This window comes from Streptomyces sp. IBSBF 2435, assembly GCF_036815005.1.
In the GTDB taxonomy this organism is placed as follows: Bacteria; Actinomycetota; Actinomycetes; order Streptomycetales; family Streptomycetaceae; genus Actinacidiphila.
Window position 1 is genome coordinate 1 of record NZ_JAJSYW010000012.1, and the last position, 56,254, is coordinate 56,254.

Below are 56,254 nucleotides of genomic sequence, written 5' to 3' on the forward strand. Positions count from 1 at the left end.
TTGCCGTGGTCGGGGGCGGGGTGGTCGGCGGGGTCGTGGTGTACGTCAGCCCGTAGCCGTACGCGAAGAGCGGTGTCTTGCCGTCGCCGACGTTGACCGGCTCCTGCGAGGCGCTCTGCATCCACGACATCGGCAGCTTGCCGGTGGGTGCGTAGTCGCCGAAGAGCACGTCGGAGACGCCGTTGCCCTCGGTGCCCGGCAGCCAGGCCGCCACCAGGGCCTTCCAGTCGGGGAGTTGGGCCGCGATGTCCAGCGGGCGCCCCGACACCAGGACGGTGACCACCGGCACACCGCTGGCCTTGAGCTTGGCCAGGGTGCTCAGGTCGGTCTGGTCCAGGCCCATCGAGCCGGTGCGGTCGCCCTGGCCCTCGGCGTACGGGGTCTCGCCGATCACCGCGACCGCGGCGGCGTACGACCCGTCGATGCCGTCGCCGGTCTTGCTGTAGGTGACCTGCGAGGGGTTGCTCACCGCGGACCTGATGCCCTGGAGGATCGTGGTGCCGGGCGTGATCGCGCCGCTCGACCCCTGCCAGCTGATCGTCCAGCCGCCGCTCTGGTTGCCGATGTCGTCGGCGGACTTCCCGGCCACGAAGACCTTCGCCGACTTGGCCAGCGGCAGCACGCCGCCGTCGTTCTTGAGCAGCACCTGCGACTCGCGCACCGCCTGCCGCGCGACGGCCCGGTGCGCGGCGGAGCCGACCGTGGAGGTGTAGGAGCGGTCGGTCAACGGGTGCTCGAACAAGCCGAGTTCGAACTTCTTGGTGAGGATCCGCCGGTTGGCGTCGTCGATCCGCGCCGTGGTCACCGCGCCGCTGCTCACATCGCTCTTGAGGTCCGCGACGAAGGACTTGTAGTCGGTCGGCACCATCACCATGTCGATACCGGCGTTGACGGCGGTGGCCACCTCGGCGGCCGTGAAGCCGGTCTTCCCGTCGATCTGGTCGATGCCCGCCCAGTCCGACACCACGAACCCGGAGAAGCCGAGTTCGCCCTTGAGCAGGTCGGTGATCAGGTAGTGGTTGGAGTGGTCCTTCACGCCGTTCCAGCTGCTGTACGACACCATGACCGAGCCGACCCCGCGGTCCACCGCGGCCTTGAAGGGCGGCAGGTGGATCGCCCGCAGGTCGGCCTCCGACAGGGTGGTGTTGCCCTCGTTGACCCCGCCGTCCGTGCCGCCGTCGCCGATGTAGTGCTTGGCGGTGGCCAGGACGGACGCCGGGCCGCCCAGGGTCTCGCCCTGGAGCCCGGTGATCTCGGTGGTCATCTGCGACGGCAGGTCCGGCGTCTCGCCGAACGACTCGTAGGTGCGCCCCCACCGGTCGTTGCGCGCCACACACAGGCACGGCGCGAAGTCCCAGTCGATCCCGGTCCCCGACACCTCCTCGGCGGTGACCCGCCCGACCTGCTGCACCAGCGCCGGGTCGCGGGTCGCCCCGAGCCCGATGTCGTGCGGGAAGACGGTGGCGCCGTAGACGTTGTTGTCGCCGTGCACCGCGTCGATGCCGTAGATCATCGGGATGCCCAGCGGTGTGCCCAGCGCGGTCCGCTGGAAGCCGTCGTACATGTCGGCCCAGGCCCCGGCGTTGTTCGCGCTCGGCGCCGAGCCGCCGCCCGAGAGCACCGAGCCGATACGGTACGCCGCCAGGTCCCCGGGCGCGGCGGTCAGCGCGGTCCTGTCGACCTGCGTCATCTGCCCGACCTTCTCGTCGAGCGACATCCGCGCCAGCAGGTCGTCCACCCGCTGCGACACCGGCAACGACGGGTCCTGGTAGGGCAGTCCTGCCGCCCGCGGTGCGGCGGTCGTGGCGGCGGTGGCGTTCACCGCCGCGTTGGTGAGGGAGAGCATCGCGAGGACGGCGCCGACGGCGACACCCGCTCTGCGGAACGTACGTCTGGACATGGGGACTCCGAGTGGGGGGAGGCCGTGGGGGGCCAAGGAGTGGGAGCGCTCCCATAAGGCCAGCGCGGGCGGAGCCCTGTCAAGGGTGCCGACGTCGATCGAGCCCGCGCCGACGCCGGCGGGGCCCTACGGAGCCGTGCCGGTGACGAGCTTGGCCAGCAGCCGGGTCAGCTCCGCTCGCTCCTGGCCGGTGAGCGGGGCGAGCGTCCGGTCGAGAGTGCCGGGCACCTCCCGCTCGGCCTCGCCCAGCAGCGCGCGCCCGCCGTCGGTGATGTGCACCGCGTAGGCGCGCCGGTCCGCCGGATCGCGGTGCCGCTGGACGTGGCCGGCCTTCTCCAGGGCGTCGATGCAGCGCACCATCGTGCTGCGGTCGATCCGCAGTTCGTCGGACAGCGCCTGCTGCGAGGCCGGCCCCGCCGTGTCGAGCATCTGCAGGATCGTGTGCTGCGCCAGCGTGATGCCGTGGGTGGCCGCCGCGTCCTCGGCCGTGCGCACCGCGGACAGCGACGCCTTGCACAGGGCGACATCGTGCCGACGGCGACCCCGAAGACGGCGAAGGCGCGGGCCCCGACCGGCTGCCGCCCGCGTCCCGCGAGGCGTTCGTCCACGCGTCGCGGAACAGCTTCTACAGCGGCCTGCACCTGATCCTCGCTGTCGCGGCGGCCGTCGCGCTGGCCGGCGCGGTCGCCACGTACGTCCTCACCCGCCACGACGGCCGCGGCGGCGGGACCACCGTCGTCACCGGCGGATCGGCGGACAGTACGGAGGCGGTGCCCACCGCGGGCGTACCCCTGTAGAGCGGCACGCCTCACACCCCCCACCACCCCGCCCACCGGCGGCCAGCTGTTCAGCGACGACTTCGAGGACGGCAACGCCAACGGCTGGACCACCACCGGCGGCTCCTGGGCGGTCAGGTCGGCCGGCTCGCACGTCCTGACCCAGTCCGCCGTGCCCGGCGCCGCGGTCGCCCTGGCCGGCTCGTCCTGGTCGGGCCAGGCGGTCCAGGCCGCGGTCACGCCCACCCTCTTCAACGGCTCCGGCGAATACGTCGCCGTGCTGGCGAGGGTCCAGGACGCGTCGAACTACTACGCCCTCGTGCTGCGCGACGCGAACAAGGCCGAGATCCGGCGGGTGTCCGGCGGTACGAGCAAGGTGCTCGGCAGCGTCTCCTTCACCGTCGCCACCGGTGTCCCGTACACCCTGCGGCTGTCCGCCCAGGGCAGCGCCCTGACCGGCTACGTCAACGGCCACTCCGTCGTCGGCGCCACCGACAGCACCTTCGGCAGCGGACGGATCGGCCTCGGTACGTCGGACGCCTCGGCCGACTTCGACAACGTCATGGTGTCCGCCTCCTGACCCGGTGTCCCGGGGGGGGGGGGGGGGGGGGGGGGGGGGGGGGGGGGGGGGGGGGGGGGCGGGGGNCCCCCCCCCCCCCCCCCCCCCCCCCCCCCCCCCCCCCCCCCCCCCCCCCCCCCCCCCCCCCCAACCCCGTCCCAGCCGGTTCCGGCGGTCGCGGGCGTAGCCTGGTCCGGGTAGCGCGAGTCGCCCACGGGAGGATCGGTATGTTCAACCTCATCGACGAGTTGTTCGTGCCCTCGCGCAAGCACACCGAGGACGAGCGCAACCGCCTGGCGCTGACCCGTGAGGACGAGGGCAGCAACGACCCGGCGCGCGGTCCGATAGACCTCGCCTCCGGCACGGTCACCGTGCGCCCGCCCCGCAAGCCGACGGCCGGCGCCGACGACGCGGCCGACGACGCCGCCTGACCCGGCGGATCTGCCGGCCGGGTCAGCCGGCCGCCCTGCGGCGGTCCATGATCGCGGCCCGCAGCGGCTGGGCCGAGGCGCCCAGCGCCGCCAGGACGGAACGCATCATCTGGCTGTTCATGGCGATCAGGCCGAGCGCGAGATGCTCGACGCCGATCCGGTTGTCGTGCAGCGCCTGCGCCTCGCGGACGGTGTTGGCCAGGCCTTCCTTCGCCCGCGGGTTGAACCGGATGTGCCCGGCCGGCCGGGTAGCGGTCGCCTGACGGGCTCCGGCGGCAGCGGGGACCGGCGCGGCCGGCAGCGCGCGGGCGGCGCGGCGGCGGCGCCAGTGGCGGGTGCGGGCGAGCCGGGACGTACGGGACTCGCGGTGGACGGCTTTGTCGGCGCGGGTGAGGGCTTCCGGCCCGAAGGACTCCTCGACCCTGGCCCGTACGGTGTCGAGATCGATCCCGACGGAGGCCAGCGCGTCGCGGTTGAGGGCGCCGAACAGCCGGGACCCGGCGCCGAGCCCGACCTGGCGGATGATCTCCCGCTCGACGCGCTCCGGTGTGAGGCCGTGCTCGCGCAGCACGGCGGCGGCCGGCTGGTCGACCGAGACGACGGCGAGCAGCAGATGCTCGCAGCCCACGTAGGTGTGTCCGAGCCGGCGCGCGTGCGTCTGCGCGTGGACCACGGCGGCGCGGGCGTCGGGTGTGAAACGTTCGAGCATCATCGCCTCCCGATCAGTCGGCCGTATTTGCGGTGGACGGTCTGCTTGGTCACGCCGAGCCGCTCGGCGATGTCCTGCCAGGACCATCCGAGCCCGCGGGCGTTCTCGACCTGGATGATCTCCAGCCGTTCGGTGAGTTCTCGCAGGGCGGCGACAGCGCGGAGCCCGACATCGGGGTCGTTGCTGGCGGCACCCTCGGTGATTTCGAGTGTGCTCTCCATGGACGTCAGCATATGCTGACGCCGGGGATTGCGTCAACATATGCTGACGATGCGCGCCTCCGGGACGGCCCGGCGCTCAGACGGCGTCGAGCCAGATCACGACCCCGGTCACCTTGTTGAGCACCGCCGCGACGCCCGCCCTGACCGAGGCCGCGCAGCGCCCGGCGGTGAAGGAGGCCGGGTCGTACGCCGAGGACGCGCCGAGCCCCTCGCCGCGGAAGGACGCGCCGGTCCAGTCGACGGCCGTGACGTTCTCGGTGGGCTCGGCCAACTCCGCGCCCACGACGAGGAACTGCTGCGACAGGTGGTTCGGGGTGACCGTCGCCAGCGGGTCGATGAGGTCGTTGCCCGCGCTGACGATCAGGTCGGGGTTCATGTCCATGGCCCTGGTGACGCTGGGGACGAGATCCGCCGGGCCGTCCGCCACGACCGTCCGCAGGGTGATGTGCTCGTCCTCGGCCCAGCTCCTGACCGCCGCCACCAGTGCCGTGACGGGACCGCCGCTGCCCGCGGTGAGCAGGACCACGCGGTAGCCCTTCGAGGGGCGGACGCCGTCCCACGAGCCGGGCCGCGGGGTGATGGTCGCCTCGGGGGCGGGCGGCGCGGCGGTGTCGATGAACCCCGGGCCGAGGGTGCCGAGGGAGGTGGGCACGGAGTGCGGACGCGACCAGTCGTCGGCGGAACCGCATCCGGCGGTCAGCGCGGCGGCCGCGGCCAGCGCGGCGACGGCACGAAGCGGGGGGCGCAAGGCGATCGTCCTCCGGGTGGTGGTGGATGGTGCGGATCCCATCCTGTGGGCCCGTCCCCAGTCGTATACGCCCGCGGACGCCGTTCGGAAGCTTGTTTTTCCACGGTTCGCCAACGTGCCGTATCCCGTTCACCCCTGCCGTGCAGCGTGCGACTCCCGACTCAAGGAGCCCCATGTCACACCGGGTCCGCCGCGCCGCCATCGGCATCACCGCGGCGCTGATCGGATTTCTGAGCGCCGCGCCGCAGGCCGCCGCCCACGGATTCTCGTCCACCGCGTACGTCCATGTCGCCGAGGGCGATGGCGGCCTGGTACGGACCGCGCTGAAGCTCGAATACGACCTGCTGGTCGTCTCCGCCGCCGACGCCGAGCACGACGACGGCCTCTTCACGGCGGGCACCGCCGCCTTCGACGCCGGCGACACCAAGGCGCAGGGCGCGGCGCTCAACGCCCACGCCGCGTCGGCCACGTCGTACGTCACCGCGCGCTTCGCGGTCACCGCGGACGGCGAGGTGTGCACGCCGCGGCGGGCCGGCGACTTCGCCATGGACCGGCAGGATGGCGTACCGTACGCCGTCCTGCCGCTGGACTGGACCTGCCCGGAGATCGGCGGCGGCCACGCGATACGCAGCGGGCTGTTCCCCGACGCCGAGACCTACGTCAGCGGCACCAAGACGATCGTGACCTACGACCTCGACGGCCGCTCGGGCAGCGCCGCGCTGGACGCGGCGCATCCGTCCTTCTCGGTCGACCAGCCCTGGTACGCCTGGTTCTGGGAGTTCTTCCGGCTCGGCGCCGAGCACCTGCTGACCGGGACCGACCACATCCTGTTCCTGCTGGCGCTGATCGCCGGTTCGCGCCGGCTGCGCGAGATCGTGCTCGCCGCCACGAGTTTCACCCTGGCGCACTCGGTGACGTTCATGCTCGCCGCCCTCGGGGCGGTCGATGTGCCCTCGCGGCTGGTGGAGCCCGTCATCGCGCTGTCCATCGCGGTGGTCGCCGGCTGGTACCTGTGGCGGATCAGGCGGCGCGGCGGGCACGCCGCCGACCTCGACACGGCGGGACGCGGCCATTTCAGCCTGGACTCGGCCGGCTGGATCCGGCTCGGGGTGGTCTTCTGCTTCGGCCTCGTGCACGGCCTGGGCTTCGCGGGCGCGCTGGGGATCGACCAGGCGTGGTCCTGGACGCTGCTGGGGTCCCTGCTGGTGTTCAACGTCGGCATCGAGGTCGTCCAGCTGTCGATCATCGCCGCTGTCTTCCCACTGCTCACCCTGCTGCGCCGCCGGTCGCCGACGGCCGGCCTGTGGGTGACCGGCGCGGTCTCCGCAGGTGTGGCCGCTATGGGGCTGGTGTGGTTCCTGCAACGGGTGTTCGGGATCTGAGACCCGTTCCACTTCGAAGTTCAACCCCGGCGAAGGCTGTATTTGCGATGTGTTTACCAAGCGATGGGAACTTGATGACCGCAGCACCATGTCGTTCCATCCATAAAAGGAACAAGATCAGATGAGATCGATCAGATCGACGCAGGCCCCCGGGTCTGTGCGGCGGCACGTGGCCATCGGGGCCACGGCGGCAACCATGGGCCTGGTCATGGCCTTCGGCGCCGGGCTGGCGTCCCCCGCGCAGGCCGCGGCGCCCGCCAGCCTGACCGGCATCGTCCTCGGTGTCGGCGCCAACGAGACCCAGCGCACGGTGACGTGGTACTCCTCGGAGGACACCGTGCAGGAGCTGCAGGTCGTCCCGACCTCAGCGCTGGTCAACGGCGAATTCCCGGCGGGCGCGGCCTCCTTCGCCGCCACCGGTGCGGCGAACACCACCACCGCCGGCGGCTTCAACCGCCACGCGACCATCACCGGCCTGAAGGAGCGCACGGCGTACTCCTACCGCGCCGGCTCCGGGGGCAACTGGTCGCCGACGTACGCCTTCAAGACGCAGGACTTCGAGGGCGACCTCGACTTCCTCTTCTACGGCGACCCCCAGATCGGCTCGTCCGGCGACCTGGCGAAGGACCAGGCCGGCTGGCAGGACACCCTGGACGTCTCCCTCGCGGCCAACCCGGACGCCGAACTGCTGGTGTCGGGCGGCGACCAGGTCGAGAGCGCCAACACCGAGACCCAGTGGAACGCCTTCCTCGCGCCCGCCAAGCTGCGCCAGTACCCGTGGGCCGCGACCATCGGCAACCACGACGTCGGCGGCAAGGCGTACGAGCAGCACTTCTCCACTCCGAACACCGACCGCTCGGCCTCGCTGTACTCCAACGGCAAGCCGACGTCCGACACGTCCGGCGGTGACTACTGGTACATCTACAAGGACGTGCTGTTCATCGACCTGAACAGCAACAGCTACGCCACCTCCCAGGGCGGCGGCGGCGACGCGGCGCACATCGGCTACGTCACCGACGTCATCAACCAGCACGGCTCCGAGGCCAAGTGGAAGGTGCTGGTCTACCACCACTCGATCTACTCGGCGGCCGACCACGCCAAGGACAGCGACAACAAGGTCCGCCGGGTCGACTTCCCGACGACCTTCTCCAAGCTCGGCGTCGACGTGGTGCTCCAGGGCCACGACCACAGCTACACCCGCAGCTACGAGATCAAGAACGGCGAGAAGGCGAACCCGGCCGAGAAGCCTGGCGACGCCGACGTCTACCCGGGTCCCGGCGGCGTGCTCTACGTGACCGCCAACTCCGCCTCGGGCTCGAAGTACTACGACATCACGGCTCCCGACAACAGCGCCACGAGCGGCGCCGGCAACGGCGCGGACCCGCTGAAGCCGGAGGACTACTGGTACAACTCGGTCGAGAACCAGGAGCACGTCCGCACCTACGTCAAGGTCCAGGTGCGCGACGACAAGCTCGTGGTGGAGAACGTCCGCAGCGGCACCTGCGCGGCCCCGAACGCGGCCGTGGAGCGCGGCAGCTGGTGCAACAACACCCCGGCGAACCAGCCGGTCGGCTCGCTCGTCGACAAGGTCACCGTGCACCCCTACCACGGCACGGGCCAGGACCTGCGGGTCAACGTGCCGAACGCCGCACCGGGTGAGTTCGGCTGGACGATCGACGGCTACAACGGCCTGGTGGACCTCGGCACCGCCCAGGACCACGACGGCGACTACTTCGGTGCGACCGGCACGATCAACCCGATCGTCGTCTCCGACAGCCGCCGCTCGCTCGCACCCTGGTCGATCTCGGCCAGCGTGAGCGACTTCGACGACGCCGGCAAGAAGTTCTCCGGCGCCGCCCTCGGCTGGACGCCGAAGGTGGTCACGGCCGGCGCCGGCGCCAAGGCCGCGGGGGCCGTCGCCTCCGGCTACGACGACCGCGGCCAGGGCCTGTCCGTCTCGCGCGGACTCGGCTGGGCCGACCAGGGCCACCCCAAGGGCACGGCCAGGCTCGGTGCCGACCTGGATCTGAAGATCCCCGGCAACGTGGCGAAGGGCAGCTACACCGCGACTCTCACGATCACCGCGCTGAGCAGCTGACCCCTGTTCCACCCCGGCGGGGGGGGGGGGGGGGGGGGGGGCCCCCGCCGCCGCCCCCCCCGCCCCCCACCCCGAGGAGCAGCAGCGACCACCGCCGCGGCGGGGGGGGCCGCCCCCCCCCCCCCCCCCCCCCCCCCGGGTCCCCGCCCGCCGACACCCCTTCTTGACACCGCACTCACCCCGACCGCCCGAGGAAACCCGCCATGCATGCGCCCATGACCCGCCGGACGACCGCCGTCGCCACCCTCGTCCGTACCGCCGTCCTGGCGCTGCTCGCCGCCTTCGCGGTCGCCGTCCCCGCCGCCGGGCACGCCCGGGCCGGGGACGGCGACGCGGCCTGGACGGTCAGGACCGCCTCCAACAGCTACGGCGACGCCCGCTCCAGCTACAGCTACTCCGTCAACCCCGGCGGACGCGTCGAGGACGCCATGGCCGTCGCCAACCGCGGCACGACGCCGCTCGAACTCGCCGTCTACGCCGCCGACGGCTTCACAACGGACAAGGGCCGGCTCGACCTGCTCACCAAGGACAAGAAGTCCACCGCGGTCGGCGTCTGGGTGCACGCCGACCGGAACAGCGTCGTGATCAAGCCGGGCCAGACCGTCCAGATCCCCTTCGAGGTCGCGGTTCCCGGCAACGCCACGCCCGGCGACTACGTGGGCGGCCTCCTCACCTCGCTCACGCAGTCCGAGGACGCCGAGGGCATCAGCGTGGACCGCCGCCTCGGCATCCGCGTCACGCTGCGGGTCGGCGGCGCGCTCAAGCCGGGCCTGGCGATCGAGGGCCTGCACGCGGACTACAGCGGCTCGCTCAACCCGTTCGGCACCGGCGACGCCACCGTCAGCTACACGATCCACAACACCGGCAACGTCATGCTGTCGGCCAAGCAGGCCGTGTCGGTCTCCGGCCCGTTCGGATGGCTGCGCGCCGGAGCCGGCGACATCGCCGCGCCGCCGCAGCTGCTCCCGGGCGAGCGCTGGAAGGTGAAGGTACCCGTGCACGGTGTGACGCCCGGCGTCAGCCTGACCGCCACCGCGACCCTCACGCCGCTGCTCACGGACGCGTCGGGCTCCACCGCCGCGCTCAAGCCGGTCCGCGCCACGGCCCGCGGCCTGGCCGTCGCCTGGACGCTGCTGCTGCTGGTCGTCGTCCTTACCGCGGCTGTCGCCGCAGGTGTCGTCCTCGCCCGCCGCAACCGCGCCAGGCGCAAGCTGCGCGAGGACGCCCGCGTTAGGGAGGCCGTCGAGCAGACGCTCCGCGGGCAGGCGGCGCCGCAGAGCTGACGCGGGCCGCCCGACCGCGGTCACGCACCTCAGGGCGAGGTGATGAGCGCTTCCTCGACCTCACGGAGGAAGTCGTCCAGATCCTCGGGCGTACGGGAGGTGACCAGCGTCCAGCCGTTGGTGTCGTCGCTGACCACGGACCGGTCCACCCAGGTGCCGCCGGCGTTGCTGATGTCGGTGCGCAGCGAGGCGTAGGAGGTCAGCGTCTTGCCCTGCACGACGCCGGCCTCGATCAGCGCCCAGGGGGCATGGCAGATCGCCGCCACCGGGCGCCGCGAAGCGGCGAAGGCCCGGATGGTCTCGACGGCCTTGCCCTCCTGCCGCAGATGGTCGGCGTTCAGCGCGCCGCCCGGCACCAGGAGCAGGTCGTAGCCGTCCGGGTCCGCCTCGTCCAGCGTGAGCGTGGGGGAGACCTTCCTGCCGGGCTCCTTGTCGCCCACCAGCGTCTGGACGGGCTCGGCGGAGACCGCCGCCACATCGACCTGGGCGCCGTTCCCGCGCAGGTGCTCCACCGGTACGACCAGTTCGTCCTGCTCGACCCCGTAGTTCGTCACCAGCGCGAGGATCCTGCGCCCCTGGAGATCGTCCTTGCCCATGACCTGCTCCTTTCCTTGAAACTGCGGTGAATGCCGGCTACCGCCCGTCGTCGGACGACCTGGCCGTGTGGTGGGTCTCGCTCTCGTCCGGCGCGTGCCACGACCCGGCGCCCGCCTGTGGCTCCTGCGGCGGCACCGGCCTGCGCGAAGCGCGGCGCGAGCCCCACCAGAAGGCCACGAGGATCAGGGCCACGACGAGGACGCCGAATCCGGCGGCCCAGCCGGCGGTGGCCCCGCCCGCGAGGTATGCGGGGTGCGAGAGTGCTGTGTCCATCGTCCGCCTCCTAAAAAGGCCGTGCATGCGCTGGGGGTGCGTCCACCTGGATCGGAGGCCGTTGAGCAGGCGCGTACCCGTCCCGCCCGGCACCTAACGGATCCGGCCGGCCGGTGCGCGGCCCACGCGCTTGGCGCCCGCGGCGCGGCGGTCCGCTTCGCCCGCCCGTACCGGGGAAGGCGGAGGTTATGTCCACCAACGTCCTGGAACAGGAAGTCACTTTCGAAGGCAGCGGTGTGTTCGACCCGGCGGGCCTGGCCCGGCTGCCCGAGGTCGCGCGGGTACGGGAGGTGGCGCCCGAGGATCTGGACGCGCTGTACTACGACACCGCGGACCTGAGCCTGCTGGCCCACGGCTGCACGCTGCGGCGGCGCTCCGGCGGCCACGACGCGGGCTGGCACCTCAAGCTGCCCGCCGAGGGCAGCGGGCGCCGCGAATTCCACGCCCCGCTGCGGGCCGGAAAGCGCGGGAAGGTGCCGGGCGAGCTGAGCAGAAGGATCAAGGCGTACGCCAGGGGCCGCGACCTGCTGCCCGTCGCCCGTCTGCGCACCCGCAGGCGCCGCCACCTGCTGCTGGACAAGCGGGACCGGCCGCTGGCCGAGATCGCCCAGGACCAGGTGGACGCGCAGCTCCTCGGCGTCGAACGGCTCGGGGCGGCCCCCGGGACCGATGCCGCGGCCAAGGGCACGTCCACCCGGCTGCTGCGCTGGTCGGAGATCGAGATCGAGCTGGAGCGCGGCGACCCCGGGCTGCTGCGGGCCGCGACCCGCTGGATGACGGACGCGGGGCACCACCTGGCGCGCCCGGCGAGCAAGCTCGACCACGCGCTGACCGCGGGACTCGGCTCCGCCGCCATGCCGGGACGCCCGGCCGCTCTGCCGCGCGCGGGCACGGCGGGCGAGGCCGTCATGCGGCGGCTGGGCGAGCAGGTCGACCTGCTGCTCTCCCTCGACGGGGCGGTACGGGCCGACGAGCCGGACGCCGTCCACCGCATGCGTTCCACCAGCCGCCGGCTGCGCAATCTGCTGCGCGGCAACGGCCGGGTCCTGGACCGTGAGCGCACCGACCCGGTGGCCGCCGAGCTGCGGCGGCTCACGCGGGTGCTCGGCGGCTCGCGGGACCACGAAGTGCTGGCCGGCCGCCTCGCGGCCCAGGCCCGCACGCTCGATCCGCCCGCGCGGGCCGGCCTCGCCGCCCGGGTGCGGGACCAGGAGAAGGCGCTGCACCGCCAGGCGCACCGGCGGGCCGTGACCGCGCTCGACCGGGCCCGCCACCGTGCACTGCTCGACGCGCTGGACGCGCTGCGGACCGACCCGCCGCTCCGCGCGGCCACGGCCGATCTGCCCGCTGTCCGGCAGCTGGGCAGGGCGGCGGCGCGCGACCAGAAGCGGACCGCCGCCCGGATGAAGCGCGCCATGAAGGCCGCGCCCGGCCGGAAGCGGGACGAGGCGCTGCACAGCGCGCGCAAGGCGGTCAGGCGCGCCCGCCACACGGCCGAGACCGCGCTGCCGTACGGCGGCCGGACGGCGGAGCGGCTGCGCAAGCGCACCAAGGCCGTGCAGCAGGTGCTCGGCGACCACCAGGACGCGGTCATGGCACGGGCCGCGCTGCCGAAGCTTGCCGCTGTGGCGGCGGCCGACGGCGTCGACACCTTCGACTACGGCCGCCTGTACGCCCTCCAGGACACCGCCGCCGCCACCGCGCTGCGCGACCTCCCCGCGGCCTGGCGCAAGTCCCGCGCGCCCAAGCTGACCGCCTTCGGCTGAGCACGCGGGCGGCCGGGGCGTCCGTGCCCCGGCCGGGTGCATGGGCGGCCCGGATGGGGACAGCCGGAGGTCATGGCGCCCCACGACACGAACAGCAACGTCGACGACCCGCAGCCGCCGGGCGCCGATACCCCCGGCCCCGACGCACAGGTGGAGCGGGACCAACCGGACGGGCCGGCCGAGCTGCCGGCCCGCTCGTGGCGCAAGGTGCTGCGCGGCACCCTGGCGGAATTCCAGCGCGACGAGCTGAACGACCGCGCCGCCGCGCTGACGTACTACAGCGTCCTGTCGCTCTTCCCCGCGCTGCTGGTGATGGTCTCGGCGCTGGGCGCCGCGGGGCCGTCCGCCACCGACAAGGTGCTCTCCAACGTCCAGAACCTCACCCCGGGGCCCGCCAGGGACACCATCAGCGAGGCGGTGCGCCAGCTCCAGGGCAACGCGGGCACCGGCTCGCTCATCGCCGTGTTCGGCCTGCTGGCGGCGGTGTGGTCGGCGTCCGGATACGTCGGGGCGTTCATCCGTACCGCGAACGTCGTCTACGACGTGCCGGAGGGGCGCCCGGTGTGGAAAATCCTGCCCGTGCGGCTGGCCGTGACCGTGGTCCTCATGGCGCTGGCCGTCGCCAGCACCGTCATCGCCGTCTTCACCGGCCCCCTCGCACACCAGGCGGGCACCTGGCTGGGCGTCGGGGACAGCGCCCTGACCGCGTGGTCGATCCTGAAATGGCCGGTGCTCGTCGTGCTGGTCACCGTCATGATCGCACTGCTGTACTGGGCCGCGCCCAATGCCAAGGGCGGCGGCTTCCGCTGGATCACCCCGGGCAGTTTCCTCGCCCTGCTGATCTGGATGGCCGCCTCGGCGGGATTCGCGTTCTACGTGGCGTACTTCAGCTCGTACAACAAGACGTACGGGACGCTGGCCGGGGTGATCGTGTTCCTGGTGTGGCTGTGGATCACCAATCTGGCCGTCGTGCTCGGCCTGGAGTTCGACGCGGAGCTGGCCCGCCAGCGTGCGGTCGCCGGCGGCTTCCCGGCCGGCAAGGAGCCGTACGTCGAACCGCGGGACACCCGCGCGTGGAGCGACGAGGACAAGCGCCGGCTGGCGGGCTGAGCCGCCGGCTCCCGGGTGCCGGTGCCCCGGGCCAGGCCGTTTGACGGCTGTGGACCGGGGCAGCCGAACAGTGACCGTGATGCGGCCGCGGCCGCGAGGCGTGCACGGCACGCCCGCCGCCGACCGCGGCCACCCGGTGCGACCGATGAGCGAGGTGAGGACCCATGCGTGCGACCGTCTGGCACGGCAAGCGGGACGTCCGGGTCGAGAACGTCCCCGATCCGGTCATCCAGGAGGACACGGACGCCGTCATCCGGGTCACCTCGTCCGGCCTGTGCGGGTCCGACCTGCACCTCTACGAGGTCCTGACCCCGTTCATGACCCCCGGCGACATCCTCGGGCACGAGCCCATGGGCATCGTGGAGGAGGTCGGCCCCGCGGTGACGGGCATCGAACCCGGCGACCGGGTCGTGGTGCCGTTCCAGATCGCCTGCGGCACCTGCTGGATGTGCCGCAAGGGCCTGCCCACCCAGTGCGAGACCACCCAGGTCACGGAGCACGGCATGGGCGCCCAGCTCTTCGGCTACACCAAGCTGTACGGCGCGGTGCCCGGCGCGCAGGCGGAGTACCTGCGGGTGCCGCAGGCCCAGTACGGGCCCATCAAGGTCCCCCAGGGTCCGCCCGACGACCGCTTCGTCCTGCTCTCCGACGTCCTGCCCACCGCCTGGCAGGCCGTGCAGTACGCCGAGGTGCCCAAGGGCGGCACCCTGGTGGTGCTCGGCCTGGGACCGATCGGCGCGATGGCCTGCCGGGTCGCCCGCCATCTGGGCGTCGAGGTCGTCATCGGCGTCGACCTCGTGCCCGAGCGGCTGGAGCGGGCCACGCACGACGGCACCGTGGCGCTGGACCTGAGCGCCTTCGACTCGCCCGACGACCTGGTCGCCGCGGTCAGGGACCTCACCGGCGGCCGGGGCGCGGACAGCGTCATCGACGCGGTCGGCACCGAGGCCCACGGCAGCCCCGTCGCCAAATTCGCGCAGGCGGCCACCGGCCTCCTGCCCCGCTCGTGGGCGGAGCGGCTCAACGAGACCGCCGGGATCGACCGGCTGAGCGCCTTCGAGACGGCCGTCTCCCTGGTCCGCAGGGGCGGCACCGTCTCGGTCAGCGGGGTGTACGGCGGCGCAGCCGACCCGCTGCCGATGATGACGATGTTCGACAAGCAGATCCAGCTGAGGATGGGCCAGGCCAACGTACGCCGCTGGAGTGACGACATCCTCCCGCTGCTCACCGACGACGACCCGCTGGGCGTGGACACCTTCGCCACCCACCACCTGCCGCTGGACCGGGCGCCCGACGCGTACGCGATGTTCCAGAAGAAGGAGGACGGCGCCATCAAGGTGCTGTTCCAGCCCTGAGCCGCCCCTCATCCGCGGTGCGGCCCGACCGATGATCCGGAGAGAGGACATCCCATGTTCAAGGCAGTCGCAGACGTTCTCCGCTCGATCGGCGGCGCGATAGCCACCGTCGTGAGCCTGCCCTTCCGCGCGGTCGCCCGGCTCTTCGGCGGCGCCTCCGACAGCGCCCACGGGCGCCACTGACCACCCGCCCGCGCACCCCGGCACCGGGATGCGCGCGGCGGCGCCCGGCACAAAGGTTGCCGTAGGCGCGCCCCGCGCCGTCACGGCCCGAACCAGCGCGTCCCCGACGCGGACCCCGAGGAGAGGCGCCGATGCCCAGCACCACCCATGACGCGATCACCGCTGCCCTTGCGACGGGGCCGGCCGGCTCGCGCGCCCCGACCGGCTTCTCCGCTGACGCCGCGCGGGCGAGCACCGCCGCCGCCTTCGCCGACCGGGTGGACGACATCGACGCCGGGCGGCTCGACTTCCCGCTGCCGGGCGGCGGACGCACGGCAGCCCGCTTCCGCGCACTGACCGCGGTCGCGGCGGACGACCTCTGCGTGGCCCGGCTGGTCGAGGGCCACGTCGACGCGACGGCGATCCTCGCGGAGCTGGACGGCCCGCAGGCCGGCGCCGGCGAGCGCTGGGGCGTCTGGGCGGCGGAACCGCCGGGGGAGGGGCTGACCGCCACCCGGACGGACCAGGGCTGGACGCTGAACGGCCTCAAGCCGTACTGCTCCGGCGCGCACAGCTGCACCCACGCCCTGGTGACCGCCACCGAGGGCGAGGACCGCCGGCTCTTCGCGGTGGCGACGGCGGACCCCGGCTGCCGCCCCGTCCCCGGCACCTGGCGGGCGCTGGGCATGGCGGGCAGCGACACCCCCGACGTGCGCTTCGACGGCGTGCACGCTGTCGCCGTCGGCGGCGTCCGGGAGTACCTGACCCGGCCCGGCTTCCAGCACGGCGGCATCGGTGTCGCCGCCTGCTGGTACGGCGGCGCGCTCGCCGTCGCGGAAGCCCTGCGCACAGCGGCCGGGCGGCGCGAGGACGTCCTGACCGACGCCCACATGGGCGCCGTCGACATGCGGCTGCACGCGGCCGGGACCGTGCTCGCGCAGGCCGCGGTCGAGATCGACCTCGACCCGGACGACACCGGCGGCACCGCCCGGCTCAGGAGCCTGCGCACCCGGGCGTTCGTCGAGTCGGTGTGCGCGGATGTCCTGACGCACGTGGGACGCGCCACCGGAGCCGGGCCGCTGTGCCGCGACGAGCGGCACGCGCGTACCGCCGCCGACCTGACCGTCTACATCCGCCAGCACCACGCGGAACGCAATCTCGCGGAACTGGGCGGCCTCGTCGCCCGTAAGGAGCACTCGTGACGGAGCAGCAGGGGCGCTCGGGACCCGCCCACGCCAACCCCATCCAGGCGCCCGGCACCGACGAGCGCCTCTGGCAGGCGTGGGACGGCTGGGAGCGGCTGCCCGAATGCCGGCTGCCGCGCACCGGACGCGTGGTGGTCGTGGCCGCCCACCCCGACGACGAGGTGCTGGCCGCCGGCGGCACGATCGCGCTGCTCGCCGGGGCGGGCGTCGGCCTGACCCTCGTGTCGGTCACCGACGGCGAGCGGTCCCACCCGCACAGCACCGTCCACACCCCGCGGGAGATGGCCGGGATCAGGGCCGCCGAGGTCAAGGACGCCCTCGCGGAACTGGGCGCGTCCGCCGCCGAGGTGGTCCGCCTGCACGTGCCCGACACCGAGACCCCCTTCCACGAGGACGAGATCGCCAAGAAGCTCGCCGGCCCGCTGTCCGGCGCCGCGCTGTGCCTGACCCCGTGGATCGGCGACGTGCACGGCGACCACGAGGCCGTGGGCCGCGCCACGCTGGCCGCCGCCCGCGCCGCGGACGTGCCGGTGCTGATGTACCCGGTGTGGATGTGGCACTGGGCGCGGCCCGACGACCCGGCCCTGCCCTGGACCTCCGCGCAGCGCGTGACGCTCACCCCGGACGCGGTCGCGCGCAAGCGGGCCGCCGTCGAGCGCTTCGCCAGCCAGATCCGGCCGCTCGGCCCAGGACCCGGCGACGCGCCGGTCCTGCCCCCGGACGAGATCGCCCACCACCTCCGGCACGTCGAGGTGGTCTTCGGATGACCGGCTCCGGCACGCCGACCGGCTACTTCGACACGATGTACCGCGACGCCGACGACCCCTGGCACCTGACGGAGCGCTGGTACGAGCAGCGCAAGTACGACCTGACGGTGGCGGCGCTCCCGCTGCCGCGATACCGCCGCGCCTTCGAGCCCGCCTGCTCGGTCGGCGAACTCACCCGGCGCCTCGCCCCGCGCTGCGACGCCGTGCTCGCCTGCGACCGCGTGGCCTCGGCCGTCCGCACCGCCCGCTCGCGTACCGCGGAATTCCCGCACGTGGCCGTGGAGCGGATGACCGTGCCGGACGAATGGCCCGAGGGGGCCTTCGACCTGGTGGTGCTGTCGGAAGTCCTCTACTACTTCGAACCGGCGCAGCTGGACGCGCTGCTGGCCCGCACGGTCGCGAGCCTGGAGCCGGGCGGCACCCTCGTCACCGTGCACTGGGACCACCCCGTGCCCGAGCACCGCAGCACCGGGACCGGCGTCGCCGCGGTCGTCGGCGCGACCGCGGGGCTGCACCCGGTGGCCGACCACCGCGAGGACGACTTCGTCCTCCAGGTCCACCAGCGCGCCGGCCACGACGGACAGCCGCCGGCCAGTCCCGCTGCGCGCGAGGGACTGGTGTGAACGTCGCTTCGATGGCCGTCGTCGTACCGGCCCGCAACGAGGAGGCGCTGCTGCCCGCGGCGCTCGACGCACTGGCCGCCGCGTCCCGGCACCCGCTGCTCGCCGGGCTGCGCGTGCTCACCGTGGTCGTCGCGGACTCCTGCCACGACAGGACCGCCGCGGTCGCCCGCCGCGCGGGCGCGCTCGTCGTGGAGGGCGACTACCGCAACCCCGGCCGCGCCCGCGCCGCCGGCACCGACCGGGCACTGGCCGAACTCGGCGCGCCCGCGGGCGGGATCTGGATCGCGGCGACCGACGCGGACAGCGTCGTCCCTCCCGACTGGCTCGCCCACCAGCGCGCCCGCGCCCACGAGGGCTGGGCGGCGGTCGTCGGCACCGTCGTCCTGCCGCCTTCCGCCGCCGCCGAGCGCCACGCACGCGGCTACGAGGCCGGGCGCCCACCGGCGGGGACGCCCTGGCGGCACCCGCACGTACACGGCGCCAACCTCGGCGTGGCCGCCTACGCCTACCGCGACGCGGGCGGCTTCCCGCCGCTGGGCGCGGGCGAGGACCGCGCCCTGGTGGCCGCGCTCGAAGGGCGCGGCCACCGCGTCCTGCGCACCGCGGACTCCCCGGTACTCACCTCCGCGCGCCTGCGGGCCCGGGCCCGTGGCGGGTTCGGCGACCACCTGGCCGCGCTGGCGGCGGGTCAGGGCGCGGGCTGAAGTGGGCGTCCTCGGGCTGCCCGCGCGCCGGTGGCCGTGCCGAATCCGGTGACCGCCCGGCCGGGTTGACGGCGGGTCGGGGCGCCGGTTCAGCGGGACGTCTTCTGGCCGGCTGCGGGTCCTGGCCCGTGGCGGGTCCGGGGATCATCCGGCCGCATTGACCGCGGGTCAGGGCGCGTTCGCCGTCGTGCGGCGCGCGGTGTCCTGGCCCGCCGGCTGCGGGATCGGATGCGCCGGGTGTGGGATCCGCCGCAGTGGGCAGACGCGCGGCATGACTATGGAGCGCCACAAGCCGGCCGCCGGCGCCGACCAGGCCGAGTTCCCGGTGATCGCCCCCGAAGGCGATCTCGACGTGGAGAATCTCGAACCGCTGGCGAGTCGGCTGCGGTCCGCCGCGGTGGACTCCCCTGTGGTGATCATCGACGCCACCCGCATCACCTTCGGCGACTCCAGCCTGCTGCGGGTGCTGCTCGAAGTGCAGCGGCTCACCGAAGTACGGATCGCCGGCCCGCAGCCCGCGGTGCGGCGGCTCATCGAACTGGTCGGCTTCGACCGGGTCCTGAAGGTGTTCCCCTCGCTGGAGGCGGCCGCGGCGGCGCCGGTCCCGGTGCGGTGACCCCGGCGCGGGCGTACGCCCCCCCGCGCACGGACGCACACGGAGGCACGACGGCCCTCCACACCCCGCGTGCGGCCGTACAGGTGACGCGCGGCGCGGTGCGTGCGGAATCCGCGTCCTGGCAGCCGCCCAGAATGCACACGGTGAGCGCGCGGCGTCGGTGACTCAGCCCCGGCGGCGGCCTCCAGGGCGGAGCCATCCTCGCCACCGGCCTCCACCTCGGCTATCTCGCCGCCGACTACCGCGTGCTCCAGCGGGTACGCCCGCTCGCCGCCCTGGACGTCGCGGACTCCCTCGCGGCGGCCTCGTTCACCGCGATGGGCCTGGCGGGACTGGCCGCAGGCGGCGCCTTCCTGCGGAACGTACTCCCGCTGGGCACCTTCAACACGATCACGTCCGGCGGCATGGTGCCGCTCTTCAACGCCGCCGTCGGGATCGAGGTGGCCTCCGGGGTGATCGTGCTGCTGGCCCACTTCCTCGACCAGGCCGTCGAGGCTGTTCGGGCGGGCGCGCGATGTGCCGCGGACCGGCGCGCTGTTCGTCGCCGGCGGGCTCGCCCCGGCCGGCCTGCCGCCGTTCGGCACGGCGCTCGGCAAGGCGCCGGCCGAGGACGCCGCGGGCCATGCGTACCCCTGGCTCCCGGCCGTCTACGCGGCCACGTCCGCGCCGACCGGCGGCGCTGTGCTGCGCGCGGCGCTGCGGATCTTCTGGGCCCGGACGGTACGCACCTGCCTGAACGGCCTGCGCCGCCTGCACTCCGGGCACCTCGGCGACTATCTCGCGTGGCTCGCGTCGGGGGTGGCCGTGCTGTGCGCTGTGCTGGCGGGGCAGGGGTGAGGTCCTGCCACAGCGCGGTGGCGTCGCTGCCTTCCCCTGGTGGGGGGGGGGCTGAGCGCGCAGTTCCCCGCGCCCCTGCGGGGCGCGCCCTCTGCCGCAGTGGGCGACACAGGCGGCGGGCCGCGGCCGTCACCCGGGCCGCCTCACCGCGGAGGCCCGTGGCGGGGACCGGCCGCCGTCACCCTCTGGCCGGCGGAGCCATACGCTGCATGACCATGAGCAACCCCCCTGGCTTGCGCGAGCACAAAAAGCAGCAGATGTACCAGCGGCTCTCCGACACCGCCATCGCCCTGTTCCTGGACAAGGGCTTCGAGCGCGTGACCGTCGCCGCCGTGGCCGCCGCGGTCGACATCTCCAAGCCGACCCTCTTCCGGTACTTCCCGGCCAAGGAGGACCTCGTGCTGCACCGGCTGGCCGACCACGAGGGGGAGGCCGGCCGGGTCGTCGTACAGCGCCCGGCCGGGTGCTCCCCGCTCAACGCCTTGCGGCGGCACTTCCTTGACGGACTCGACCGGCGCGACCCCGTGACCGGCCTGAACGACGACGCCGAGGTGCTCGCCTTCCACCGACTGCTGTACGGGACCCCGTCGCTGGTGGCGCGGCTGCACACGCACCTGGAGCGGGACGAGGCCGCGCTCGCGGACGCCCTCGGCGGCGGGAGCGCCGGTATCCGGGTACGGCTCGCCGCCGGGCAGATCATCGCCGTGCAGCGCATCCTCGCCCAGGAGAACTGGCGGTGTATCGCCGCAGGCCGGAGCGCGGACGCGCTCCGGCCCGAAGCAGCGGCGGCGGCCGAGGACGCCTTCACCCAGCTGGCAGCCGGTCTGTCCCGCTACGTGTGACCGGTGACCCGATTAAGGTAAAAAACTTTACTGGGTTGCATTATTCTCGGTGGAATGACACTCCCCGACGCCGCTCTCAGTGATGCCCTCACCGAGGAACGCAGCTACCACGACGCATGCCGCACCGCGCTGGGCGCGATGATCGACGGAGCCCAGGACCAGGTGATCGTCGGCGAGAACGCCTCCGCCTCCGGCGCCGACGCCGAAGTGCTCGGGTACCGGCTGCGCAGCCAGGCCGAAGTGCTTCGCGAACTCCCCGCGGGACCCCTGTTCTTCGGCCGCATCGGCTTCGCCCAGGACGCCGCCACCGCGGGTGGCCACGCCGGGCAGAGCTACCACATCGGCCGGGTCCGCATCTCCCGGCACCCCGCCGCCCCGCCGCTCGTGGTCGACTGGCGCGCCCCCGTGTCGCGCGCTTTCTACCAGGCGGGCCCGCACGACCCGCGGGGCGTCGCCGTGCGGCGGCGGTTCGGCTGGACGGCCGGGAGCCGGGGCGACTCCGCCGATCTGACCGGCCTGGAGGACGAGTACCCGGGCGCGGGCGAAGCGCGGGAGAGCGGCATCGTCGCCGGTGAGATCGAGCGCCCCCGGGTCGGACCGATGCGCGACATCGCCGCCACCATCCAGCCGGAACAGGACGACCTCGTACGCCAGGACGTCACCACCTCGATCTGCGTCCAAGGCGCCCCGGGCACCGGGAAGACCGCGGTGGGCCTGCACCGCGCGGCCTATCTCCTCTACACCTTTCCGCAGCGCGTCCAGCGCGGCGGAATGCTCATCCTCGGGCCCAACCGCACCTTCCTGTCCTACATCCGCGAAGTGCTCCCCGCGCTCGGCGAGTCCGGTGTGCGGCAGTCCACCGTCGAGGACGAGATCGCCGGCCACCCGGTCCAGGCGCGTGACGCCGAGGCCGCGGCCCTGGTGAAGCACGACCTCCGCATGGCCGGGGTCCTGCGCCGGGCGCTCTACGCGCGGGTACGGCCCGAGGGAGCCGAGTCCTTCGTCCTGCCCGACGGTTCCTACCGCTGGCGGATCCCGTCAGGGGAGCTGGCGCGGATCGTCCGGGACGTACGGGCCGAGGAACCCGCCTACGCCGTGGGGCGCGACCGTATCCGTACCCGTGTCGTCCGCGCGGTCCAGGAGGAGGCTGAGCGGCGGACGGGACCGCGTACCGGCTCGTGGACCTCCAGGGTGTCGCGGAGCCGACCGGTCACCGCCCTGGTCGACGCGGTCTGGCCCGCCGTACGGCCCGAGGAGGTCCTCGCGGACCTTTTCACCCGTCCGGACGTACTGGCCGCCGCGGCCGAGGGCGTCCTCGGCCGCGCCGAGCAGAAGGCGCTGCTGTGGGCCGGGCCGCCGCGGTCGTCCACCTCGGCCCGCTGGTCGGCGGCCGACCTGGTGCTGCTCGACGAGCTCGCGGGCCTGATCGAACGCCCCGCCGGCTACGGGCATGTCGTCATCGACGAGGCGCAGGACCTGTCGCCGATGCAGTGCCGCGCCATCGCCCGCCGCTCGGCCTTCGGCTCGCTGACCGTCCTCGGCGACCTGGCCCAGGGCACCACCCCCTGGGCCGCGCGCGACTGGTCCGAGCTGCTCGGCCATCTGGGCAAGCCGGACGGCGTCGTCACCCAGCTGACCACGGGCTTCCGCCTCCCCGGCGCGGTCGCCGCCCTCGCCAACCGGCTGCTGGAACACCTCGACGCGGACGTACCTCCCGCCCGCTCCCTGCGCCGCGACGGCGACGGCGACCTGAGGATCGAGGCGGCGGACGACACCGCGGCGGCGACCGTCACGGCGGTGCGGGCCGCGCTGGCCCATGAGGGCTCCATCGGCGTCATCGCGGCCGACGCCGAGGCGCCCCGGCTGCGCGACGCGCTGGTCGCGGCCGGTATCGCGGTGTCCGGGCCGGACGGGGCGGGTGCGCGGGTCGGTGTGGTGCCGGCCTCGGCCGTCAAGGGACTGGAGTACGACCACGCCGTCGTGGTCGAACCCGCCGCCATCGTCCAGGCCGAGCCGCGCGGCCTGAACCGCCTCTACGTGGCGCTGACCCGGGCCGTCTCGCGCCTCCACGTCATCCATTCGGCGCCGCTGCCGCCCGCGCTGGCCCGGACGGCATGACGGAACCGGGTGGGCGGGGCCGGCCGGCCGGCGGGTGCCGGGTGAAAGACGATCAGCGAGGAAAAGGACTTCCGAAGCTGTCGGGCCGACCCCGCCCGACACCATGGTGATGCACATTGGTCGTTGTTGCAACAACCTCGCAATAGCGGTCTAGGGTGGCCGTGGCACGTTAACGACCACCATGGAAAGGGGCCGTGCCTGATGGGCACTTACGCTCTTCCTGACCTGCCGTACGACTACTCCGCCCTCGCACCGGCCATCACCGGCGAGATCCTGGAGCTGCACCACGCCAAGCACCACGCGGCGTACGTCAAGGGCGCCAACGACGCGCTGGAGCAGATCGCCGAGGTCCGCGACAAGGACGCGATCACCCCGACCGGCCTTGTCGGCCTGGAGAAGACCTTCGCGTTCAACCTCTCCGGGCACGTGCTGCACTCGATCTTCTGGCAGAACCTCGCACCCGACGGCGGTGGCCGCCCCGACGGCGCGCTGGCCACCGCGATCGACGAACACCTCGGCGGATTCGAGGCGTTCAAGAAGCAGCTCACCGTCGCGACCGCGTCCGTACAGGGCTCCGGGTGGGGCGTGCTCGCCTGGGAGCCGCTCGGCAAGCGGCTGATCGTGGAGCAGGTCTACGACCACCACGGCAACGTCGGCCACGGCGCCACCCCGCTGCTGGTCTTCGACGCCTGGGAGCACGCCTACTACCTCCAGTACAAGAACGTCCGCCCCGACTACGTCACCAAACTCTGGGACCTCGTCAACTGGGCCGACGTCCAGGCCCGTTTCACCGCGGCGACGGCGGCCGTCGCCGGCTGACACACCCCGCCGGGGGCGGGCCGGGAGGACGAACGGGGGCTTCCCGGCCCGCCCGCCGGCGGCCGGTCGCTTATTGCGCCTGGCGGGTGACCTTTCGGGGCGCCCCCGTGTTGAGGCCGATCACCGGTGCCGGCAGTCACGAAGCTGGTCTTTCCCGCCTGCTGACCGAGCGGGCGCCCGGAGAGATGGGGCGTGATGGGCGTAAAGCACATCGACACCCGGCTGCTCGAAGAACTGACCGAGCAGTCACAGGACCTGAACAGCGACGCCGTACGCATCACCCAGGCCGCGCTGGGCGACTTCGCCGAGGCCTCGGGTCCGCAGCCGAGCCGTTGGTGGCGGCGGGGAAGCGCGGCCACCGGAGCGGCGGGCGCCGCGGCCCTGCTGAGCCCGGCACGTGCCGTCGCCGCCACGTCGAGCGACGACGTCATGGCGCTGCAGACCGCCGCGTCGATCGAGAACCTGGCGATCAGCGTGTACAAGACCGCCGCCGGCCTGTCCTTCATCAAGGACGGCAACAAGACGATCGCGGCCTTCATCGCGAAGACCACCACCCAGCACCAGGCGCACCTGGCGGCGTTCAACTCGGCGGTCACCCAGGCCGGCGGCAAGCAGCAGACCGCGCCCGACCCGAAGTACGCGGCGATCGTCAAGCAGACCCTGCCGTCGATCAAGACCCCGGCGGACGTGGTGAAGCTGGCGATCACGCTGGAGGACGTGGCCGCGGAGACGTACACCAAGAACGTCAGCCAGGTCAGCAGCGCCCAGTTGCGCAAGCTGTTCGCGTCGGTCGCGCCCGTGGAGGCGCAGCACCGGGCCACGCTGCTCGCCGTGCAGGCGCTGCTCGCCGACAACCTGGGCAACCTGATCGCCATCCCGACCGATGCCGCCAAGCTCCCCGCGGCCGTCGGCAGCGTCGGCATCCCCGACACCTTCTACCCGACCAAGAACGCCTCGCCGATCTCTGAGGGGGCCGTGAAGTGACCACCTCACGCGACTGGGACATGCCGATCAGCGAGGACCAGCTCGCCCGGCTCACCCGCGACATGGAGACCGCCCACCGCGACACCCTGCCGGACATGCGGGCCCGCGCGGTGGACCTGGCCGAGGACATCCGCAGTCATGGCGGCGGGGCTGAGGACGTCGGCAGCGACGGCGGCGCCGGGTACGTTCGCGGCGGTGGCGGGGCCGGGGACATCCTCGGCCGCGGCACGGGGGCCGAGGGCGCTCCGGGCCGCCGCCGCTTCCTCGCCGGCGCCGCCGGCCTCACGGCCGCCGTGGCGCTGGCCGCCTGCTCCAATGGCGACAAGACCAACTCGGCCGCCTCGACGAAGGGCGTCGGCGCGGCGCCGTCCAGCTCCTCGTCCTCGTCTTCTTCCAGCAGCCAGTACACCGGCGACCTGAAGATCGTCGCGCTCGCGGTGGCACTGGAGAACCAGGCGGTCGGCGCCTACCAGACCGCGCTGACGGCGGCCAAGGCGGGCAAGCTCGGTACGGTGCCGCCGGCCGTCGCCACCTTCATCACCACCGCGATGGCCCAGCACGCCGACCACGCCAAGGCGTGGAACGCGGTGCTGACAGGTGCGGGCAAGCCCGCGATCACAAATGTGCCGCTGTCCAACCAGCCGGCCACCCTCGCGGCGCTGGGCAAGGCCAAGACGGTCACCGACGTCGCGAAGCTGGCGCTCCAGCTGGAGGACCAGGCCGCGCAGACGTACCTGTTCGCCACGTACAACGTACATGCGGCGGCCGGGATCGCCACCGCGGCGAGCATCGCGCCGGTCGAGGCGATGCACGCGGCCATCCTGCACTTCGTGCTCGGCCAGTACCCGGTGCCGGACACCTTCCTGCCGGTGGACAAGGCCGCCGATCCCGCGCTTCTGACGGTCTGACCGCGCACAGCCCTGGGCCGGGGCCGAGCAGTCCGTTCCCCGTCAGGGGCGGGCCGCTCGCCCGGCCACCGGCAGCGCGGCCCGCGTTCGCACACCGTGAGCGGGTCGCCGGGCCTGTTGTGCCGGGTGACGGCGGGAGCGGGGCGGCGGGTGTCAGCCGTTGCGGAACTTCTCGACCATGGCGTCCGCGTCGGCCTCGTTGGGCGCGGTGCCCACACTGCCGATGCCGGTGCTGCCGCCCTCGTTCTGCCACTTCTGGATCAGCTCGCGCTTCTGCTCGTTGGGCAGCTGCTCCACCCACTTGCGGTTTTCCGATGACATCCGGCCCGTCATCTCGCCCAGGGGATCGTTCGCCATCTCACGTCCTCCTCGCATCGCTGCCGGCCTTGCTGTCGACACTTCCAACATCTCAAACGACCACCCTGACCGCGACCGGAGACCCGGGGAGTGTGCTCGCCCCGTACACACACCTCTGTGAGGAGGGGAAAGAGGTCCCGGCCGATCCCGGATACCCGTCCCGCGGCGAGTCGGCCGCCGGCCCTCGTCGCCGCCGCTCCCGCCGCACCCGCCGCACCTTCCCGACAGGAGACCGACATGACGTCCGTGCTCATCACCGGCGCCTCCAGGGGTATCGGCCGGGCCATCGCGATCGAACTTGCCGAGCGCGGACACCGGGTCGTCGCCACCGCCCGCCGGCCGGAAGACCTTGACGATCTCCCCGTCGACCAACGCCTCCGCCTCGACGTCACCGACCAGAAGAGCGTCGACGAGGCCCTCTTCAAGGCCGGGGAGATCGACGTGCTCGTCAGCAACGCCGGTGCGACGGTCCGCGCGCCGCTGGAGAACGTGCCCCTCTCCGAGGTCGAAGCGCTCTTCCAGCTCAACACCTTCGGCCCCCTGCGGTTGGTGCAGGGCGTGCTGCCCGCCATACGGGAGCGCGGCGCGGGCCGAGTGGTCTTCGTCTCCAGCGTCCAGGGCCGGATCGTCATGCCGATCATCGGCCCGTACGCCGCCAGCAAGTGGGCGCTGGAGGCGTTCGCCGAGACGCTGGCCGTCGAGGCGGGCCACTTCGGCGTCAAGGTGAGCATTCTCCAGCCGGGCACCGTCTCCTCCGGCGGAGCCGAGCGCGCCACGTCCTTCTTCACCGAGGACGACCCCTACACGCCCCTCTTCGAGCAGTTCGGGTCACTGCGCGGCACCTCCGTCTTCGAGGCCGTCACCCCCGAGCAAGTGGCCGTCGCGGTGGCCGACACGATCGAACTCCCCGATCCTCCGCTGCGCGTCCCGGTGGGCGACCCGGCCAGGACCGCCCTGGAGGCCCGAAAGGCGGCACCGGAGGACGCTCCCTTCCTCCCGGTCGCACTCGACTGGTAGCCGCCACCGGAGCCACCAGGGGCTTGGGTACCCCGGGACGGTAACTCACCACGGCCGCCCCGGCTGCCCACCGCGGGCGGGCGGCCTTCTCGGCAGGGAACTCGCCACCCCTGGCCGGGCACCGGCGGCAGGCAGCGTCCGACGTCGTTGCTGCCCGGTGGCGGCACGTCGTCGGCGCACCCGCGCCCGCCTGGGGGCCTTCCGTCAACCGCCCGACCGGAGAGCGGCCGGTGGCCATGCGCCTGAACGGGTGGTTCGGCTCGTGAGGCCGCTTCCGCGGCAGCGGGTCGGGATAGCATCCACCGGGCACCGCCGCCGATGGCGTGCTGCGAGATCCGGCGGGGAACGGGCGGTGTCAGCGGCCGGGCGGGAACGGGTGATGCGGGTGCCGCCGCCGGCCGGCCCGGCATCGTCCCCCGCCCCTGGCCGGCGCGCGAACGGGCGCGCCGGCGGTAGCCGGTACGACGCTGTGCGGCGGCAGCGGTGTCACCACCTGCACGAGCGCCAGCCACACCGACCACGCTTACAGCTCCCAGAGGGGCAACAGCTGTTGGGGCGCCGCCCCGGGGCGCGACTGCACCAACTACGTGGCCTACGTGGAGTCGACGGTCAACGCGGCGGCGTATCCCGGAAACGACCTTGGCAACGCCAAGGACTGGGTGGCGAACGCGGCCGTCAAGGGGCACCCCCGGCAAGTCGACCTCAGACCCCGGAACTCACCCCCATCGCCGGCAGGTTGGCCGGCGGGATGGGGGAGGCGCGGTGGACGGCCCGGGTGACGGCGGTGCGGCGCACGCCGAGCGGCGCCGGCGCCCGGGGAGTCGCGAGTGTGGGCGGGTCGAGCGGTCAGCACTCGATGACGTTGACCGCGAGGCCGCCGCGGGCGGTCTCCTTGTACTTGACCTTCATGTCGGCGCCGGTCTCCTTCATCGTCTTGATGACCTTGTCGAGGGAGACGTGGTGGCGGCCGTCGCCGCGCATGGCCATCCGGGCGGCGGTGACGGCCTTGACCGCGGCCATGCCGTTGCGCTCGATGCAGGGGATCTGGACCAGGCCGCCGACCGGGTCGCAGGTCAGGCCGAGGTTGTGCTCCATGCCGATCTCGGCGGCGTTCTCCACCTGCTCCGGGGTGCCGCCGAGGATTTCGGCGAGGCCGCCGGCGGCCATCGAGCAGGCCGAGCCGACCTCGCCCTGGCAGCCGACCTCGGCGCCGGAGATGGACGCGTTCTCCTTGAAGAGCATGCCGATCGCGCCCGCCGCGAGGAGGAAGCGGACGACGCCGTCGTCGTCGGCGCCGGGGACGAAGTCCAGGTAGTAGTGCAGGACGGCCGGGATGATGCCGGCCGCGCCGTTGGTCGGGGCGGTCACGACCCGGCCGCCCGCGGCATTCTCCTCGTTCACGGCCATCGCGTAGAGAGTGATCCACTCCATCGCGCGGGCCGCCGCGTCGCCCTCGGCCCGCAGCTGGCGGGCCGACGTGGCGGCCCTGCGGCGGACCTTGAGGCCGCCGGGCAGGATGCCCTCGCGGGACATGCCGCGCCCCACGCACTCCCGCATCACCTGCCAGATCTCCAGCAGGCCCGCGCGGATCTCGGCCTCGGTGCGCCAGGCCTTCTCGTTCTCCAGCATCAGCGCGGAGATCGACAGACCGGTCTCCCGGGACAGCCGCAGCAGCTCGTCGCCGGTGCGGAAGGGATACCGCAGCACCGTGTCGTCGAGCTTGATCCGGTCCGCCCCCACTGCCTCCTCGTCCACGACGAAGCCGCCGCCGACGCTGTAGTACGTCTTCGTCAGCAGCGCTTCGCCGTCGCCGCCGTACGCGGACAGGGTCATGCCGTTCGCGTGGTAGGGCAGCGAACGGCGGCGGTGCAGCACCAGGTCCGTGGCCGGGTCGAAGTCCACCTCGTGTGCGCCGAGCAGCGTCAGCCGCTTGTCCGCGTGGATCACCGCCACCTCGGCGTCCGCCGTCTCGACGTCGACCGTGCGCGGCGAGTGTCCCGCCAGGCCCAGCAGGACGGCCTTCGGGGTGCCGTGCCCGTGGCCGGTCGCGCCGAGCGACCCGAACAGCTCGGCGCTGAGGGCCGCGGTCCGGGTGAGCAGATCGTCGGTCTTCAACCGCTGCGCGAACATCCGGGCCGCCCGCATCGGTCCCACGGTGTGGGAACTGGAGGGGCCTATGCCGATGGAGAAGAGGTCGAATACGGAGATTGCCATGCGTTCAGTGCTCCTGGATTACCGCGGACGCCGTTGTCCCCGGGTGCTGCTCGTGCGGGCCGGGGGGGGGGGGGGGGGGGGGGGGGGGGGGGGGGGGGGGGGGGGGGGGGGGGGCGCCCCCCCCCCCCCCCCCCCCCCCCCCCCCCCCCCCCCCCCCCCCCCCCCCCCCGGCCCCCCCCCCCCCCCCCCCCCCCCCCCCCCCCCCCCCCCCCCCCCCCGCGGAGCGGTTCATGACGCCAGGGCCGGATACAGCGGGTGCCGCTCGGCGAGCGCGGTGACCCTCGCCCGGAGGGCGTCCGCGTCGAAGACGGGCTGCAGGGCCGCGGCGATGATGTCGGCGACCTCGCGGAAGGCGTCCGCGTCGAAGCCCCGGGTGGCGAGCGCGGGTGTGCCGATGCGCAGGCCCGAGGTCACCATCGGCGGGCGCGGGTCGTTGGGGATCGCGTTGCGGTTGACGGTGATGCCGATGCCGTGCAGACGGTCCTCGGCCTGCTGGCCGTCCAGCGCCGACGCGCGCAGGTCGACCAGCACGAGGTGGACGTCGGTGCCGCCGGACAGGACGGCGACGCCCGCGGCCGCCAGGTCGTCCCCGCCGAGCCGGTCGGCGAGGATCTTCGCGCCCTCCAGTGTGCGGGCCTGCCGGTCGAGGAACTCGTCGGTGGCCGCGGCCTTGAAGGCGACGGCCTTGCCGGCGATGACATGCTCCAGCGGGCCGCCCTGCTGGCCGGGGAAGACCGCGGAATTGATCTTCTTGGCGAGGTCGGCGGTGGACAGGATGACACCGCCGCGCGGGCCGCCGAGCGTCTTGTGCGTCGTGGTGGTGACCACATGCGCGTGCGGTACGGGCGAGGGGTGCAGCCCGGCCGCGACGAGCCCCGCGAAGTGCGCCATGTCGACCATCAGATACGCGCCGACCTCGTCGGCGATCCGCCGGAAGCGGGCGAAGTCCAGCTGCCGCGGATACGCCGACCAGCCGGCGATGATCAGCTGCGGCCGGTGCTCCTTGGCCAGCCGCTCGACCTCGGCCATGTCGACCAGGCCGGTGTCGCCGTCGACGTGGTAGGCCGCGACCTTGTAGAGCTTGCCGGAGAAGTTGATCTTCATGCCGTGCGTCAGGTGCCCGCCGTGCGCCAGATCGAGGCCGAGGATCGTGTCGCCCGGCTTCAGCAGGGCGAACATCGCGGCGGCGTTGGCCTGCGCGCCCGAGTGCGGCTGCACGTTCGCGGCCTCGGCGCCGAAGAGCGCCTTGACACGGTCGATGGCCAGCTGCTCGATGACGTCGACATGCTCGCAGCCGCCGTAGTAGCGGCGACCGGGGTAGCCCTCGGCGTACTTGTTGGTCAGCACCGAGCCCTGGGCCTCGAGGACCGCGACCGGGGCGAAATTCTCCGAGGCGATCATTTCCAGCGTGGACTGCTGGCGGTGCAGCTCGGCGTCGATCTCGGCGGCGACCTCGGGGTCGAAGTCGTGCAGGGACTGGTTCAGCAGCGACATGGGATCTTCCTGGTGTACGGGTGGTGGCGGGGGCTCAGGCCGCGATGAAGGCGTCGTACTCGGCCGCGGTCAGCAGCTCCGCGCCGTCGTCCGAGACCTTCACCCTGAACAGCCAGCCTCCTTCGAACGGTGCGGTATTGACCAGCGACGGGTCATCGACGACATCCTGGTTGATCTCGGTGACCTCGCCGGACACCGGGGCGTACAGCTCGCTGACCGACTTGGTCGATTCCAGCTCGCCGCAGGTCTCGCCCGCGGTCACCGTCGCCCCCACCTCGGGGAGCTGGACGAAGACCACGTCACCGAGCGCGTCGGCGGCGTGCGAGGTGATGCCGACGGTCGAGGCGCCGTCCGCGGGGTCGGTGAGCCACTCGTGCTCCTTGCTGTAACGCAGCTGCTCAGGATTGATGCTCATGACGGAATTCTCCCGTATGCGAAGAGGTGATGACGAAGCCGACGCGGCAGGCTGTGGACAACCGGGCGCCTGTGGAAAAAGTCGGGGGGTTCAGCGCTCGCGCTGGTAGAAGGGCAGCGCCACGACGCGGTACGGCTCACGGCTGCCCCGGATGTCGACCGCGACCCCTTCCGTGCCCGGCGCGGCATGGTCCGCGTCCACGTACGCCATGGCGATGGGCACTCCGAGCGTCGGCGAGGGCGCGCCCGAGGTGACCTCGCCGATGAGGGCGCCGGACGCGTCCGTGACGGCGTAGCCGGCCCGCGGCACCCTGCGGCCCTCCGCGACCAGCCCCACGAGCTTGCGCGGCGGGACGTCCGCGGCCCTGGCCGCCGCCGCGGTCAGCGCCTCGCGGCCGACGAAGTCACTAGGCTTGTCGAACTTCACCACCCGCCCGAGACCCGCGTCGAAGGGCGTCACCTTCGCGGTCAGCTCGTGCCCGTACAGCGGCATCCCGGCCTCCAGGCGCAGGGTGTCGCGGCACGACAGCCCGCACGGCACGAGGCCGGCGTCCGCTCCGCCCGCAAGGAGCCCCTGCCACAGCCGCTCGGCATCGGCCGGCGCCACGAACAGCTCGAAGCCGTCCTCGCCTGTGTAGCCCGTCCTGGCGATCAGCGAGGACACGCCCGCCACGGTCCCGGGCAGCCCCGCGTAGTAGCGCAGCCCGGCCAGGTCGGCGTCGGTGAGCGCGGAGAGGATGCCGGGCGCGGCGGGACCCTGGATCGCCAGCAGGGAGTACGCGTCCCGGTCGTCGGTCACCTGCGCGTCGAAGTCCGCCGCGCGCAGCGCGACCGTGTCCAGCACCGTCTGGGCGTTGGAGGCGTTGGCGACGATCAGATAGCGCTGCTCGGCGAGCCGGTAGACGATCAGGTCGTCCAGGATGCCGCCGTCCGGAGCGCAGACCATCGTGTAGCGGGCCTTGCCGACCGCGAGCGCCGACAGATGGCCGACCAGGGCGTGGTCCAGCGCCTGCCCTGCCTGCGGCCCTGTCACGGTGATCTCTCCCATGTGCGACAGGTCGAAAAGGCCGGCCCTGTTGCGTACGGCCTGGTGCTCGTCGCGCTCGCTGCCGTACCGCAGCGGCATGTCCCAGCCGGCGAAGTCGGTCATGGTCGCGCCCAGCGCGCGGTGCACCGCGTCGAGGGCGGTACGGCGCGGCGAAGCGGCGGGCGGCGCGCTCAGCGGTTCGTTCGAGGGTTCGGTCATCGAGAGGGCTCCCAAAGGCGGCGGACAGGGGACACGGACTGCGGTCGGGGTGTTCACCCCGGCCTCCCCATCTGTCATCGGAACCTGAGAGGTTCACCGTGACCCCTGCGGGCCGCGGCTTGCACCTTGGGTGGGGCGGGACCGGTGACGGCCCGCCCGCTTTTCAGATCTGCCTCGCCCGCGCGGTATCTGTGCCTGAGAGATTCAAGGGAAGACTTGCTCCTTCGGCGCCCGGCCCCAGGTGGTGGGGCCGGAACTCTCCCGCGCGGCCTCCAACGGCCGGTATGCGTATTGTGCCGCCATCATTGCATGCCCGGGCGCCGGGGGCGCTCAGCCGCTACTGTTTCCGGGCAGGACACGGGCACCGACAGTGGCACAAGCGCGGACAAGGGTGGACATGGAGAATCCGGCACCTTACATATGGCCGGCGAACGAGCTCGAGGAAGTGCTGGCCGCGAGCCTCGGCAATCCCTCGGCGACCCCCCGGCTGCTGGAAGTCCTCGGCCGGTCGCACGTATGGGTGCCGCTGCCCAACGGCGGCGCGCCCGACTCCGTCGCCCTCGACCTGCCCACCCTGGAGCTCGGCGGCGCGCCCTATGTGCCGGTTTTCAGCTCCGAGCAGCAGTTCCGGCAGGCCGCGGAAGGCATGTCCTGCACTGTCGCACCGGTACGCGACTTCGCCCGCGGCCTGCCCCCGCTGATGGGTATCGCCGTCAATCCTGGCGGCGCCGTCGGAGTGCCGCTGCCGCCCGCCGCCGTCGCGGAATTGTGCCGCGCCGAGCGGATCGGGGCGTACGGCGAGCAGAGCCCTGGCGGCGCCAGGGTGCGGCTGTGGGAGCCGGCCCCCGACGAGGAGCCCGTGGACTTCCTGGCCGTCGCCGCCGCGGAATACGCCGTCAGCCCGATGGTGCTCAGCGCCCGCCGCGCCATGGCCGCGGTCGAGGAGGACCCGCCCGCCCTCTTCGTCGGCGTCGAACTGGACAGTTGGCAGGAACAGGACAGGGCCGCCGCCATGGACGCGCTCGGCCGCGCCCTGGGCGCGGCGCCGCTGCCGTGGCCGGTCCACCTCATCCTGCTCGACATCGCCCAGGACCCGGTGGGGGACTGGATGCTGGAGGCCGTGCGACCGTTCTACAGCCGGGACTGAGACCGCACCCGCGGTCAACTCCCTTACGCGGCCCGGCGCCTGCGTATACCCGCCGTATACGCGGCATTTAGCCGGCGCAGCTTGAGTCGGTCAGCGTTCCACCCGGAACAGTCGACCTGATTTGATGGCGGAACACCGAACGACGGGAAAGGGGCGGTCCGACGTGATCGCGGGCGCGCAAGGCGGCGCGGCGGCCGGCCATGTGGAGCAGATGCTGCTCCAGGTGGCGCCCGGCCGCTTCGACGCATACGAGAACCTGCTCGCGTCGCTGGCCGACGGCCAGGTCTGGATGCTGCTCTGGCAGGGCGCACCGGGGGCGCCCGACGCGCAGTACGCGGCCATGGAGGTCGGCGGCCACCGCTATGCCCCGTGCTGCACCTCGCCCAGGGAACTGGCCGCCAGCGGCTGGAACCGGGACCACGAGATCGTCTCGGGCCGCGACATCGCCCTGGCCCTCTTTCCCGACCACTGCGGCCTGTGGCTCAATCCGCACGCCAATGGCGGCGGCGTCGGCATCCCCTGGCCCGACCTGCGCCGGGTCGCGGGCGGCCTGGACCTGCTGCCCGCCGGGCCGCTGCAGATCGGCGAGCCGTCACTGCAGATCCCGCAGTTCTACGCGCTGCTGGCCAAGGCCGCGCACCGCACCCACGCGGTACGCGCGCTGCGCCAGGCGTGGGTCCAGCCGTCCCTGGGCGAGCCCTACCTCGCGATCGGCGTCGAGGTCTACGACTCCTCGCCGCAGGCCGTCGAATCGGTCCGCCTGATGATGCAGCAGGCGGTGGCCGGCGTACCCGAAGGGCTGTCCGTCTCCACCGTCGCCATGGCCGACACCTATGACCCGGTCGCGCTGTGGCTCCGCGCCAATGCGCAGCCCTTCTTCGACCGCGAGGCCTTCTCCGGCCCCCCCGTGTGGGGGCCGCCGCCGCGTACGTACTGACCCCTGCGGGGGCGCCGTACGTATCCGGTCAGGCGGGGAGGGCCGCGTCCAGGAGGCCGAGCGGCGGGGCGCCCAGCGCCAGCAGGTCGGCGTGGAAGCCCGGCAGGGTGAAGGACGCGGAGCGCTCCGCGCGGGCGCGCACCCGCCTGATCTCCAGCTTGCCCCAGGTGTAGCGCCCGTATCCCGCGTCGAAGGTGCCGCGCCTGGCCTCCGCGGCGGCCCCAGCGGGGGCCAGGTGGGCGTCCCGTATGAACAGCCGGGTCGCCTCGCCGACATCCATGGCGCCGGTGTGCATACCGATCGCACAGGTCAGCCGGGTGACCCGGACCAGCGCCTCAAGGGCGACGCCGATGGCGAAGCGCGGGTCGCGGGCGCGGAAGCCCTCGTCGAGGCAGACCTCCTCCACGTAATGCGCCCACCCCTCGCAGAAGGACAGGCTGTGCAGGGTCCGCCGGACCGGGCTGGTCGCGTGCCGCAGGGCGCGCCCGTGGGCGAAGTGGCCGGGAGCGACCTCGTGCACGGTGATCGACGGCAGGCTCGTACGGCTGAAGACCGTCAGCCACTCCTCCCGCTCCTGCGCGGGCCAATCGGGCTCCGGCGGGGTCACGTGGTACCAGGAGGGCGATTCGGGCTCTCCCGGCCCCGCCCAGGTCATCATCGCCATCGCCCAGCGGCGGGACGGCGGCGCGGGCCCGACCAGGCACTCGCCGTCCAGATACGGGGCGAGGCGGCGCTCGCGGGTGAAGGCGATGACCTCCTCGGTGAGCCGGGCCGCGGCCGGGATGACGCCGTCGGCGCCGGGGTGGTCGGCGAGCAGTTCGGGGATCAGCTCGTCGGGCGTCCGGTTCCTGTCGAGTGCCCGGCAGGAGTCGGCGAGCAGCAGGCCGAGCCGTACACGTTCCTTGTCCGCGGCCTCCGCCAGTGCCGTGAGGTCCACCCGCAGGCCCTCCTGCCCGCCCATCAGCGCGGCCAGCGCCCGGCCGCCGAGCCGCGGGTCGGGGTCGCCGTTCGCGGCCGCGTGCTCCAGACGGGCGATCAGCCGGGCGTGCGCGGCGAGTGCCTCGGCTTCCGGGGCGCCCTGGTCAGGATCGAGGTCGGCGGCCAGCCCGTGCGCGGAGCCGAGCAGCGCCGCGGCCACGGGGGCGCTCACCCGGTCGAGTGAGGCCAGCGCGGCGTCCACCGCGTCGGGCCAGCGTGCCAGATGCTTGCGGCGGGCCGCGGCACGCTCCTTGCGGGGCGCGTACTCCCGGTCGTAACAGGCGAGTTCGAGATTGGACAGATGTGGGTACGGGTCGCGCCTGTGCAGTTCGAGGTCCCCGTACTGCGTCCGCAGCGACTCCTCGAACACCGCCAGGTGCGCCTCGTCGTGCGGGTCGTCGAGCGGCCCGGAAGCGCGCTTCGCACTGTCGACCGCGGCCAGGGCGCGGCGTATCCCGTCGGGGGAGAGGTCCTGAACACGGCCGTCGTATTCGTGCAGCCCGGCCATCTCGCGGACGGTGGGCATCATCAGGTCGCACACCGCTCGAAGCCGATCATCCATCCCATGACCGTAGCGCCGTGCCCGCCGTCCGTCTGCCCGGGGCGGCAGGTGAGTCGGTGTGACGTGTCAGGTCTGGCCCGCGGTCCTGGCGCGGCTGACGGCCGGGCCGATCGCCCGGATGACGTCCGCGACCTCGTCCGCGGTCGTGGTGTGGCCGAGCGAGAAGCGCAGGGTGGCCCGCGCGTGCGTGGCCGGCTGGCCCATCGCCAGCAGTACATGGCTGGGCTGCGCCACACCCGCGGTGCACGCCGACCCGGTGGAGCACGCGATGCCCTGCGCGTCCAGCAGCAGCAGGAGGGCGTCGCCCTCGCAGCCGGGGAAGGTGAAGTGCGCGTTCGCGGCGAGCCGGCCCTCGGGGGAGGGGTCGCCGTTGAGAATGACGTCGGGCACCGCGGCCCGGATGCCGCGCACCAGCTCGTCGCGCAGCGCGGCGACCGACGCGGTGTATTCCCCCCGCCTTTCCGCGGCGAGGGAGCCGGCCGTGGCGAAGGCCGCGATCGCCGGCACATCGAGGGTGCCCGACCTGCTGCGCTCCTGCTCGCCGCCGTGCAGCAGCGGCACCGGGGTGTCGTCCCTGCGCAATACGAGCGCGCCGACGCCGTACGGGCCGCCGACCTTGTGCCCGGTGACCGTCATGGCGTCCAGGCCGCTGGCCGCGAAGTCGACATCGGTCTGCCCGAAGGCCTGCACCGCGTCGGAGTGCATCGGCACGCCGAACTCGGCGCAGACCGCCGCGAGGCCGGCGACCGGGAGGATCGTGCCGACCTCGTTGTTCGCCCACATGACGCTGACCAGGGCCACGTCCTCGGCCCCGCCCGCGAGCGCCGTACGCAGAGTGTCGGGCTGCACCCTGCCGTACGCGTCCACCGGCAGCCACTCCACGGCGGCGCCCTCGTGCTCGGCCAGCCAGTGGACGGCGTCCAGCACGGCGTGGTGCTCCACCGGGCTGGCCAGGACGCGGACCCGGCGCGGGTCCGCCGCGCGGCGCGCCCAGAACAGGCCCTTCACGGCCAGGTTGTCCGATTCGGTGCCGCCGCCGGTGAACACGATCTCGCTCGGGCGCGCGCCCAGCGCCGCCGCGAGGGCCTCTCTCGACTCCTCGACGGTCCGCCGGGCGCGCCGGCCCGCCGCGTGCAGTGCGGACGCGTTCCCCGTCACCGTGAGGTGGGAGGTCATCGCCTCGACCGCCTCCGGGAGCATGGGCGTGGTGGCGGCGTGATCGAAGTAGGCCATGATTTCCCGATTCTACGTTCCACCGGGGTCCGCCCGACTCCCCGCCCGCACCCTCCTCCGGGGTTGCCGCCCGCGCCCCAGGTGCGTTGCCCTCTGCGGCAGAGGACGAGCCCCGCAGGGGCGCGAGGAACTGCGCGCCCAGCCGAGGCGCACCGCAGGTGTGAACGCCGCCGCAAGTGGCACCCCCAGGGGCGCGGGGAAACGCACGACCAGCCCGCCACCGGGGAAGGTCCCGGTGCGGGCCCGGAGGGGCAGGACGAGGGGTCAGGGGCGCGGGGCGCGAGCCAGCTGGCGGGACTGGGCCACCAGACGATCCTTGGCGTCCCAGACTTCCGCGTCCTCCTCCAATAGGCCGCCGGCCAGATTCCGGGTGGTCAGGGACACCCTGACCGGCCCAGGAGCCGGCTGGCACCGCAGATGCACGGTGAGTTCGAGCGTCGGCACCCACCCGGCCAGCCCCATGTCGAACGCCGTGGGCGGCAACGCGTCCACGGCCAGCAGCAGCGACATCGCGTCGTGGTCGCGCCCGTCGGCGAGGCCGAGCCACCCGCGCATGTCACCGGTCCCGGAGGGCGCACCGACGGCCCATCCCGCGGTGGCCGGGTCGAGCCGCAGGTCGAGCCGTTCCAGGATCGCGGTGGAGCCGGTCACCGGACCGCCGTCGGGCGCGTCGGACGAGCTGACGCAGCCGTCGTAGGACGGCATCGACGGCGGCCGCGCGGTGGTGCGGACATCGTCCGGGAGCGCGGCGAGATCGCCGTACGCGGCGAGGACCCGGATCCGCTCGACCTCGCGCCCCTCGGTGTCGCGCTGGTAGAGCGACGCCTGCCCGGTGGACATGGTGCGCCCGGCGCGTACGGTCTCAGTTCTGATCACGGCGGGCCCCGGCTCCGACGCGGTCAGATAGTGCGCCGTGATGGTGATCGGATCGGGATGCGGCAGCGCGGCTTGCAGCGCGCGGCCGACGACGGCCAGCAGATAGCCGCCGTTGACGGCCTTGATGATCGTCCAGCCCGCCGACAGGTCGGTGTCGTACGTGCCGGACTCCGCCGGCCTGGCCACCACCGCTGTGTCGCGGTCGAACTCGCTGTCCCCGATGGCCGCACGGGCCGCTGCATATGCCATGAGTCGATGTTACCCGTCGGTAGTCGCCAGTTGTCCAGCCCCGCCGGGCCGTCCGCAGGACAACGCTGAGCGCCCGCTTATCTCTTCCGCGCGGGTCCGGGCCTGCTCGGACCCCTGTGGATAACCGGGCGGTCCGCCGCGGCCGGGCCGTTACCCTGGACAGGTGAACGACTCTCCCCACCCCACCGAGCGCAAGCGGCTGCGCGTGCTCGCCGCCATGAGCGGCGGCGTCGACTCCGCGGTCGCCGCTGCCCGCGCCGCGGAGGCCGGGCACGACGTGACCGGGGTCCATCTGGCGCTGTCGGCGAATCCGCAGAGCTTCAGGACCGGGGCCCGCGGCTGCTGCACGGTGGAGGACTCCCGGGACGCCCGCCGCGCGGCCGACGTCATCGGCATCCCCTTCTACGTGTGGGACCTCGCCGAGCGCTTCCGCGAGGACGTGGTCGCCGACTTCGTCGCCGAATACGCGGCGGGCCGCACCCCCAACCCCTGCCTGCGGTGCAATGAGAAGATCAAGTTCGCCGCCCTGCTCGACAAGGCGCTGGCGCTGGGCTTCGACGCGGTCTGCACCGGGCACTATGCCGCGGTCGTCACCCGGGAGGACGGCTCCCGCGAACTGCACCGGGCGAGCGACGCGGCCAAGGACCAGTCGTACGTCCTCGGCGTGCTGGACGAGCGGCAGTTGGCGCACGCGATGTTCCCGCTCGGCGACACCCTCACCACCAAGGAGGAGATCCGGGCCGAGGCCGCCCGCCGCGGCCTCGCGGTGGCCAAGAAGCCCGACAGCCACGACATCTGCTTCATCGCCGACGGCGACACCCAGGGCTTCCTGGCCAGGAGCCTCGGCAGTGCGCAGGGCGCGATCGTGGACGAGAGCGGCGCCCGGGTCGGCACCCACGAGGGTGCGTACGGCTTCACCATCGGCCAGCGCAAGGGCCTGCGGCTCGGCATCCCCGCCGACGACGGCAAGCCCCGCTATGTGCTGGACATCTCGCCGGTCAGCAACACGGTCACGGTCGGGCCCGCGGAGGCGCTCGACGTGACCGCGCTCACCGCGATCCGCCCCCGCTGGTGCGGCGCCCCGCCGACCGGCCCGGCCGCGTACACCGCCCAGTTGCGCGCCCATGGCGACGATGTGCCGGTGACCGCGGAGGTCGTCGACGGCGAGCTGCGGGTACGCTTCGGCGCCCCGGTCCGCGGCATCGCGCCAGGACAGGCCGTGGTGCTCTACGACGGCACGCGCGTCGTCGGCTCCGCGACCATCGCCACCACCGACCGCGCCACCGCCCGCCACCAGGAGAAGCCCACGGTGACCGTATGAACATCGGCGTCTTCCTGTCCGCCGCCGACCTGGGCGAGCAGTACACCGTGCCGGCCCGGGAGTTCGGCAGGCTGATCGGCGAGGGCGGCCACACCCTCGTGTGGGGCGGTTCGGAGTCCGGCCTGATGAAGGTCGTCGCGGACAGCGTCCAGGAGGCCGGCGGGCGGCTGGTCGGCGTCTCGGTGGCCTTCCTCCAGCACAAGGCGCGCGCGAACGCCGACGAAATGGTGATCGCCGAGGACCTCGCCCAGCGCAAGGCGGAGCTGCTGCGCCGCTCCGACGCCCTCGTGGTGATGGTCGGCGGCGCCGGCACCCTGGACGAGGCCACCGAGATCCTGGAGCTGAAGAAGCACCGGCTGCACGCCAAACCGGTGGTCCTGCTCAACAGCGCCGGTTTCTACGACGGTCTCGAACTGCAACTGCGCAGGATGGACGCGGAGGGCTTCCTGCCCCTGCCGCTGTCCGAGCTGGTGTATTTCGCCACGGACGGCGCCGACGCCCTCGCGCACCTCCAGGAGCAGATATGAGCGGCCCGCGCGTCCACCTGGTCACCGGCGCCGGTTCCGGCATCGGCAGCGCCGTCGCGCAGCGGCTGCTGGAGCGCGGCGACGAACTGTGGCTGCTGGCAAGGGACGCCGGGCGGGCCAGGGAGCTGGCGGCCCGTCACCCCGGCGTCCGTACCCTGGTCGGCGACCTTGCGGAGCCCGCCCGGCTGTCCTGGGCACTGGGCCACCAGTCGCCACCCGACCGCCTCGACTCGCTGCTGCACATCGCCGGCACCGTCGAGCTGGGCGTGGTCGGCGACCTCACCCCGAAGATCTGGCAGGAGACGCTGGCCGTCAACCTGATGGGTCCGGCCGAGCTGACCCGTCTGCTGCTGCCCCAGCTCCGGCTGTCCCGCGGCCATGTCGTCTTCGTCAATTCCACCTCCGGGCTGAGCGCCAGCGCCGAGTGGAGCGCGTACGGCGCGAGCAAGTTCGGCCTGCGCGCGCTGGCCGACGCCCTGCGCGCCGAGGAGCACGCGGCCGGCGTCCGGGTGACGTCGGTCTACCCGAGCCGTACCGCGACCCCGATGCAGCGGAAGGTCCACCAGCAGGAGGGCAAGCCCTACGACCCGGCCCGCTGGATCGCCCCCGAGTCGGTCGCCACCACCGTCCTCACCGCCCTCGACCTCCCCGCGGACGCCGAGATCACCGACCTGACGATCCGCCCGGGCCAGTAGCGGCGGCGGCGAAGCGGGCCGGGGCGGCGCGGAAGGCTACCCTTCCGGCGTGAGCAACGATGTGAGCAACGATCTGCACCTCCCCGAGGCCACCGCGACCGGCGTGGGTTCGATGCCGGGCGGCGACGCCCGAGAGGCGGCCCGCATCGCGACCGAGGCGTCCGAGGGCATGGTCTTCCTGCCCGAGCTGCCCGCCCGCGGCCCCGGCGCCGACATGATCGGCCGCAGCCTGGGGCTGCTGGTCGAGATGTACGCCCGGGTCGAGCCCAGCGGCTGGCGGTTCGGCGACCGGCCGGGCCGGGACACCAAGCGGGCCAGATCGTGGCTGGGCGAGGACCTGGACGCCCTGGAGGAATTCACCCAGGGCTACGAGGGGCTGGTCAAGATCCAGGCGGTCGGCCCCTGGACGCTGGCCGCGTCCGTGGAGACCCGGCACGGCGAGGCCGCGCTGCGAGACCTCGGCGCCTGCCGCGACCTGGCCGGATCGCTGGCCGAAGGGCTCACCGCGCACCTCGCCGACGTCCGCCGCCGGATCCCCGGCGCGACCGTCGTCCTGCAACTGGACGAGCCGTCCCTGACGGCGGTGCTGCGCGGGCACATCAGGACGGCCAGCGGCTACCGCACCTACCGGGCGGTCGACCGGGCCGTGATCGAGTCGGCGCTGCGCGAGCTGATCACGGCGGCGGGCGTACCCGTCACCGTCCACTCCTGCGCCCCGGACATCCCCTTCGCGCTGCTGCGCCGGGCGGGTGTGGCCGGCATCTCCTTCGACGCGGACCTGCTCACCGAGCGTGACTGGGACGAGTTCGGCGAGACCGCGGAGGCGGGCACCGCGCTCTTCGCCGGTGTCGTGCCCGGCAAGGACGCCCCATTGTCAGACCCTGCCGGTAGCGTGAGTGGTGTTCGGGCGTTGTGGCGCAGGTTGGGGCTGGCGCCGGGGGCTCTGGGATCCTCCGTCGCCGTGACTCCGTCCTGCGGTCTGGCGGGGGCCTCACCGGCCTATGCCCGTGCCGCCCTCGTGCATTGCGCGAAGGCGGCACGCTCGCTCGTCGACAACCCTGAGTAGTGAGGAAGGACGGGGTCGTGGAGGACACGGAGATTCCCGCGGAGGCGCGCGCGGAGCACGCACGCCTTGCCGAGCAGGTCGAGGAGCACCGCTTCCGTTACTACGTCAAGGACGCCCCGGTCGTCAGCGACGCCGAGTTCGACAAGCTGCTGCGCAGCCTGGAGGGTGTCGAGGAGCGGCACCCGGGCCTGCGCACCCCGGACTCGCCCACCCAGAAGGTCGCGGGCGCGTACGAGACGGAGTTCACCTCCGTGCAGCACCGCGAACGGCTGCTGTCGCTGGACAACGCCTTCACCGACGAGGAACTGGCGATCTGGGCCGACCGGGTCGCGGCCGAACTCGGCCCGCCGGACAACTCGCACAGCCCGTACCACTTCCTGTGCGAGCTGAAGGTGGACGGCCTGGCGGTCAACCTCACCTACGAGCGCGGCCGGCTCACCAGGGCGGCGACCCGCGGCGACGGGCGGACCGGCGAGGACATCACGCCCAATGTGCGCACCATCGCCGACATCCCCGACCGGCTGGCCGGTGACCGGGTACCGGAGCTGGTGGAGATCCGCGGCGAGGTCTACTTCCCCGGTGAGAAGTTCGAGGAGCTGAACGCGCGGCTGGTCGAGAGCGGGGAGAAGCCGTTCGCCAACCCGCGCAACGCGGCGGCCGGTTCGCTGCGCCAGAAGGACCCGCGGATCACCGCGTCCCGCCCCCTGCGGATGGTGGTGCACGGCATCGGCGCCCGCACGGGCTTCGACATCGACTGCCAGTCGCACGCGTACGGCCTGCTGCACGAGTGGGGCCTGCCCACCGCCCGCCACAACAAGGTGGTCGACTCGCTCGCCGCCGTGAGGGACTTCATCGGCTACTACGGCGAGCACCGGCACGACGTCGAGCACGAGATCGACGGAGTGGTCGTCAAGGTCGACGAGATCCCGCTGCAGGGCCGGCTCGGCTCCACCTCCCGCGCCCCGCGCTGGGCCATCGCCTGGAAGTACGCCCCCGAGGAGGTCAACACCAAGCTGGTGGAGATCCGGGTCGGGGTCGGCCGCACCGGGCGGGTCACGCCGTACGCGGTGGTGGAGCCGGTGACGGTGGCCGGGTCCGAGGTGGAGTTCGCGACCCTGCACAACCAGGACGTGGTCAAGAAGAAGGGCGTCCTGATCGGCGACACCGTCGTGCTGCGCAAGGCGGGCGACGTCATCCCGGAGATCCTGGGCCCGGTGGTGGACCTGCGGGACGGCACGGAGCGGGAGTTCGTGATGCCCGCAGAGTGCCCGGACTGCGGCACCGCCCTGCAGCCCATGAAGGAGGGGGACATCGATCTGCGGTGTCCCAACGCCCGCTACTGCCCTGCCCAGTTGCGCGAGCGGATCTTCTATCTCGCGGGCCGCCGCAGCCTGGACATCGAAGGGCTCGGCTATGTCGCGGCCACCGCGCTGACCCAGCCGCTCGACCCGCACGAGCCGCCGCTCAAGGACGAGGGCGACCTGTTCGGCCTGACGATCGAGCAGCTGCTGCCGATCCGCTCGTACGTCCTGGACCAGGACACCGGTCTGCCCAAGCGCGACCCGGAGACCGGCGAGCCGAAGGTCGTCACCTTCTTCGCCAACCAGAAGGGCGAGCCGAAGAAGAACGCGCTGGCGATGCTGGAGAACATCGCGGCGGCCAAGGACCGCCCGCTGGCCAGGGTCATCACCGGTCTGTCCATCCGCCATGTGGGCCCGGTCGCCGCCGCCGCGCTGGCCCGCGAATTCCGCGATCTGAACCGGATCAAGGACGCGGCCGAGGAGGAGCTGGCGGCTGTGGACGGGGTCGGCGGCACCATCGCCGCCTCCGTCAAGCAGTGGTTCGCCGAAGACTGGCACCAGGAGATCATCAGGAAGTGGCGGGACGCCGGGGTGGTCTTCACCGAGGAGGGCTCGGACGAGGGGCCGAGGCCACTCGAAGGGCTGACGGTGGTGGTGACCGGAACTTTGTCGACCTATACCCGGGATGGCGCAAAAGAGGCGCTGGGCAGCCAAGGTGCGAAAGTCACCGGAGCGGTGTCCAAAAAAACGGACTTCGTCGTGGTCGGCGACAACCCCGGATCCAAGTTCGACAAAGCCGTGCAGCTGAAAGTGCCTGTTCTGGACGAGTCCGGTTTCGCGGTGCTGCTCGCGGACGGTCCTGACGCGGCCCGGCTAAACACGGTGAATCCCGTGGAAACGGACACCGCGGCAGCGGCCCCGCCAGACGCCGGAACTGACGGTGAATCCGGCTGAATGGCCCGAGGATGTCACCCGATCGGCCTATATCAGAATACGGCGATGTGCCTGGTCGCATTCGGGCAACCACGCTCGATCGGTGCCCGGGATGCCGCGAGGCGGCCTAGTGTTGAGGCGCGCGCCCGCCGGGATGAACGTTCCGGCAGTACGTGCGGAACTCGACCGCGCGCAGGGCGTGGTGGACCTGCTTGCCACACCGGGCTGCGAGAGGGACAGGCATGCGACCGACGGAGAGTGCCGGAGCGGCACCGCTGCTCCGCAGCGCGCCCGTGGCCGAGCTCCCGTCCCTGACACCGTCGGCGTCCAGGACGCTGGTGCGCCACGGGGCGCCGCCGGCCGCCGCGGTCTGCGTGGTGGTCGGCGTCATCCAGGTGCTCGGCCGCGGCCACGCGCTCTTCCCCGGCGGTACCGCGGGCTGGGGCTTCGCGATCCTCACCGGCATCATCGTCGGCCACCTGGTGGCGATGGGCCGGGACCGGTGGTGGGGCGGCACCGGTTCCGGCGCCGCCCTCACCCTGGCGATGCTGATGATCAACGGCTGGGTGGCCGCGGTGCTGGTCAGCCTGGCCGTGGTGACCCTGGTCGGCGCCGCCCGCAGACACCGCTGGCGGCAGGCCGCGCTCTACGGCTCCATCGACATCCTCGGCATCGGCGCAGGCGCCCTGATGCTGACCCTCTGCGGCACCCACCCCACCGTCGAGCACCCATGGGACCCCGACGACTGGGCGATGTCCGCCGTCCCGATCGTCATCCTGGCCGCACTGACCTATCTGGTCGCCACCCGCGCCCTGCTGTGGTGCGCCTTCGCGCCCCGCGGCGGCGGCCTGCCCACCGTGGCCCGGTCCGCGCTGATCAGGCAGGGCATGTTCGGCGGCGCTCTGCTCGGCATCTCCCCGCTGATACTGGTCGTCGGCTGCGACATGCCGGTGCTGCTGCCGCTGTTCTCCGTACCGCTGATCGCGCTGGACTCGACGCTGTGGATCGCGCACGCCCGCGCCGAGGAGCAGCTGCGCGACCCGCTCACCGGGCTGCCCAACCGCCAGTGGCTGCTGGAACGCGCCTGGACCGCGCTGGACGACGCCCTGGAGGACTACGAGCGGGCGGACCCCGGCTTCCTCGCCGCGACCGGCGGCAAGGGCACGCACCCGCCGGCCGGCTGCGGCAGGGTCGGGCTGATCCTGATCGACCTGGACAAGTTCCGTTCCGTCAACGACACCCTCGGGCACCTCGCCGGTGACCGGCTGCTGCTCCAGGTCGCCGACCGGCTGCGGCTCGCGCTGCCGCGCGGCGCCGAGGCGGCCAGGCTCGGCGGCGACGAATTCGCCGTCCTGCTGCCCGGCTGCGACTCGCCGACCCGCGCCCAGCGGATCGCCAGGACCCTGGTCGCCGCGCTCGGATCGCCACTCAGCCTCGACGGGCTGTCACTGGTGCTGGAGGCCAGCGCCGGCGTCGCGGTCTTCCCCGACCACGCCCTGGACGCGGAAGGCCTGCTGCGGCGGGCCGACGTGGCGATGTACCAGGCCAAGCGGGACCGCAGCGGCGTCGAGGTCTACGAGGCCACCACCGACGGCAACACCCCCGACCGGCTCGGCCTGCTCGGCGACCTGCGCAGGGCGCTCGACGCCGGCGACATCGAACTGCACTACCAGCCCAAGGTCCACTTCGACGGCCGCGTGGCCGGACTTGAGGCGCTGGTCCGCTGGGAGCACCCGGAGCGCGGGCGGGTCAGTCCGGAGGAATTCATCACCATGGCCGAGACGTCCGGCCTGATGCCGCAGCTCACCGAGTACGTCCTCGACACCGCGCTGGCGCAGGTCGCCCGCTGGCGCCGGATGGGCCTGGACGTGCCGGTCGCCGTCAACGTCTCGCCGCGCGACGTCCACAGCCCCGGTTTCGCCGGCACCGTCGCCGCCCGGCTGGCCAGGCACCAGGTGCCGCCCGGGTCGCTCCAGCTGGAGATCACCGAGCACGTCCTGCTGGAGGACCCGCAGCGCGCGGCGGACACGCTCAACGGGCTGACCGGGCACGGGGTGAAGATGTCGCTCGACGACTTCGGTACGGGGTATTCGTCGCTGGTGCACCTGCGGCGGCTGCCGGTCAGCGAACTCAAGATCGACCGGTCGTTCGTGGCCCGGCTCGTCGTCGACACCGAGGACGCGGAGATCGTGCGCTGCACGGTGGACCTCGCGCATTCGCTCGGGCTGACGGTCGTCGCCGAGGGCGTCGAGGACGACGAGACGTGGGAGCGGCTGCGGGATCTGCACTGTGACGCCGTGCAGGGGTGGCTGGTCGCTGCCGCGATGCCGCCGGACGAGGCCACGAAGTGGCTGCTCGCCAGAGGTGAGCGGGGGGCCCTGCCGGCCGGGCAGAAGGCGGTGCCGGTCCTGCCGCCGGGGTCCGTCGTCCCGGTCGTCCCGGTCGTCCCGGTCGTACCGGCCGTTCCGGACGGGGCGTCGTCCGTTTCCGCGGCCGAGCGCGCGTAGCCGCTCCGCGGCGCCGTGTTCGAGAGGTCACCGCTGCGTCGGCGCGTACGCCTCCGCTGCGCGGGGCTGAGGGTCCGCTGTGCCGGCGGGTGCGCTTCTCCGGGGCGCAGGGGGTGCGCGGTTCCCTTCGGCAGGGGGTGCCTACCTCGCTGGTGCGGGGTCGAGGGTCCGCTGTGTCGGCCGGTACGCCTCCCCGGGGCGCGGGGGTTGCGCGGTTGTCCCCTCGGCAAGGGGGCACCCCATCAGGGGCGCGGGGAACGGCGCGAGCAACCCGCCACCGGCCGGGATCGGACCGAAGAGACCCTTCGGGTCGGTGACGACCCGCGCGCGGGTGGGGGCTGGTCGCGCAGTTCCCCGCGCCCCTGCGGTGGTGGCGGTCGTCGCCACACGACGGTGCGTTGTGGCTGGTCGCGCAGTTCCCCGCGCCCCAGTAGGGCGCCTCCTTGCCGAAGGGAAACCGCACAACCCCCCGTGCCCGGGGACAGGTACCCCCTTGCGGAAGGGGTGCCGCAAACCCCCCCCGTGTCCGGGGGAGGGGCACCGTCTGGCGCAGGGGGACGCGGGACTGCTGACCGCAACGGAGGGGAAGTGTTTCGCGGTCCGGGGGGAGGGGCCCATAGGATTGGGGCCCACACCGTCATCTCACCCCGCAGAGGATCGCAACGCATGCCTGGCATCACGCGCGAGGAGGTCGCTCACCTCGGCCGGCTGGCACGTCTGGAACTGTCCGGTGAAGAGCTCGACCACTTCGCCGGACAGCTCGACGACATCATCGGCGCGGTCGCCCGCGTCTCCGAGGTGGCCGCCGAGGACGTACCGCCGACCTCGCACCCGCTCCCGCTGACCAATGTGATGCGGCAGGACACCGTCCGCCCGTCGCTGACCCCGCAGCAGGCGCTGTCGGGGGCGCCCGCGCAGGAGCAGCAGCGCTTCAAGGTGCCGCAGATCCTGGGGGAGGACTGATCACGATGACGGACATCATCAGGCTGACCGCCGCGCAGACGGCGGAGAAGATCGCCTCGGGCGAGCTGACCGCGGTCGAGGTCACCGAGGCGCACCTCGCCCGGATCGACGCCGTGGACGAGAAGGTGCACGCCTACCTGCACGTGGACCGCGAGGGAGCCCTCGCGCAGGCCCGTGCGGTGGACGCCAAGCGCGCCGCGGGCGAAGTGCTGGGCCCGCTGGCCGGCGTACCGCTGGCGATGAAGGACATCTTCACCACCGAGGGCGTTCCCACCACGGTCGGTTCGAAGATCCTGGAGGGCTGGATCCCGCCGTACGACTCGACGGTGACCAAGCGGCTCAAGGCCGCCGACGTGGTGATCCTGGGCAAGACCAACATGGACGAGTTCGCCATGGGGTCGTCCACCGAGAACAGCGCGTACGGGCCGACGGGCAACCCCTGGGACCTGACGCGTATCCCCGGCGGCTCCGGCGGCGGCAGCGCCGCGGCGCTCGCGTCGTACCAGGCGCCGCTGGCGCTGGGGACGGACACCGGCGGTTCGATCCGGCAGCCGGCCGCGGTCACGGGCACGGTCGGGGTGAAGCCGACCTACGGCGGGGTGTCCCGCTACGGCATGGTCGCCTTCTCCTCGTCCCTCGACCAGGGCGGCCCCTGCGCCCGTACGGTGCTGGACGCGGCGCTGCTGCACGAGGTGATCGGCGGTCACGACCCGCTGGACTCCACCTCGATCGACGGCCCGGTCCCGCCGGTGGTCGAGGCGGCCCGCAGCGGCGACGTTCGCGGGATGCGGATCGGCGTGATCACGGAGCTGGGCGGCGACGGCTACCAGGCCGGCGTGGTCCAGCGCTTCGAGGAGTCCGTCGAGCTGCTGCGCGAGCTGGGCGCGGAGATCGTGGAGATCTCCTGCCCGTCCTTCGTGTACGCGCTGGCCGCGTACTACCTGATCGCGCCCTCGGAGTGTTCGAGCAACCTGGCCCGCTTCGACGCGATGCGCTACGGCATGCGGGTCGGCGACGACGGGACGAAGTCCGCCGAGGAGGTCACCTCGCTGACCCGCGAGGCCGGTTTCGGCGCCGAGGTCAAGCGCCGGATCATCCTCGGCACGTACGCCCTCAGCTCGGGCTACTACGACGCCTACTACGGCTCGGCGCAGAAGGTCCGGACCCTGATCACCCGGGATTTCGCCCGGGCTTTCGAGACGGTCGACGTGCTGGTCTCGCCGACCACCCCGACCACCGCCTTCCCGCTCGGCGAGCGGGTGGACGACCCGCTGGCGATGTACCTGGTCGACCTGTGCACCATCCCGGTCAACCTCGCGGGCAATGCGGCGATGTCGCTGCCCTGCGGCCTGGCGCCGGAGGACGGTCTACCGGTGGGACTGCAGATCATCGCACCCGCACTCAAGGACGACCGGCTCTACCGGGTCGGCGCCGCCGTCGAGGCCGCCTTCGTGAAGAAGTGGGGCCACCCGCTGCTCGAGGAGGCACCCCAGCTGTGAGCACCAAGGACATGGACAAGGGCAAGAAGAAGAGCAAGGCCGGTACGTACCTGGCGATCGGCAGCACGCTGTTCGCCGCGTTCACCAACGTCAAGAAGGTGCGCACCGCGCGCGGCGAGAACGACACCCTGCAGTTGATCGACGGTCTGATCCGGGTGGCCGCGGTGGCCACCGGAGTGGCTCTGCTGGTCCGCGAGCTGCGCCAGCACGACGACGTCCTGACGGACTGACAGGGCAGGAGGAAGAACGACAGTGACCGTCACGGATCTGCTGTCCTACGAGGACGCGCTCGCGTCCTACGACCCGGTGATGGGCCTTGAGGTCCATGTCGAGCTGGGCACGAGGACGAAGATGTTCTGCGGCTGCTCCACCGAGCTGGGCGCCGAGCCCAACTCGCAGACCTGCCCCACCTGCCTCGGCCTGCCCGGCTCGCTACCGGTGGTCAACGCGATCGGCGTGGAGTCCGCGATCAAGATCGGCCTCGCGCTGAACTGCGAGATCGCCCAGTGGTGCCGCTTCGCGCGGAAGAACTACTTCTACCCGGACATGCCGAAGAACTTCCAGACCTCGCAGTACGACGAGCCGATCGCCTACAACGGCTATCTGGACGTCCAGCTGGAGGACGGCGAGGTCTTCCGGGTGGAGATCGAGCGCGCCCACATGGAGGAGGACACCGGCAAGTCCACCCACGTCGGCGGCGCGACCGGCCGTATCCACGGCGCCTCGCACTCGCTGCTGGACTACAACCGGGCCGGCATCCCGCTGATCGAGATCGTCACCAAGCCGATCGAGGGCGCCGGCGCGCGGGCACCCGAGGTCGCCAAGGCGTACGTCGCCGAGCTGCGCGAGCTGATCAAGGCGCTGGGGGTGTCGGAGGCCCGGATGGAGATGGGCCAGATGCGCTGCGACGTCAACCTGTCGCTGCGCCCGCCGGGCCAGGAGAAGTTCGGCACCCGCAGTGAGACCAAGAACGTCAACTCGCTGCGCAGCGTGGAGCGCGCGGCCAGGTTCGAGATCCAGCGGCACGCCGCGGTGCTGTCCTCGGGCGGCACGATCGTGCAGGAGACCCGGCACTTCCACGAGGAGGACGGCTCGACCACCTCGGGGCGTATCAAGGAGGAGGCCGAGGACTACCGCTACTTCCCCGAGCCCGACCTCGTGCCGGTCGCCCCGTCCCGCGAGTGGGTCGAGGAGCTGCGCGCCGGACTGCCCGAGCTGCCGCGGCTGCGCCGCAAGCGGCTGCAGGAGGACTGGGGCATCGCCGACCACGAGATGCAGTCGGTGCTCAACGCCGGGGCGCTCGACCTGATCCTCGCCACGATCGCGGAGGGCGCGGACGCCGCGTCGGCCCGCAAGTGGTGGATGGGCGAGCTGGCCAGGCACGCCAACGAGACCGGCACCGAGCTGGCCGCGGTGCCGATCACCCCGGCGCAGGTCGCCCGGGTGTCCGCGCTGGTCGCGGCGGGCGACCTCAACGACAAGCTGGCCCGCCAGGTCATCGAGGGTGTGCTGGCTGGCGAGGGCGACCCCGACAAGGTGGTCGACGCGCGCGGCCTCAAGGTCGTCTCCGACGACAGCGCGCTCGGCGCGGCGGTGGACAACGCCATCGCGGCGAACGGCGCGATCGCCGACAAGATCCGCGGCGGCAACCTGGCCGCGGCCGGTGCGCTGATCGGCGCGGTCATGAAGGCCACCCGCGGCCAGGCCGACGCCAAGCGGGTCCGCGAACTGGTCCTGGAGAAGCTGGGCGTCCAGGGCTGACGGCCCCCGCACAGCTGCGCCATAAGGACGGCACCCCCATTCGGGGTGCCGTCCTTATGTGCTTTTTACCCCTTGTGAGGAACGGCACGAAAGTCCCAAAGGATCATTTTCCGCTGGCACAGTGGGGCGAACGTCGAGCACACAGGAGCAGCTGATCCATGGCCGCACTCGCACGGTGGTGTCTGCACCGCCGCATCACCGCCGTGCTGTTGTGGATCGCCGTCCTGGTCGGCCTGACCGCGGCCGCGGGCGCCGCCGGCTCCTCGTACTCCCGGCAGTACGAGGCGCCGGGCACCGAGTCGGGCCACGCCAGCGCCCTGCTGCGGGAGTCCTTTCCCGACCAGGCGGGCGACACCGACACCATCGTCTGGCACACCGACCGCGGCACCGTACGCGCCGCCGCCGTCGAGCAGGCCATGACCCGTGTGCTGGACCACGCCCGCACGCTGCCTGGTGTCGCCTCCGTCGACAGCCCGTACATTGCCGCGGGTGCCGCACAGATCAGCGCCGACGGGCACACCGCGTACGCCACCGTCGGCTACGCCCACGACGCCGACAGCATCCCCCGCTCGCAGGCGCAGGCCCTGGTGGACACCGCCAAGGCGGCGCAAGGCGGCGACCTGCGGGTCGAACTGGGCGGCCAGGCGGTCGGCAGCACCGAGAGCGCCGGCGCCCACCTCAGCGAGATCGTCGGCGTGGCGGTGGCCGCGGTCGTCCTGCTGATCGCCTTCGGCTCCTTCGCCGCCATGCTGCTGCCCATCGCGACCGCGCTGGTCGGCTGCGGGACCGCGTACATGGCGATCGTGCTGCTCGGCCACGCCATGACCGTCGCCGACTTCGCGCCCATGCTGGGCATGCTGGTAGGGCTCGGGGTCGGCATCGACTACGCCCTCTTCATCGTCAGCCGGCACCGCAGAGGCCTCAAACGCGGTCTGGGCGTGACCGAGGCCGCGCAGGAGGCGGTGGTCACCACGGGGAGGGCGGTGGTCTTCGCCGGCGGTACGGTCTGCGTCGCGCTGCTCGGCATGCTGATCCTGCGGCTGGGCTTCCTCAACGGTGTCGCGGTGGCCGCCGCGCTGACCGTCCTGCTCACCGTGGCGGCCTCGATCACCCTGCTGCCCGCGCTGCTCGGGCTGATCGGCCCGCGCGCGCTCAGCCGCAGGGAGCGCAGGGCGCTGGCCGAGCACGGCCCGCGGCCCGAGCCGCCCGCCGGGCTGGCCGCCCGCTGGTCGGCCTTCGTCGAACGGCACCCCCGGCTGCTGGGCGCGCTCGCCGCGGTGGTGATGGTCGTGCTGGCGCTGCCCACCTTCACCCTGCACTTGGGCACCTCCGACCAGGGCAACGGCCCCGCCAAGTCCACCACCCGGCAGGCCTACGACCTGCTCGCCGACGGCTTCGGCCCCGGCACCAACGGCCCGCTCACCCTGGTCGCCACGACCGACGGCGCCCAGTCCCGGCTGGCCCTCGACTACCTGCCCAGCACCCTGCGGGAGATCCCGGGCGTGGCCGCGGTGAGCCCGGTCGAACTGTCCGGCGGCACCGGTGTGATCACCGTCGTCCCGGACAGCGCCCCGGAGTCCCGCGACACCTCGCAGCTGGTAGACCGGCTGCGGGACGAGGTACTGCCCGCCGCGGAGAAGGGCGGCGGCCTCCAGGTCTACGTCGGCGGTCCCACGGCCAGCTACGACGACTTCGCCGGCGTCGTGATCGGCAAGCTCCCGCTCTTCGTCGGCAGCGTCGTGGGCCTGGGCTGCCTCCTGCTGCTGGTCGCCTTCCGCTCGATCGGCATCCCGCTCAAGGCCGCGGCGATGAACATTGCCGCGGTCGCCTCCTCCTTCGGGGTGGTGACCACGATCTTCCAGTGGGGCTGGGGCAGCGAACGGCTGGGCCTGGGCAGAGCGGGCCCGATCGAGCCCTTCCTGCCGGTGATCATGGTCTCGGTGCTTTTCGGGCTGTCCATGGACTACCAGGTCTTCCTGGTCAGCCGGATGTACGAGGAGTGGCGCGAGACCCGCGACAACCGGCGGGCGGTCCGGGTCGGCCTCGCCGAGACCAGCCGGGTCATCAGCTCGGCCGCGGTGATCATGATCGCGGTCTTCCTGGCCTTCGTGCTCAGCGGCGACCGGGTGATCGCGATGTTCGGCATCGGCCTGGCCGCGGCCGTCGCGCTGGACGCCTTCGTGCTGCGTACGCTGCTGGTGCCCGCGCTGATGCACGTCCTGGGCGACGCCAACTGGTGGCTGCCGGGCTGGCTGGACCGGCGGCTGCCGCGGATCAGCATCGAGGCGCCGACCGTGCCCCGCCCCGCGCCCGTACCGCTGCCCGCCGCCGCCATGGCCGAGGCGTCCGCGGGTCAGGGGATGAGCGTCGGGTCGGCGAAGACCCCCACCCCGCAGTCCAGGCCGTTGTCCGACGCCCACTCCAACCGCAGCCTCAGCACTCCGGAGACGTTGAGCACCGGGTGAAACGGCGGGCCGACGGTCGCCCGCTCGCGGAAGACCCGTCTGCCGTCCGCCCACATGGTGAAGGTCATCCCGACGTTCGGGCTGTTGTCGTCCATGCCGACCACCACGTCGAGCTTCTTGTACAGCTTGCCGAGGTTGTACTCGGCGTAGCCGTTGTCGCAGTCGGTGGTGTGCAGCACGTCGTCGTACTGCACCCCGTTGATCGCCGCGGTGCCGCGCTCGACCGTCTCGTAGCTCTCGTCGGTCGGCGTGTGGTCGGCCAGCGACCCCCTGGCCGCGGAGCCGGCCGGCGGCGCCGCGCCGGTCGCCGGGCCGCCGGACGAGGGCTGCGAGGCGGAATCGCCGGGGGAGTCCCGGGCCGACGTGCCGCCCTTGCCGCCGCCCGACAGCGCCACCCCCGCGAAGGCGCCGCCCCCCACCAGCACCGCCGCCACGACCGCCGCCAGCACGATCCGCGCGGTACGCCCCGGCCGCCGCTTGCCCGGCGCGTCCTGACGGGTGCTCTGCGGCGGCCCCCCTGGCGGCCCGACCGGCACCGGCGAGCGGAAGACCGGGGGCGGGGCGTGCACGGGCGGCGGCGGCACGGGCGGCGGTACGTACGCGGGCGCGGTCGGCAGCGGCGGGCGGGTCGCCGACACCACGTACGAGCGCAGCTCGCGCACCCAGCCGGTCAGCGAGGCCGGCCGCGCGTCCGGGTCCGCCGCGAAGATCGCCGCGACCCGGCCGGCCTGCCCCGCGTCCAGCCCGTCCAGCGCGGGCAGCGCCAGTAACGCCGCCCGCAGCGTCTCCGGCACGGGCGCCGGCGGCTTGCCGCTGAGCAGGAAGTACGCAATGGCGCCGAAGGCGTAGCGGTCGGTGGCCGGGCTCCTGGTGCCCTCGAAGACCTCGGGCGCCGCGAAGCCCGGGGTGAACCACACCTCGGCCGTGCGGTGGTCGGCGGCCAGCTTGCTCAGGCCGAAGTCCACGAGGGTCGCCTGGCCGTGCCCGTCGACCATCACATTGCCCGGGGACAGGTCGCCGTGCACCACCCGCCGGCCCGAGGGGGTGGCCGCGCCGCTGTGCAGCCAGTCCAGCACCTCCGCGAGCTGTGCGAGGCAGCGCACCGCCTCCCGGCGCTCCTCGGCCGTCTCCAGCGTCCGCTCGGCCCGCCAGTCCCGCAGGTCGAGGCCCTGCACATGGTTCATGACCAGATACAGCGCCCGGCCGCCGGTGGCCGGCGGCTGCCCGCCCGGGTGCGCGGACGGCCCCTCGAAGTGCTCCCTGATCCCGACGACGCCGGGCCGGTGCACGAAGCGCAGCAGTTCCGCCTGCTCGCGCCATTTCGCGCTGACGCGCGCGAAGAGGTCCGGCGCGAGGGCGTGCTGCGCGTCGAGCGTCTTGACCACGACCGGCTCGGTCGCGCCGCCGAGTTCCAGCTCGGCGAGATAGAGCACGGCCTCGCCGCCGCGGCCGATGGACCGCAGCAGGCGGTATCGGTCCGGCTCGCCGTCAGGCCCGATGTACAGACCGGTCCCCACGAAGTCCCTCCCCCGGGGAGTGCCGATTCCCCTGCGTCCAGCCCGACGTGATTCTTCCGCCCTTGCCACTCCCCAGCAAACACCCCCTGCGGGGTGCGCGGACGAACTCCGGCGGCTGCCCCCTGCGGCGCGTGCTTGTCTGCGGCAACGACGGCGCGGGAGGGGAGACCGCCTTAGGGGAGGGCGCCGACCGGGCGGTGGCTGGGGCGGCGGGCCGCACCGCCTAAGTACCCGGGGGCCGGAAGTTCGGGAAGGTGCCCGATGCGGCGGGGCCGCCTGGGAGACGAAGCTAAGTGCATCGGAAGAACCGTCACCAAGGAGAACACGATGTTCGCGTACGAAATGCAGCAGGTCCGCCAGGCCGAACTCCGGCGCAGCGCCGACGAATGGCGACTGGCCCAGCAGGCCAGGGCGGCCCGCGTCGAGCGGCGCGCCCCCGCCCGCCGCGCCACGGCCGGATCGGCCGTACGCACGGACCAGGAGGCCGCGGAAAGTACCGCCCGCGGCAGGCGGCACACGTTGCGCCCGCACAGCGCGGCATGACCACCGAGGCGGTGGCGGCCCCGCCCGGGGCCGCCGCACCGCACGAGGCCCGGCGAGTAACCGGTGTCGCATCCGGGGCGAGGCGTGAAATGCTCGGAAGCGTGCAAACCCAGTCGCTCAGCCCCGTGTTCATCGGCCGGGACGCCGAGCTGGCACGGCTCGCCTCGGTGCTGGCCGCCGCGGACGCGGGCGAGTCCCAGGCGGCGCTGATCGGCGGCGAGGCGGGCGTCGGCAAGACCCGGCTCACCGAGGAGTTCCTGGCCGCCGCCCGCGCGGCCGGAGCGGTGACCGCCGTCGGCGGCTGCGTGGAGATCGGTGCGGACGGCCTCCCCTTCGCACCGGTCTCCGCCGTGCTGCGCGACCTGTACCGCACGCTCGGCCCCGAGCTGACCGCCGCCGCGGCCGGTCAGCAGGCCGAGCTGGCCCGACTCCTCCCGGAGCTGGCCGGCCCGGACAGCGTCCGGCGCGAACCGCACGACGAGGACGGCAGGGCGCGGCTGTTCGAGCTGACCGCCCGGCTGCTGGAACGCCTCGGCGCCGACCGTACGGTCGTGGTGGTCCTGGAGGACCTGCACTGGGCCGACCGCTCCACCCGGGAGCTGCTGGCGTATCTCTTCCGGTCGCTCCAGCGCTGCCGGG

52 protein-coding genes, 1 pseudogene and 2 riboswitches (1 of these 55 cut by a window edge) are annotated in these 56,254 nt (G+C 73.0%); of the genes and pseudogenes, 37 read left to right on the forward strand and 16 right to left on the reverse strand.

The window, feature by feature from the left end:
• The coding region (locus tag V7E46_RS04205; RefSeq protein ID WP_333767133.1) for a glycoside hydrolase family 3 protein at positions 1 to 1,900 on the reverse strand (1,900 nt) is incomplete at its 3' end.
• A gap of 126 nt (positions 1,901 to 2,026) precedes the next feature.
• Positions 2,027 to 2,395: a MarR family winged helix-turn-helix transcriptional regulator gene (locus tag V7E46_RS04210; protein ID WP_333767134.1), complete on the reverse strand. Its 369-nt coding sequence runs from the start codon at positions 2,393 to 2,395 to the stop codon at positions 2,027 to 2,029.
• A gap of 453 nt (positions 2,396 to 2,848) precedes the next feature.
• Here V7E46_RS04210 and V7E46_RS04215 point away from each other — a divergent pair, with 453 nt between their 5' ends.
• Positions 2,849 to 3,256, forward strand: a complete 408-nt coding sequence (locus V7E46_RS04215) for a hypothetical protein (RefSeq protein WP_333767135.1) — start codon at positions 2,849 to 2,851, stop codon at positions 3,254 to 3,256.
• A gap of 206 nt (positions 3,257 to 3,462) precedes the next feature.
• A complete protein-coding gene (locus V7E46_RS04220) occupies positions 3,463 to 3,666 on the forward strand; it encodes a DUF6191 domain-containing protein (protein WP_329174456.1) in 204 nt (67 codons plus the stop codon).
• 22 nt (positions 3,667 to 3,688) lie between these two features.
• Here the strand turns inward: V7E46_RS04220 and V7E46_RS04225 are convergent, their stop codons facing one another.
• The 3 genes from V7E46_RS04225 to V7E46_RS04235 form a co-directional block, all read right to left on the reverse strand.
• Positions 3,689 to 4,378, reverse strand: coding sequence for a Clp protease N-terminal domain-containing protein (locus V7E46_RS04225; RefSeq protein ID WP_333767136.1), 690 nt, complete (start codon positions 4,376 to 4,378; stop codon positions 3,689 to 3,691).
• The gene (locus V7E46_RS04230; RefSeq protein WP_329174452.1) at positions 4,375 to 4,596 is read right to left on the reverse strand and encodes a helix-turn-helix domain-containing protein; all 222 of its coding nucleotides are present in this window, start codon (positions 4,594 to 4,596) and stop codon (positions 4,375 to 4,377) included. Before V7E46_RS04230 ends, V7E46_RS04225 begins: the two co-directional genes overlap by 4 nt.
• A gap of 76 nt (positions 4,597 to 4,672) precedes the next feature.
• Complete coding sequence (locus V7E46_RS04235; RefSeq protein ID WP_333767137.1) at positions 4,673 to 5,344, reverse strand: hypothetical protein; 672 nt, start codon at positions 5,342 to 5,344, stop codon at positions 4,673 to 4,675.
• Between the two features lie 173 nt (positions 5,345 to 5,517).
• Between V7E46_RS04235 and V7E46_RS04240 the strand changes: the two genes are divergently transcribed.
• The 3 genes from V7E46_RS04240 (at position 5,518) to V7E46_RS04250 (ending at position 10,107) form a co-directional block, all read left to right on the forward strand.
• Positions 5,518 to 6,726 carry a HupE/UreJ family protein gene (locus V7E46_RS04240; protein WP_333767138.1) on the forward strand — a complete coding sequence of 403 codons (1,209 nt, stop codon included), beginning with the start codon at positions 5,518 to 5,520 and terminating at the stop codon, positions 6,724 to 6,726.
• Positions 6,727 to 6,847: 121 nt separating this feature from the next.
• Positions 6,848 to 8,824 (forward strand): metallophosphoesterase family protein, encoded by a 1,977-nt coding sequence (locus V7E46_RS04245; RefSeq protein WP_333767139.1) that lies wholly within the window; start codon positions 6,848 to 6,850, stop codon positions 8,822 to 8,824.
• A 215-nt stretch (positions 8,825 to 9,039) separates the two neighbouring features.
• On the forward strand, positions 9,040 to 10,107 hold the full coding sequence (locus V7E46_RS04250; RefSeq protein WP_333767140.1) for a WxL protein peptidoglycan domain-containing protein: 1,068 nt from the start codon (positions 9,040 to 9,042) through the stop codon (positions 10,105 to 10,107).
• Between the two features lie 29 nt (positions 10,108 to 10,136).
• Here the strand turns inward: V7E46_RS04250 and V7E46_RS04255 are convergent, their stop codons facing one another.
• On the reverse strand, positions 10,137 to 10,703 hold the full coding sequence (locus V7E46_RS04255; protein WP_333767141.1) for a type 1 glutamine amidotransferase domain-containing protein: 567 nt from the start codon (positions 10,701 to 10,703) through the stop codon (positions 10,137 to 10,139).
• Positions 10,704 to 10,740: 37 nt separating this feature from the next.
• On the reverse strand, positions 10,741 to 10,977 hold the full coding sequence (locus V7E46_RS04260) for a DUF6479 family protein (protein ID WP_329174445.1): 237 nt from the start codon (positions 10,975 to 10,977) through the stop codon (positions 10,741 to 10,743).
• A gap of 188 nt (positions 10,978 to 11,165) precedes the next feature.
• On the opposite strand from V7E46_RS04260, the gene V7E46_RS04265 reads away from it, so the two are divergent.
• The 16 genes and pseudogenes from V7E46_RS04265 to V7E46_RS04335 all read left to right on the forward strand — a co-directional run bounded on the left by V7E46_RS04265 (position 11,166) and on the right by V7E46_RS04335 (position 25,793).
• Positions 11,166 to 12,743, forward strand: coding sequence for a CYTH and CHAD domain-containing protein (locus V7E46_RS04265; RefSeq protein WP_333767142.1), 1,578 nt, complete (start codon positions 11,166 to 11,168; stop codon positions 12,741 to 12,743).
• Positions 12,744 to 12,815: 72 nt separating this feature from the next.
• The gene (locus V7E46_RS04270) at positions 12,816 to 13,853 is read left to right on the forward strand and encodes a YihY/virulence factor BrkB family protein (RefSeq protein WP_333767143.1); all 1,038 of its coding nucleotides are present in this window, start codon (positions 12,816 to 12,818) and stop codon (positions 13,851 to 13,853) included.
• 164 nt (positions 13,854 to 14,017) lie between these two features.
• On the forward strand, positions 14,018 to 15,208 hold the full coding sequence (locus V7E46_RS04275) for a zinc-dependent alcohol dehydrogenase (protein ID WP_333767144.1): 1,191 nt from the start codon (positions 14,018 to 14,020) through the stop codon (positions 15,206 to 15,208).
• Between the two features lie 54 nt (positions 15,209 to 15,262).
• The gene (locus tag V7E46_RS04280; RefSeq protein ID WP_333767145.1) at positions 15,263 to 15,391 is read left to right on the forward strand and encodes an LPFR motif small protein; all 129 of its coding nucleotides are present in this window, start codon (positions 15,263 to 15,265) and stop codon (positions 15,389 to 15,391) included.
• A 131-nt stretch (positions 15,392 to 15,522) separates the two neighbouring features.
• On the forward strand, positions 15,523 to 16,572 hold the full coding sequence (locus V7E46_RS04285; protein ID WP_333767146.1) for an acyl-CoA dehydrogenase: 1,050 nt from the start codon (positions 15,523 to 15,525) through the stop codon (positions 16,570 to 16,572).
• A complete protein-coding gene (locus V7E46_RS04290; protein WP_333767147.1) occupies positions 16,569 to 17,342 on the forward strand; it encodes a PIG-L deacetylase family protein in 774 nt (257 codons plus the stop codon). The genes V7E46_RS04285 and V7E46_RS04290 overlap by 4 nt, the downstream gene beginning before the upstream one ends.
• A complete protein-coding gene (locus V7E46_RS04295; protein WP_333767148.1) occupies positions 17,339 to 17,965 on the forward strand; it encodes an SAM-dependent methyltransferase in 627 nt (208 codons plus the stop codon). The genes V7E46_RS04290 and V7E46_RS04295 overlap by 4 nt, the downstream gene beginning before the upstream one ends.
• Complete coding sequence (locus V7E46_RS04300; RefSeq protein ID WP_333767149.1) at positions 17,962 to 18,669, forward strand: glycosyltransferase; 708 nt, start codon at positions 17,962 to 17,964, stop codon at positions 18,667 to 18,669. Before V7E46_RS04295 ends, V7E46_RS04300 begins: the two co-directional genes overlap by 4 nt.
• Positions 18,670 to 18,940: 271 nt before the next feature.
• On the forward strand, positions 18,941 to 19,285 hold the full coding sequence (locus V7E46_RS04305) for an STAS domain-containing protein (protein WP_333767150.1): 345 nt from the start codon (positions 18,941 to 18,943) through the stop codon (positions 19,283 to 19,285).
• Positions 19,286 to 19,464: 179 nt separating this feature from the next.
• Positions 19,465 to 19,731: pseudogene (locus V7E46_RS33805) on the forward strand (MnhB domain-containing protein); the annotation flags it as partial.
• Positions 19,732 to 19,801: 70 nt separating this feature from the next.
• The gene (locus V7E46_RS04310; protein WP_333767151.1) at positions 19,802 to 20,122 is read left to right on the forward strand and encodes a hypothetical protein; all 321 of its coding nucleotides are present in this window, start codon (positions 19,802 to 19,804) and stop codon (positions 20,120 to 20,122) included.
• Positions 20,123 to 20,337: 215 nt separating this feature from the next.
• On the forward strand, positions 20,338 to 20,964 hold the full coding sequence (locus tag V7E46_RS04315) for a TetR/AcrR family transcriptional regulator (RefSeq protein WP_333767152.1): 627 nt from the start codon (positions 20,338 to 20,340) through the stop codon (positions 20,962 to 20,964).
• Positions 20,965 to 21,018: 54 nt separating this feature from the next.
• The gene (locus V7E46_RS04320; protein WP_333767153.1) at positions 21,019 to 23,082 is read left to right on the forward strand and encodes a HelD family protein; all 2,064 of its coding nucleotides are present in this window, start codon (positions 21,019 to 21,021) and stop codon (positions 23,080 to 23,082) included.
• A gap of 201 nt (positions 23,083 to 23,283) precedes the next feature.
• Positions 23,284 to 23,901 carry a superoxide dismutase gene (locus V7E46_RS04325; protein WP_333767154.1) on the forward strand — a complete coding sequence of 206 codons (618 nt, stop codon included), beginning with the start codon at positions 23,284 to 23,286 and terminating at the stop codon, positions 23,899 to 23,901.
• A gap of 195 nt (positions 23,902 to 24,096) precedes the next feature.
• Entirely contained in the window at positions 24,097 to 24,885 is a 789-nt protein-coding gene (locus tag V7E46_RS04330) for a ferritin-like domain-containing protein (protein ID WP_333767155.1), read from the forward strand.
• On the forward strand, positions 24,882 to 25,793 hold the full coding sequence (locus V7E46_RS04335; RefSeq protein WP_333767156.1) for a ferritin-like domain-containing protein: 912 nt from the start codon (positions 24,882 to 24,884) through the stop codon (positions 25,791 to 25,793). The genes V7E46_RS04330 and V7E46_RS04335 overlap by 4 nt, the downstream gene beginning before the upstream one ends.
• A 153-nt stretch (positions 25,794 to 25,946) precedes the next feature.
• Here V7E46_RS04335 and V7E46_RS04340 read toward each other — a convergent pair whose 3' ends face one another.
• Positions 25,947 to 26,150, reverse strand: a complete 204-nt coding sequence (locus V7E46_RS04340) for a hypothetical protein (protein ID WP_333767157.1) — start codon at positions 26,148 to 26,150, stop codon at positions 25,947 to 25,949.
• Between the two features lie 237 nt (positions 26,151 to 26,387).
• Between V7E46_RS04340 and V7E46_RS04345 the strand changes: the two genes are divergently transcribed.
• Positions 26,388 to 27,167, forward strand: coding sequence for an SDR family oxidoreductase (locus V7E46_RS04345; RefSeq protein WP_333767158.1), 780 nt, complete (start codon positions 26,388 to 26,390; stop codon positions 27,165 to 27,167).
• An 846-nt stretch (positions 27,168 to 28,013) separates the two neighbouring features.
• Here the strand turns inward: V7E46_RS04345 and V7E46_RS04350 are convergent.
• From V7E46_RS04350 to gcvT, 4 genes are all read right to left on the reverse strand, one after another.
• Entirely contained in the window at positions 28,014 to 29,381 is a 1,368-nt protein-coding gene (locus V7E46_RS04350; RefSeq protein ID WP_333767159.1) for an L-serine ammonia-lyase, read from the reverse strand.
• 228 nt (positions 29,382 to 29,609) lie between these two features.
• Positions 29,610 to 30,875: a serine hydroxymethyltransferase gene (gene glyA / locus V7E46_RS04355; RefSeq protein WP_333767160.1), complete on the reverse strand. Its 1,266-nt coding sequence runs from the start codon at positions 30,873 to 30,875 to the stop codon at positions 29,610 to 29,612.
• A 34-nt stretch (positions 30,876 to 30,909) separates the two neighbouring features.
• Positions 30,910 to 31,290, reverse strand: coding sequence for a glycine cleavage system protein GcvH (gcvH, locus tag V7E46_RS04360; protein ID WP_333767161.1), 381 nt, complete (start codon positions 31,288 to 31,290; stop codon positions 30,910 to 30,912).
• Between the two features lie 90 nt (positions 31,291 to 31,380).
• Positions 31,381 to 32,535, reverse strand: a complete 1,155-nt coding sequence (gcvT, locus tag V7E46_RS04365) for a glycine cleavage system aminomethyltransferase GcvT (protein ID WP_333767162.1) — start codon at positions 32,533 to 32,535, stop codon at positions 31,381 to 31,383.
• A gap of 61 nt (positions 32,536 to 32,596) precedes the next feature.
• Positions 32,597 to 32,708, reverse strand: a riboswitch (glycine riboswitch).
• Positions 32,709 to 32,809: riboswitch (glycine riboswitch) on the reverse strand. It abuts the riboswitch before it with no gap.
• A gap of 123 nt (positions 32,810 to 32,932) precedes the next feature.
• Between gcvT and V7E46_RS04370 the strand changes: the two genes are divergently transcribed.
• Both V7E46_RS04370 and V7E46_RS04375 read left to right on the forward strand, forming a co-directional pair.
• Complete coding sequence (locus V7E46_RS04370) at positions 32,933 to 33,682, forward strand: enhanced serine sensitivity protein SseB (protein WP_329174352.1); 750 nt, start codon at positions 32,933 to 32,935, stop codon at positions 33,680 to 33,682.
• A gap of 124 nt (positions 33,683 to 33,806) precedes the next feature.
• Positions 33,807 to 34,619 carry an enhanced serine sensitivity protein SseB C-terminal domain-containing protein gene (locus tag V7E46_RS04375; protein WP_333767163.1) on the forward strand — a complete coding sequence of 271 codons (813 nt, stop codon included), beginning with the start codon at positions 33,807 to 33,809 and terminating at the stop codon, positions 34,617 to 34,619.
• Between the two features lie 28 nt (positions 34,620 to 34,647).
• Here V7E46_RS04375 and V7E46_RS04380 read toward each other — a convergent pair whose 3' ends face one another.
• The 3 genes from V7E46_RS04380 to V7E46_RS04390 all read right to left on the reverse strand — a co-directional run bounded on the left by V7E46_RS04380 (position 34,648) and on the right by V7E46_RS04390 (position 38,517).
• Positions 34,648 to 36,159, reverse strand: a complete 1,512-nt coding sequence (locus V7E46_RS04380; RefSeq protein WP_333767164.1) for a DUF885 family protein — start codon at positions 36,157 to 36,159, stop codon at positions 34,648 to 34,650.
• A gap of 66 nt (positions 36,160 to 36,225) precedes the next feature.
• Positions 36,226 to 37,392, reverse strand: coding sequence for a cysteine desulfurase family protein (locus V7E46_RS04385; protein ID WP_333767165.1), 1,167 nt, complete (start codon positions 37,390 to 37,392; stop codon positions 36,226 to 36,228).
• Positions 37,393 to 37,656: 264 nt separating this feature from the next.
• Entirely contained in the window at positions 37,657 to 38,517 is an 861-nt protein-coding gene (locus V7E46_RS04390; protein ID WP_333767166.1) for a thioesterase family protein, read from the reverse strand.
• A 163-nt stretch (positions 38,518 to 38,680) separates the two neighbouring features.
• On the opposite strand from V7E46_RS04390, the gene mnmA reads away from it, so the two are divergent.
• The 11 genes from mnmA (at position 38,681) to V7E46_RS04445 (ending at position 53,555) form a co-directional block, all read left to right on the forward strand.
• The gene (gene mnmA, locus V7E46_RS04395) at positions 38,681 to 39,838 is read left to right on the forward strand and encodes a tRNA 2-thiouridine(34) synthase MnmA (RefSeq protein ID WP_333767167.1); all 1,158 of its coding nucleotides are present in this window, start codon (positions 38,681 to 38,683) and stop codon (positions 39,836 to 39,838) included.
• Positions 39,835 to 40,365 carry a TIGR00730 family Rossman fold protein gene (locus V7E46_RS04400; protein ID WP_333767168.1) on the forward strand — a complete coding sequence of 177 codons (531 nt, stop codon included), beginning with the start codon at positions 39,835 to 39,837 and terminating at the stop codon, positions 40,363 to 40,365. Before mnmA ends, V7E46_RS04400 begins: the two co-directional genes overlap by 4 nt.
• Positions 40,362 to 41,060: an SDR family oxidoreductase gene (locus V7E46_RS04405; RefSeq protein WP_333767169.1), complete on the forward strand. Its 699-nt coding sequence runs from the start codon at positions 40,362 to 40,364 to the stop codon at positions 41,058 to 41,060. The genes V7E46_RS04400 and V7E46_RS04405 overlap by 4 nt, the downstream gene beginning before the upstream one ends.
• 49 nt (positions 41,061 to 41,109) lie before the next feature.
• Positions 41,110 to 42,126 (forward strand): methionine synthase, encoded by a 1,017-nt coding sequence (locus V7E46_RS04410; protein WP_333767170.1) that lies wholly within the window; start codon positions 41,110 to 41,112, stop codon positions 42,124 to 42,126.
• 17 nt (positions 42,127 to 42,143) lie between these two features.
• Positions 42,144 to 44,381: an NAD-dependent DNA ligase LigA gene (ligA, locus tag V7E46_RS04415; protein ID WP_333767171.1), complete on the forward strand. Its 2,238-nt coding sequence runs from the start codon at positions 42,144 to 42,146 to the stop codon at positions 44,379 to 44,381.
• 221 nt (positions 44,382 to 44,602) lie between these two features.
• On the forward strand, positions 44,603 to 46,867 hold the full coding sequence (locus V7E46_RS04420) for a putative bifunctional diguanylate cyclase/phosphodiesterase (protein ID WP_333767172.1): 2,265 nt from the start codon (positions 44,603 to 44,605) through the stop codon (positions 46,865 to 46,867).
• 666 nt (positions 46,868 to 47,533) lie between these two features.
• Positions 47,534 to 47,830, forward strand: coding sequence for an Asp-tRNA(Asn)/Glu-tRNA(Gln) amidotransferase subunit GatC (gene gatC, locus V7E46_RS04425; protein ID WP_329174338.1), 297 nt, complete (start codon positions 47,534 to 47,536; stop codon positions 47,828 to 47,830).
• Positions 47,831 to 47,835: 5 nt separating this feature from the next.
• A complete protein-coding gene (gene gatA / locus V7E46_RS04430; RefSeq protein WP_333767173.1) occupies positions 47,836 to 49,329 on the forward strand; it encodes an Asp-tRNA(Asn)/Glu-tRNA(Gln) amidotransferase subunit GatA in 1,494 nt (497 codons plus the stop codon).
• 11 nt (positions 49,330 to 49,340) lie between these two features.
• Positions 49,341 to 49,559, forward strand: a complete 219-nt coding sequence (locus V7E46_RS04435; protein ID WP_333767180.1) for a hypothetical protein — start codon at positions 49,341 to 49,343, stop codon at positions 49,557 to 49,559.
• Positions 49,560 to 49,581: 22 nt separating this feature from the next.
• Entirely contained in the window at positions 49,582 to 51,090 is a 1,509-nt protein-coding gene (gene gatB / locus V7E46_RS04440) for an Asp-tRNA(Asn)/Glu-tRNA(Gln) amidotransferase subunit GatB (protein WP_333767174.1), read from the forward strand.
• A gap of 158 nt (positions 51,091 to 51,248) precedes the next feature.
• Complete coding sequence (locus tag V7E46_RS04445; protein ID WP_333767175.1) at positions 51,249 to 53,555, forward strand: MMPL family transporter; 2,307 nt, start codon at positions 51,249 to 51,251, stop codon at positions 53,553 to 53,555.
• On the opposite strand, the gene V7E46_RS04450 is transcribed toward V7E46_RS04445, so the two are convergent.
• Complete coding sequence (locus tag V7E46_RS04450; RefSeq protein WP_333767176.1) at positions 53,444 to 55,072, reverse strand: protein kinase domain-containing protein; 1,629 nt, start codon at positions 55,070 to 55,072, stop codon at positions 53,444 to 53,446. The genes V7E46_RS04445 and V7E46_RS04450 overlap by 112 nt on opposite strands.
• Before the next feature lie 327 nt (positions 55,073 to 55,399).
• Between V7E46_RS04450 and V7E46_RS04455 the strand changes: the two genes are divergently transcribed.
• Both V7E46_RS04455 and V7E46_RS04460 read left to right on the forward strand, forming a co-directional pair.
• On the forward strand, positions 55,400 to 55,615 hold the full coding sequence (locus V7E46_RS04455) for a hypothetical protein (protein WP_333767177.1): 216 nt from the start codon (positions 55,400 to 55,402) through the stop codon (positions 55,613 to 55,615).
• An 89-nt stretch (positions 55,616 to 55,704) separates the two neighbouring features.
• Positions 55,705 to 56,254, forward strand: the start of a protein-coding gene (locus V7E46_RS04460) for a helix-turn-helix transcriptional regulator (protein ID WP_333767178.1). 2,495 nt of this gene lie beyond the right edge of the window; 550 of the gene's 3,045 nt are visible here — the first part of the coding sequence; the start codon lies at positions 55,705 to 55,707; its stop codon lies beyond the right edge, outside the window.

Excerpts from the sequence above, each read along its gene's own strand:
- V7E46_RS04390 (WP_333767166.1), bottom strand. The coding sequence starts at position 38,517 with ATGGCATATGCAGCGGCCCGTGCGGCCATCGGGGACAGCGAGTTCGAC.
- V7E46_RS04420 (WP_333767172.1), top strand. The coding sequence starts at position 44,603 with ATGCGACCGACGGAGAGTGCCGGAGCGGCACCGCTGCTCCGCAGCGCG.
- V7E46_RS04225 (WP_333767136.1), bottom strand. The coding sequence starts at position 4,378 with ATGATGCTCGAACGTTTCACACCCGACGCCCGCGCCGCCGTGGTCCAC.
- V7E46_RS04375 (WP_333767163.1), top strand. The coding sequence starts at position 33,807 with ATGGCGGAACACCGAACGACGGGAAAGGGGCGGTCCGACGTGATCGCG.
- V7E46_RS04315 (WP_333767152.1), top strand. The coding sequence starts at position 20,338 with ATGAGCAACCCCCCTGGCTTGCGCGAGCACAAAAAGCAGCAGATGTAC.
- V7E46_RS04230 (WP_329174452.1), bottom strand. The coding sequence starts at position 4,596 with ATGGAGAGCACACTCGAAATCACCGAGGGTGCCGCCAGCAACGACCCC.
- gatC (WP_329174338.1), top strand. The coding sequence starts at position 47,534 with ATGCCTGGCATCACGCGCGAGGAGGTCGCTCACCTCGGCCGGCTGGCA.
- V7E46_RS04265 (WP_333767142.1), top strand. The coding sequence starts at position 11,166 with ATGTCCACCAACGTCCTGGAACAGGAAGTCACTTTCGAAGGCAGCGGT.
- V7E46_RS04295 (WP_333767148.1), top strand. The coding sequence starts at position 17,339 with ATGACCGGCTCCGGCACGCCGACCGGCTACTTCGACACGATGTACCGC.
- V7E46_RS04270 (WP_333767143.1), top strand. The coding sequence starts at position 12,816 with ATGGCGCCCCACGACACGAACAGCAACGTCGACGACCCGCAGCCGCCG.
- V7E46_RS04405 (WP_333767169.1), top strand. The coding sequence starts at position 40,362 with ATGAGCGGCCCGCGCGTCCACCTGGTCACCGGCGCCGGTTCCGGCATC.
- V7E46_RS04370 (WP_329174352.1), top strand. The coding sequence starts at position 32,933 with ATGGAGAATCCGGCACCTTACATATGGCCGGCGAACGAGCTCGAGGAA.
- V7E46_RS04275 (WP_333767144.1), top strand. The coding sequence starts at position 14,018 with ATGCGTGCGACCGTCTGGCACGGCAAGCGGGACGTCCGGGTCGAGAAC.
- gcvH (WP_333767161.1), bottom strand. The coding sequence starts at position 31,290 with ATGAGCATCAATCCTGAGCAGCTGCGTTACAGCAAGGAGCACGAGTGG.
- V7E46_RS04285 (WP_333767146.1), top strand. The coding sequence starts at position 15,523 with ATGCCCAGCACCACCCATGACGCGATCACCGCTGCCCTTGCGACGGGG.
- V7E46_RS04385 (WP_333767165.1), bottom strand. The coding sequence starts at position 37,392 with ATGGCCTACTTCGATCACGCCGCCACCACGCCCATGCTCCCGGAGGCG.
- V7E46_RS04350 (WP_333767159.1), bottom strand. The coding sequence starts at position 29,381 with ATGGCAATCTCCGTATTCGACCTCTTCTCCATCGGCATAGGCCCCTCC.
- V7E46_RS04400 (WP_333767168.1), top strand. The coding sequence starts at position 39,835 with ATGAACATCGGCGTCTTCCTGTCCGCCGCCGACCTGGGCGAGCAGTAC.
- V7E46_RS04280 (WP_333767145.1), top strand. The coding sequence starts at position 15,263 with ATGTTCAAGGCAGTCGCAGACGTTCTCCGCTCGATCGGCGGCGCGATA.
- V7E46_RS04220 (WP_329174456.1), top strand. The coding sequence starts at position 3,463 with ATGTTCAACCTCATCGACGAGTTGTTCGTGCCCTCGCGCAAGCACACC.
- V7E46_RS04320 (WP_333767153.1), top strand. The coding sequence starts at position 21,019 with ATGACACTCCCCGACGCCGCTCTCAGTGATGCCCTCACCGAGGAACGC.
- V7E46_RS04240 (WP_333767138.1), top strand. The coding sequence starts at position 5,518 with ATGTCACACCGGGTCCGCCGCGCCGCCATCGGCATCACCGCGGCGCTG.
- V7E46_RS04330 (WP_333767155.1), top strand. The coding sequence starts at position 24,097 with ATGGGCGTAAAGCACATCGACACCCGGCTGCTCGAAGAACTGACCGAG.
- gcvT (WP_333767162.1), bottom strand. The coding sequence starts at position 32,535 with ATGACCGAACCCTCGAACGAACCGCTGAGCGCGCCGCCCGCCGCTTCG.
- V7E46_RS04255 (WP_333767141.1), bottom strand. The coding sequence starts at position 10,703 with ATGGGCAAGGACGATCTCCAGGGGCGCAGGATCCTCGCGCTGGTGACG.
- glyA (WP_333767160.1), bottom strand. The coding sequence starts at position 30,875 with ATGTCGCTGCTGAACCAGTCCCTGCACGACTTCGACCCCGAGGTCGCC.
- V7E46_RS04260 (WP_329174445.1), bottom strand. The coding sequence starts at position 10,977 with ATGGACACAGCACTCTCGCACCCCGCATACCTCGCGGGCGGGGCCACC.
- V7E46_RS04445 (WP_333767175.1), top strand. The coding sequence starts at position 51,249 with ATGGCCGCACTCGCACGGTGGTGTCTGCACCGCCGCATCACCGCCGTG.
- V7E46_RS04455 (WP_333767177.1), top strand. The coding sequence starts at position 55,400 with ATGTTCGCGTACGAAATGCAGCAGGTCCGCCAGGCCGAACTCCGGCGC.
- V7E46_RS04325 (WP_333767154.1), top strand. The coding sequence starts at position 23,284 with ATGGGCACTTACGCTCTTCCTGACCTGCCGTACGACTACTCCGCCCTC.
- V7E46_RS04250 (WP_333767140.1), top strand. The coding sequence starts at position 9,040 with ATGACCCGCCGGACGACCGCCGTCGCCACCCTCGTCCGTACCGCCGTC.
- V7E46_RS04245 (WP_333767139.1), top strand. The coding sequence starts at position 6,848 with ATGAGATCGATCAGATCGACGCAGGCCCCCGGGTCTGTGCGGCGGCAC.
- V7E46_RS04380 (WP_333767164.1), bottom strand. The coding sequence starts at position 36,159 with ATGGATGATCGGCTTCGAGCGGTGTGCGACCTGATGATGCCCACCGTC.
- V7E46_RS04340 (WP_333767157.1), bottom strand. The coding sequence starts at position 26,150 with ATGGCGAACGATCCCCTGGGCGAGATGACGGGCCGGATGTCATCGGAA.
- V7E46_RS04345 (WP_333767158.1), top strand. The coding sequence starts at position 26,388 with ATGACGTCCGTGCTCATCACCGGCGCCTCCAGGGGTATCGGCCGGGCC.
- V7E46_RS04435 (WP_333767180.1), top strand. The coding sequence starts at position 49,341 with ATGGACAAGGGCAAGAAGAAGAGCAAGGCCGGTACGTACCTGGCGATC.
- gatA (WP_333767173.1), top strand. The coding sequence starts at position 47,836 with ATGACGGACATCATCAGGCTGACCGCCGCGCAGACGGCGGAGAAGATC.
- V7E46_RS04305 (WP_333767150.1), top strand. The coding sequence starts at position 18,941 with ATGACTATGGAGCGCCACAAGCCGGCCGCCGGCGCCGACCAGGCCGAG.